Below are 44,175 nucleotides of genomic sequence, written 5' to 3'. Positions count from 1 at the left end.
AGACCAGCACGGTCCCTGCCGCCGATCCCGTCGCTATCGCGACCGAAGTCCAGGCCTGGGCCGAGACCACAGCCGCAATCCAAAACACGCCCTAGGTCTCGGTCGCCTTCCGGCCCCGGCGCCTGCCGCCGCCGCCGTCGACCTCCCGCCAGCTGCTGGGGTCCTGCAGCATGTGCGACTCGATGAGGTCGTGGCGCCGCAGGTAGGTGTTGGCCGTCGCCTGGATGGTCGCGGCGATCGGCAGCGCCAGGAACGCCCCGAGCGCCCCGAACACGGCGCCGAACCCGAGCACCACGAGGAAGCTCACGGCGGGGTTCATCTCCAGCGCCCGCGCGGAGACCTTCGGGGAGAAGTAGAGGTTCTCGAGCTGCTGGTACGCGATGATGAACGCGAGGACGGCGAGCGCCTGGGGCAGGCCCTGCGACGTCAGCGCCACGGCGACCGGCAGGGCCCCGCCGAGGTAGGTGCCGATGGTCGGGACGAACTGCGACACCACGCCCACGAACACCGCGAGCGGCAGCGCGTACGGGGTGCGGACGATCAGCAGGAAGACGAGGGTGAAGGCGCTCGAGAGCGCCGCCAGCACGATGCGGGAGCTGATGAAGTCCGAGACCTTCACCTGGGTGATCTCCCACAGCGTCAGCACCTCCTCCTGGCGGGCGGGCGTGAGCCACCGGCACACGGCGACGCGGAGCCGGGGCCCCGCGGCCAGCAGGTAGTACGTCACCAGCAGGATGGTCAGCATCGCGAACAGCACGCCGATCACGGAGGCCCCGACCAGCAGCGCACCGGAAGCGACGTCGTCGCCGAAGGTCGTCAGCACCTCGCGCACGAGGTCGTCGGAGTCGGGGATGGTGACCCCGAGCTGCTGTGCCGCCCAGTCCTGGATCGCCGCGTACACGTCGGGCAGGGTGTCCAGGAGCTGGACGAGCTGCTGGACGAAGAGGTTGCCGAACAGCCCCAGCACCACCGCCACGAGGACGATCGAGCCACCGAGCGCCACGGCCGCGGCCGCGCCCCGGCGCCACCCGTGCCGCACGCACCAGACCACCGGCGGCTCGAGGGCCAGCGCGAGGAAGAACGCGATCAGCACGTTCACCGCCAGGCCGCGCAGTGCACCCATCGCGTACCAGCCGAACAGCCCGAGGTAGACGGCGACGACGACCAGGACCAGCGCGCGCGGCAGCCACCGCGGCGGGCGGCGGGAAGCGGCGTCGCCGCGTGGTGCGGTGGCGGCCCGGGACGCCTCGTCCGGCCCCGTCATGCCGAGGCCTCCCGTGCGCTCGCGGCGGCCACCGCGGCGTCGACCGTGGGGACCACCCGCCCGTCCCGCTCCGCGTCGGCCCACCAGGGGGACGCCGCCGCCAGGCGGCGGACGTCCGGGGGGAACGCCGCGAGCAGCAGCGTCGTGCCCTCGCGGGCGAGGTCCACGTCGAGCGCCTCGAGCGTGTCGAGCAGCGGGATGGTCGCCTGGAGCACCGCTGTGCCCTCCAGCACCAGCGCGTGCGGGGCAGGCCGGGGGCTGAGCGCGGCCGCGAGGACGTCGTCCTGCGTCGGTCGCGCGTTGCCGGTGAAGATCGTCCGGTCGAGGTGCAGCAGCACCACCCCGGCGGGCGCGGCGCCGCCGTCCGGCTGAGGGCTCGGCGGGGCGTTGGTGGTCCAGCCGCCGGCGGGCGCCGCGTACAGCGGGCGGACGGCGCTGCGGCTGACGGCGCGCAGCACCAGGAACAGCGTCAGGACGACACCGGCCCCGACGGCCGGCAGGAGCCCGGCGGTGAGTCCGATCGCCGTCGTGACCACCGCGACCCAGAACTCCGTGCGGTCGATGCGGAACAGCCGCACGTACTCGGCGGGCGACACCAGCCCGACGACCGCGACCAGTACCAGGGCGCCGAGCGTCGCCGCCGGCAGGTCGCTCAGCACGGGCGCCAGGAAGAGCGCGACGAGCACGGCGAGCGCCGCCGTCGTCAGGCCGGCCGCCTGGGTGCGGGCGCCCGCACCCAGGTTGACCGCGCTCTGCGAGAACCCGCCCGCGGGCGGGAGGCACTGCGTGAGGCCGCCGCCCAGCGCGGCGACCCCGACCGCGAGCAGCTCCTGGTCGCTGTCGACGGTCGGCTCGGACCGCTGGCGCTGCGCTCGGGCGACCAGGACGGTCTCGAGGAAGGCCATGACGGCGATCGCCAGCGCGGCGGGGAGCAGGCCGGGTATCGCGTCCCACAGCGGCGGGCTGAGGTCCGGCAGGCCGGCGGGCACCGGCTCGATGAGCGCGAGCCCTCGGTCCTCGACGTCGGTCAGGACGACCAGCAGGACGGAGGCCACCACCAGGACCAGGGCGGCGGGGACCCGCGGCGCGACGCGGCGCAGCACCAGCAGCGTGGCGACGGCGAGGGCCGAGAAGACGGCCGTGAGGGCCTGCGTCGTCGGGAGCGCGGTGCCGACGTCGGCGAGCTTGCCGAAGAACCCGGCGTCCCGGTCCGGCACCGTCAGGCCCAGGAGGGTCGGCAGCTGGGTGACCGCGACGGTGAGCCCGACGCCGGCCTTCACACCGGTCAGGGTCGCGGGGCTGATCTGTTCCACCAGCGAGCCGAGCCGGAGGAGCCGCATGGCGAGGAGGCACACCCCCACCAGGGTGGTGAGCGTGAACGCGGCGCCGAGCAGGTCGTCGGAGGCCTGGCCGGACGCCGCGAGCGCCGAGGCGGTCAGCACCGCGATGGTCGACGTCGTCGAGACGCTCAGGGTGTGCGAGCCGCCGAGGAGGGCGTAGAGCAGCACGGGGACGATGCAGGTGTAGAGCCCGACGGAGACCGGCAGCCCGGCGATGGTCGCGTACGCCATGGCCTGCGGGACCACCACGACCCCGGCGGCCAGGCCCGCCATGACGTCGGCCCGCAGCCACGCCCTGCGGTACCCGCGGAGCGAGGGGCCGAGCCAGCGGGGAGTTGCCGAGGTCACGTCCACGCGGGTCAGCCAAGTCGGCGGGCGCACCAGGGCGTTCACCTGGTTCGGGTGAGGTCTCCCGTCGCCGGCCCCGCGAATGATCCGGGGGCGAGACCCGCTACGAGGAGGTTCGACATGGCACGGGAGTTCCAGGGCAAGATCGAGCTCGATGTCCGCGACTCGCAGGGGGACTGGGAGGCATTCCTCCCGCAGAAGGCGCCGCAGGGCGCGCCCAACGTCCTGGTCGTGCTGTACGACGACACCGGGCAGGCCGCCTGGTCGCCGTACGGCGGGCGGATCCAGATGCCCACGATGGAGCGCCTCGCGGCAGGGGGCCTGACGTACTCGCAGTGGCACACGACGGCGCTGTGCTCGCCCACGCGGTCGACGTTCCTCACGGGCCGCAACCATCACCTCAACGGGTTCGCGACCATCTCGGAGAGCTCGACGGGCTTTCCCGGCTACAGCTCGCACATCCCGCCGTCGAACGCGAGCATGGCGAGCGTGCTGCGCGAGGCCGGCTGGAGCACCTTCTGGGTGGGCAAGAACCACAACGTCCCCATCGACGAGTGGACCATGGGCGCCTCGAAGAAGCGCTGGCCGCTCGGGCAGGGGTTCGACCAGTTCTACGGGTTCATCGGCGGGGAGACCAACCAGTGGTTCCCGTCCCTGGCGGAGGGCAACCGGTACGTCGACCAGCCGTACGGCCCGGAGGACGGCTACCACCTGTCCAAGGACCTCGCCGACCAGGCGCTGCGGATGATCCGGGACTCCAGGCAGACCGAGCCGGACAAGCCCTGGTACCTGTGGTTCTGCCCGGGCGCCAACCACGCGCCGCACCACGCTCCCCAGGAGTACATCGACAAGTACAAGGGCGTGTTCGACGACGGCTACGAGGCCTACCGCGAGTGGGTGCTGCCCCGCATGGTCGAGCGCGGCATCCTCCCGGAGGGCACCGAGCTCACCGACCTCAACCCCATGCCCGACGGCACCTTCTCCGAGTCCGACCGGGTGCGGCCGTGGGCCGAGCTGAACGACAAGGAGAAGGCGATGTTCTGCCGCATGGCGGAGGTGTTCGCCGGGATGTCGGAGTACACGGACGCCCAGGTGGGCCGCATCGTCGACTACCTTCAGGAGTCGGGTCAGCTCGAGAACACCCTCATCCTGTACTGCGCCGACAACGGCGCGTCGGGGGAGGGCAGTCCGAACGGCTCGGTGAACGAGGGCAAGATCTTCGGCGGCTACCCGGACGACCTCGAGCAGAACCTCGCCATGGTGGACCAGCTCGGCAGCCCCGACACGTACAACCACTACCCGACGGGGTGGGCCGCCGCGTTCTCCACGCCGTACCGGATGTTCAAGCGGTACGTCTACCAGGGCGGCATCAGCGACCCCATGGTGATCCACTGGCCCGCCGGGATCACCGCCCGCGGCGAGGTCCGGCACCAGTACCACCACTGCACCGACGTGGTCCCCACCATCCTGGAGGCGTGCGGGGTCGAGTTCCCCGAGGCGTTCGACGGCGTCCGGCAGACCCCGCTGTCGGGGGTGTCGATGGTCTACTCCTTCGACGAGGCCGAGGCCCCGACCCGCAAGGAGACCCAGTACTACGAGATGTTCGGCAACCGCGGCATCTGGCACAAGGGGTGGAAGGCCGTCACCGAGCACGGCCCGGTCAGCGGCCGCGGACGGTTCGAGGACGACGCCTGGCAGCTCTTCCACACCGACACCGACCGCGCCGAGGCCCACGACGTGGCCGCCGAGCACCCGGACAAGGTCGAGGAGCTCAAGGCGCTCTGGATGTCCGAGGCCGGGGCGAACCTGGTGTTGCCGCTGAACGACCTGCAGATCATCGGCAACCCGAAGGACTTCGAGACGTTCGTGAAGATGGAGTTCCACATCCCGGTCCCGCCGAGCGGCCAGTACACCTACTACCCCGGCACGTCCGAGATCCCGGAGCGCTCGGCGGCCAACGTGCACGGCGTCTCGTACAAGGTGCTGGCGGACCTGGACCTGACCGCGGACACGGCCGGCGTGGTCTTCGCCCACGGCTCCCGGTTCGGCGGCCACGCGCTCTACGTCAAGGACGGTGTGGTGACCTACGCCTACAACTTCCTGGGCATCCCGCCCGAGGACCGGATCTCCGCGCCGGCGCCGCGTGAGGGCCGGCACGTCATCGGCGTGGACTTCGCCAAGGACCGGATGGGCGAGCACCGCGAGGGCATCGGCCCGCTGCGGCTCTGGATCGACGACGAGATGGTGGCCGAGCAGGAGATCAGGACCGTCCTGGGCCACTTCTCCCTGTGCGGCGAGGGACTGTGCATCGGCTACGACAGCGGCGACGCGGTGTCCGCCGACTACGCCGGCTCCCGGTTCGAGTTCACCGGCGGGACCATCCACAAGGTCGTGTTCGACGTCGCGGACGACGCGTACGTCGACCTGGAGGCACACCTCCGGGCAGCGATGGCCCGCGACTGACGGGCGGCGCGCTCAGCTCAGGTCAGCTCAGATCAGGTGGAAGCTGCGCGCGACCTTCAGCGCCTCGCTGCGGCACGACGCCGCGAGCTTCACGTAGAGACTCGACACGTGCGTCTTGATGGTGTTCTCGGAGACGAACAGGGCGGTGGCGATGTCCGCGTAGGTGGCCCCGCGGGCCAGCTCGTTGAGGACCTCGCGCTCCCGCGGGCTGAGCGCGGGCGGGGCGAGCGCCTGGCTGACCTCGTCCAGCTCGTGCGGGGTCGCGGTCACGGAGGCGTAGACGGCCGTGATGTCGGATCGGCCGGTCGCCATGGTCACGAGCTCGTGGAGCCAGCCGGCCGCCGGCCGCCCGACGAACCGGCGCAGCAGGGTCTCGATGGGTGTCCCCTGCCGCACCCAGCCGAGGAACGGGGAGGCGTTCCGGCGGGTCTCGGTCACCGCGATCGCCTCCGCCAGGCGCTCGCGGGACGCGTGCGGGTCACCCAGCGCGTCGAGCAGCTGGGCCTCGCACGCCAGGGCGAGCGCACGGGTGGGCGGCTGCGAGTAGGTGGCGTCCGACGACGCCACCTCGAAGGCGGCGGCGGCGACGCGCCGCTCGCCCTCCCGGTCGGCCCGTAGCCCCTGGACGAGCGACGCCTCGCCGACGGCGCCGAGCAGCTCGAGCGTGCCGTGCAGCGACCTGAGCGTGTCCCGGTCGCTCGCGAGCGTGGCGACGAACGCCCGCTCGACGAGCAGGGCGACCCGCAGGTGCTCCGGAAGCTGCTCGTCGGTGAGGCGCAGGCACTCACCGGGGCCGGACAGGAGCCGCTGCGCCGCGGCGACGTCACCGGCGAGCACCGCCTGGCGCGCGTCCCAGACCCGGAACCAGAACCGGGTGCACAGGTCGCCGTTGTGGTACCTGACCTCCGGGAACTCGATGACGGACGTGTCAGTCGGAGCGGGCACGTCAAGGAGTCGCGCGAGCAGCCCGGCGAGGTTGGCGCGTGCCACGACGAACCGCACGGGCTGTCCACCACGGGCCGCGGCGGTGGCGACGGCCTCGCCGGCCAGCTCGACGCACGCGCGCTCCCGGCCACGCATGTACTGGGTGAGGGCCAGATGGCTCAGCGCGCAGGCCTCGAGAAGCCCCAGGCCCTGGTTGTGGGCGAGGCTGACGGCCAGGGTCAGGTTGGCCTCGGCCTCGGTGAGCTCGCCGAGCCAGTTCTGCGCGATGCCCAGCTCGTTGGCGAGCACGGGCAGGATCGCGGCGTCGGTCTCGCGCGCCCCGGTGCGGGCCTGGGACGCGACCAGCACGCGTTTCGCGTGGCCGATGGCGGCGTAGGCAGGTTCGAGTCCCAGGGCGAAGCGCCACAGCCTGACGCAGGCGATGCGTGCGTCGAGCCGCTCGGTGTCGTCCGTGGACGCCGACCGGCGCTCGGCGTCCAGGATCCGGTCGCCCCAGTGCCGTGCCCCCTCGACGTCGTCGTCGAGCCAGCGACCCAGGGCGACGGCGAACCAGGTGTCGGGCCGGCTGTCGACGATCTCGGCCTGCGTCCGGACGAACTCGCTCACCGCCTCCTGCTCGCAGTGGTCGAGGACCATGCGCACGCCGTCGCGCGCGAGGACGTCGGCGGCCTCCGCGGGCGCACCGATGTGGACGAGTCGCCTGAACGCACCGGAGAGGTGGCCGCGTGCCAGGTCGAGCCGGACCGCGCGTACGACGGTCGCGCGGGCCCGGACCGCGTCGACGCCACCGGCGGTGAGGTGCTGCCGGACGATCTCCATGAGGAGCGGATGGATCCGGAAGCCGTCGTCGGCAGGAGCGTCCGTCGGGTCCGCCGCCCCGGCGCACTCGTGGTTCGACACGCGCGTGACGAGCAGGCCGGTGTTCTCCAGCTCCGCGAGGACCTCGCCGGCGTGCGGGTCGTGCGTCAGGTGCGCGGCCGTGGGGGCGCTGACCACGCCCTCGCCGGCGATGCACAGCAGCAGGTGCCGCTGCCGTGGGGTGAGCATGCTGAACACCTCGTCGGCCACCCGGGTCGCGATCGACGTGGCGTCGTGCGAGAGCCGGCCTGCCGCGGCCCTCGGGTCCGGGGCGGCGCTGAGCTCGCGCGCGGCGAGGACCGCGGCGGCGCACCAGCCGTCGGCGTGCCGGGCCACGGCGTCGATCACCCGGCGGTCCGTGGACCGGGAGTGCTCCGCCACCAGCGACCGGCACTCGGTCTCGCCGAGCCGCAGCAGGCTCCCCGGCAGGATCGCGAAGTTGCCCAGGAGCTCGGGGACCAGCCGGGTCAGCGGCAGCGCCCGGCGGCTCAGGAGGAGCACGCGCATCGACTCGGGCGCGCCGTTGAGTCGTTCGTCGACGAGGCGCAGGGTCGCGGCGGGGAGCAGGTGGGCGTCGTCGATCACGACCAGGGTCGATGACGAGCTCGCCTCGTCGAGCGTGGCGCCCAGCCTCTCGGGCGTCCAGGTGTCGTCGGCGTCCAGCCAGGTGGCGTCCCGGGCGTGCGGGGACGAGGTGGTCCGCAGCCAGCCGGCGACGCCCAGGGTCTTGCCCGCCCCCGCCGGCGCCGCGATCAGGGTGACCGAGCCCTCCGTCACCTCGTCGAGCTGCTGCCAGAGGCGTTGCCGCGGTACGTAGACGCGTGGCAGGTGCGGCGCCGGGGAGTCCTCGGGGTGGCGGTGGTTCCGGTCGGGCCCGACGTGCGGACCGGCGGGCCGATGGTGTCTGGCCGTGAGGCTGGTGCTCCGGTCCGAGACCGAGCCGGTGTCGATGTGCATACCGCGGGATCCTCCACTCGAGAGGTGAAGTGGCGGCCGGGGAAGCACCGCCGATCCGTGGCGGGGTCGGCGCCCTGGATCTCGAGCTCGCATGTCTCTCATTTCCCTCTCGGGAAATATGCATCCTTGTTCATCATGCGTGCTCCGCGAGATTTTCGCCCACGATGATTCCGGTTTCACCCGGAGTCGGCGGTTCGTTCTTCGGTCCCGTCCGGTAAAACCAGTGCTCAGGCCCCAGATCACCTGTGCGTGGAATGCAATGATGATGCAGCTCTAAATGGGGCAATAAGGCAGGTATGCAAAATTCGTAAGGCTCGCCAGGAATGCGAGAATGGTCCAGCCCCAAGCTCAGAAGCCGGTGCCGAGCGCGAAGACGCACTCGACGCCGGCTTCTGAGGGCGGCGCGGAAGCGGGTGCCGGGACGAGGGGCTCACTCCTCGCCGAAGACGTCGCGGAGCGCTGTCTCCTGATCGGTGCTGAGGTTGGTGAAGATCAGCTCGGGCGTCTCCTGGCCAGCGAGGGCGTCGCGCACCTTGTCGATGACCGCGTCGGAGGACATGAGGAAGAGCGCCGAGGTGCCGGGTGTGATCTCGTCGCGGACGCGGTTGATGAAGCCGTCGTCGATCCCGACGTCGGTGAGCGCGCCGCTCAGCGCGCCGGTCGCGGCGCCGATGGCCGCGCCGAGCAGCGGGACGAAGAAGAGGAGCCCGAAGAGCATCCCCCAGAAGGATCCGCCGAGGGCGCCCGCACCGGTCGTGGAGTTGAGCTGCTTGGTCTTGGGCTTCTTCGCCCCCTCCTCCCACCGCACGGTGGCGGCGTCCCGGACCGTGATGAGGTTCTCGCGGGCGAGCTGCTGGATCGTGGTCGACGCGGTCTCCGCGCCCTCCGCGGTCTTGAACTTCCAGACCGTCAGCGTTGCCTGAGCCATGTGCGTTCTCCTTGGGTGTCACCTGCGGCGGATCTGACGCTGCACACTCCAGTGCCCGCCGGGTCCGGGCGCCCTCACCCGTTCCTGGTGAACCCGCCCTCGTCGTCGTGCCGGCCGTTGCGGACGGCGTCGTCGAGCGAGGGGAACAGGTCGGGCTCGCCCTCCTCGCCGACGCGGGCCAGCACGTCGCGCACCTGACCGATCCCCTCCGCCAGGGCCAGGTCGCTGCCGTCCCGCTGCAGGTCCGCGCGCAGCTGGACGAGCATCGCCGCCGCGGTCACGTCGATCGACGGCGTGGACCGTCCGTCCAGCACGACCAGCCGGAGACCGGAGTCCGACGCCGCGAGCTCACGCACGCGCGAGCGGACGTACTCGGCGTTCGCGAAGATCAGGGGGCCCTCGACCCGGACGACCAGGACGCCGGGCAGGGTGGAGTAGTCGGGGTTGCGTCCCACGTCCACCCAGGGCCGACCGACCTCGTTGCCCACCGGGGCCAGGATCGCGACGCGGGGGCGTGAGGTCCGGGCCAGCAGCAGGATCAGCGACACGGCGATCCCGATCACCAGGCCGGGCAGCGTGTCGAACACGAGGACACCGAGCAGGGCCGCGCCCGCGGCCATGAAGTCGGCGCGGGCCGTGACCTGGTAGACGCGCGCCAGGCGCCCGGTCCGCACCCGCCACAGGCGGCGCAGCGAGCGGACGTCGACGAGCTCGACGACGGCGGCCACGACCACCGCGGACAGCGTGGCCAGGGGCAGCTGCTCGAAGACGCCGGTCAGGAAGAGCAGGGTGAGCACGGTCAGCGCGGCCGCGGTCAGCGCCGAGATCTGGGAGCGCGCCCCGGCGCCGGCGTTGACCGCCGTCTTGGACAGGCTCCCGTTGACGACCATGCCGGAGACGAACCCGGCGCCGAGGTTCGACAGCCCGAGGCCCACCAGCTCGCGGTTGGGGTCGACGTCGTACCCCCACCTCGCGGCGTAGGTCTTGGCCGCCCCGAGGCCCTCGGCGAAGCCGATCAGCATCAGGCCCACCGCGCCGCCGAACAGCTCCGCGAACTGGGCGGCCGTCACGTCGGGCACCCCGACCTGTGGCAGCCCCGAGTCGATGTGGCCGACGACGGCGAGCCCCTGGTCGCCCAGACCGAACAGGATCGTCGCGCCGATGGCCAGCAGCACCACCACGAGCGACCCCGGCAGGAACGGCATGGTGCGGCGCACCAGCACCAGGGCCGCCAGGCTGGCGAGACCGACCGTGATGGTCAGCGGGTCGATGTCGCCGAGCTCGCCCAGCAGGACCCAGGTCTTCTCGAAGAAGCTGCCGGAGCCGCCCTCGACCCCGATCAGGTCGGGCACCTGGCCGACGATGATCGTCAGGGCGAGGCCGATGATGAAGCCCTTGAGGACCGGTTCCGAGATGAAGGCGGCGAGGAAGCCGAGGCGGAGCAGGCCCGCCAGGATCGCGACGAACCCGGTGGCCAGGGCGAGCGCCGTGGTCAGCACGACGGGATCGCCGTCCGTGCCCGCGACATCCGCCACGATGCCCGCGGAGAGTGCTGCGGTCGCGGACATCGGCGCCACGACGAGCTGCCGCGAGGTGCCCGCGAGCGCGTAGAGGGCCAGCGCGGGCACGGCCGCGTAGAGGCCGACGACGGGCGGGACGCCGGCGATGGTGGCGTAGGCGAGCGCCTCCGGGACGAGCACCGCCCACACGGCGAGGCCGGCGACGATGTCGGGCCGGAGCCACGAGCGCTGGAATCCGGAGAACGACGGACCGACGAATCTGGCCACGGGGTCGCGCCTCTCGGTAGGGGTCTCGGCAGGGCAGCTGACTGCGCAGACCGTAGGCAGGGCCCGGATGGCCCAGGTCACCCGTTAGGGGTGACCGCCGTGGGTCCCGTGTCGTCGAAGGTCGCGACATGGGGGACATGCTGGTGGCACTGGTGCCCGAGATCGTCGGCCTGGCGGTGACACCCGCGGCGATCATCGCGTGTCTCCTGCTGCTCGGGTCGGTGCAGCCCTACCGCAACGTCGCGGTCTTCGGGGGCACCGTGCTGGTGGTCTACGCGGTGCTCGGGGTCGTCGCCCTGGTCGTCGGCAGCGCGGCGGGTGCGCGGACCGCGGGCCCTGCCGGCGCGGGCTGGGTCAGCCTTGTGGTGGGCGTCCTGTTCCTGGCCGTCGGGATCGTCGCGGCGGCCAGGCGCCCGGCCCCGGAACCGGCCGGACGCGGCGAGGCGATGCCGGCGTGGGCGCGCAAGCTGTCCGTGCCGACGGTGCCGGCGCTCATGGGGATCGCCGTCGTGCTCGCCGTGGTGAACCCCAACGTGGCGATCCTGCTCTCGGGCCTGACCACCGTCGTGACCTCCGACGTCCCCCTCGGGACGCGGGAGCTCGGCGTCCTGGTCCTGGTCGTGGCGAGCGTGCTGGACTACGTGGTCCCGACCGTCCTGTTCGCGGTCGCGGGGGTACCCGGGCGCCGCCAGCTGCGCGAGCTGCGGTTCTGGCTGATCCGTCGCGACCGGGTCATCGGCGCCGGCGTGCTGCTGGTCTTCGGCGTCATCTTCACCGTGCGTGGGCTGTCCCGGCTGCTCGCCTGATCCCTGCTCGCCTGATCCCTGCTCGTCTGGTCCCTGCTCGTCTGATCCCTGGGCGGTCTCAGGACTCTCCGGCAGGGGCAGGCTCGACCCGGTGGACGACGTCGTGGTCGCCGTCGCGGCGTCGCGCGACTGCGGCGAGCGCCGCCCGGGTCGACTCGCCGAGGCGTGGCGTCGCCCGGCGGACGTGCGCGCCGGCCAGGGTGCGCGCGGTGCCGTCGCGTTCCCAGGCGTCGGCGAGGCCGGGGTCCACGCCCGTGAGGTAGAGGGCGCCGTGCGCGCGTGCCAGCGTGCGGGCGTAGTCGCCGATCACCTTGAGGAAGGTCGCCCCGAGCGTGGTGCGGCCGCGCAGGCGCAGGATCACCACGGGACCGTCGTCCTCGCCCGTGGGCTCGGCCTGCGCCGGGACCGGCAGACGGCGCTGCAGCGTCCGGGCACCCGCGTAGAAGAGCGACCCGTAGGCCTCCAGGACCACCGTCTCGCCCGTCGTCACCAGCCGGGGCGGTTCGGACTCCACGACGTCACCCGACGCGTCCCGGGTCAGGCGCACGACCCTGAGGTCGAGGGCCTCCTGGTTGAGCTGCAGGAGCAGCGACACGATGACGCCGATGCCCACTGCCTGGGCCACCGGCAGCGCGAGGACCGCGACGAAGGTGGCGCCCATGGCGAGCGCCGGGATCCGGCCCGCGCGCGCGACGGCGACCAGCTCCCGGGGTGCGACGGCCCTGGCCCCCGCGTAGATCAGGATGGCTGCCAGGGTCGGCATGGCCACCTTGCCGACCAGGCCGGAGAAGGCGAGCAGGATGATCGCCATCCAGATCCCGGACCAGATGCCGGCCCAGCGGCTCGCCGCACCGGCCGTGACGTTGAGGGCGGTCTGACCCACGGAGCCTCCGACGGGCTGGCCGCCGAACAGGCTGGACAGGGTGTTCGCGATGCCCTGCGCGGCGAAGTCGCGGCGCGTCGAGCTGGGCGAGCCGTCCGTGTTGGGCACGGCCTCGGCCACGCCCGCGCCCTGGATGAGCACGAGCGCCGCGACCGCCGCCGCGCCGCCGACCAGGTCGACGCTGAGCAGGCTCAGGTCCGGCAGGACCGGCATCGGCAGCCCGTGCGGGATCCGGCCGGTGTCCTCGACGAGCGCGACCGAGGTGCCGCCCAGCAGCAGGACGCCGAGCGTGGGCAGCAGCAGGGCGAGCAGGGAGCTCAGCACCGACAGGCGGGTCAGGCCGAGGAGCACGAGGATGACGAGGGCCGCCGCGCCGCAGATCGCGGCGCCGGGCTCGGCGTCGGCCAGGTGCGTGACCGTGTACCAGGCCTTGGTGACCGACACGGAGCCCTGCGCCTGGATGCCGAGCAGGTCCGGTACCTGACCGAGCACCATGTTCACGGCGATGCCGGTCAGGAAGCCGAGCATGACCGAGTACGAGACGAACCGGATGTAGCGGCTCAGCCGCGCCAGGGCGGCTCCGATCATGAGCACGCCGGCCAGCAGGGTCAGCAGGATCATCGCGGCGGACCGGTCACCGTCGCCGTAGGGGGCGAGCGCGGAGCCGGCGGCCAGGGCGGCCGCGCTCGTCGTGGTGACGACCATCAGCCGGGTCGAGCTGGTCAGGCCCCCGCCGATCGGGCCCACGAACGACGCGTACAGCCCGTGGGCGGGGTTGACGCCGGCCAGGACGCTGGACGCCATCCCGTCCGGCACGCTGGAGATGGCGCCGGGCAGGCCGGCGATGATGTCGTCGCGCAGGTGACGGCGGCGCGGCAGGACCTCGGCGGTCTCCGCCCGCACGCGCCGGCGGGCGCGCCGGGCAGCCCGGCGCACCCGCGGCCCGAACAGCGACCCGAGATCGCGGTCGCCACCGCCCGGCCCGGTCATTCGCGGGCCAGGGCGGCGGCTGCCTCCCGCTCGAGGTCGAGGTACTGCTCCTCGCTCACGTCGATCCCGACGCCGAGGATCGTGCCCCCGGTGAACCGGAACGGTGCCTGGTACAGGCGGCTGACCGGGTCCGCGCTGTCGTAGCCGATGCACAGGCCGTCGCCGCACAGGGTGAACTTGCCCACCTGGGCACGCATCGGCCCCTCGGCCACGACCTCCTCCCCGACGAAGAGCTGGGCCCGGCCGACGGACTCGCCGTGGTCGCCCGCCGACTCCCGCAGGAACTCCACGCCGAGCACCGCCTTGCCCGGGTCGAGCACGGGCGAGGTGAGGACCTGCTCCGGCTGGATGCCCAGGAAGTTGTAGACGTAGTGCAGGCGGTGGTCCTTGACGAAGAGCGCGTGCCCGCCGAAGCGTGACCCGTGGGCGAAGAGCACACCCTCGGCGTCGGGCGCGAGGTCGACGTCGGCGACGATCTTGTAGGAGCGCCCGCGGATGTTGACCGCGACCCCCTCGGGTACCGGTGCCGCGTCCGGGTAGTAGACGTACCGGCTGCGCGGCGGCTCGGCCTGCGGACGGTCGAGGGTCAGCTGCTCGACGGCGGACCGGTCGTCCAGGGGCAGCACGTCGTTGCGCTCCGCCTCCTCGAACCAGGCGGCGACCAGCTCGCGCAGCTTCTCGGGGTGCTCGGCGGCCAGGTCGTGCGCCTCGGCACGGTCCTCGTCCACGTGGTAGAGCTCCCACGCGTCCTGGTCGAACCGGCCGTGGCCGCTGATCGGGGCGTGCACCGCCGCGGCCTTCCAGCCGTCCTTCCAGATGGCGCGGGTGCCGAGCATCGCGTAGTACTGGCGGTCCTTCGTGGTCGGCGCGTCGCCGTCGTCGAAGCTGTAGCGCATCGACACGCCGTTCAACGGGTGCTGGGGCACGCCGCGGTAGGTGTCGGGCATCTCGACGCCCGTCACGTCCAGGATGGTCGCCACGATGTCGGTCGCGTGGTGGTACTGGTGGCGCACCGCCCCGCGCGAGCTGATCCCGGCCGGCCAGTGCACGACCATCGGGTCGCACGTGCCGCCCGAGTACTGGGCGTAGCGCTTGAACATCTGGAACGGGGTGGAGAACGCGGCCGCCCAGCCGGTGGGGTAGTGGTTGTAGGTCTCCGGGCTGCCCAGGGAGTCCAGGTACCCCAGGTTCTCCGCGAGGTCGTCGGGGTAGCCGTTGAAGAACTTGTTCTCGTTGACGGAGCCGTTGGGGCTGCCCTCGCCGGACGCACCGTTGTCCGCGCAGTAGAAGATCAGCGTGTTCTCCAGCTGCCCGGTCTGCTCGAGATAGTCGATCACGCGGCCGATCTGCACGTCCGTGTACTCGGAGAAGCCAGCGAACACCTCGGCCATCCTGCTGAACAGGCGCTGCTCGTCGTCGCTCAGCTCGGCCCAGGGCCGCACGTGGTCCGCCGGGTTGGCGGCGTCCTCCGGCAGGGGGTCCAGCGGTGTGAGGTCGGTGCCCTCGGGCAGGATGCCACGCTCGATCATCCGGGCCAGCACCCACTCGCGGTAGGCCTCGTAGCCGTCGTCGAACATCCCCTTGTACTTGTCGATGTACTCCTGGGGAGCGTGGTGCGGCGCGTGGTTCGCGCCCGGGCAGTACCACATGAACCACGGCTTGGACGGGTTGGACGAGTTCTGGTCCCGGAGCATGCGGATCGCCTGGTCGGCCAGGTCCTTGGAGAGGTGGTAGCCCTCCTCGGGGGTGTAGGGCGGCTCGATGAACCTGTTGTCCTCCACCAGGTCGGGGTACCACTGGTTGGTCTCGCCGCCGAGGTACCCGTAGAAGCGGTCGAACCCCTTCTGCAGGGGCCACTCCGAGCGGCTGCCGCCGCTCGCGATGTCCTCCTCGGGGACGTTGTGGTCCTTGCCCAGCCAGAAGGTGGACCAGCCGTTGTCCTGGAGCACCTGACCCACGGTCGCGCACTCGGCGGGCAGGCGACCAGCCGCCCCGGGGAACCCGTTGGTGCCCTCCATGATCGCCGCGCACCGGTTGACGTGGTGGTTGCGGCCGGTGAGAAAGACGGACCGGGTGGGGGAGCACAGGGCCGTGGTGTGCCACTGCGAGTAGGTCAGGCCGCCCGCCGCCAGCCGGTCGAGGGTGGGCATCGAGATGCGTCCGCCGTACGTGGACCACGCGGCCATGCCGGTGTCGTCGTAGAGGATCACCAGGACGTTCGGTGACCCCTCCGGCGCCTTCTTCAGCTCGAAGGGGGCCCAGTCCGGGACGGAGTCCCGCACGTCCAGCTCGATACGGCCGTTGAACTCCACCATTTTTCCACCTCATGTATTGGTGACGACGACATGTGTTGGTGACGACGACTGCCGGAGACGATCCGAGGTCGGTGCGACCCCGTGGACCAGCCGAGACCACGGCCGGCCACGGCCATCCTCCGCAGCCCGTCCTCCCGGGTGGGTCACCTGGATCGGGTGACGCTCGCTGTCGACGCTCGCCTAGCCCGCGGCCGCGCAGACGATGCAGGTGCGGGCCGTCGGCCGCGCCAGCAGGCGCTCGCGGGCGACGGCTCCTCCGCAGCGCTCGCAGCGGCCGTAGACGCCCGCGGCGATCCGCGCCAGCGCCGCGTCGACGTCGGCCAGGTGCTCCGTGGCCGTGGCGAGCAGCGTGCTCGCCTGCGAGCGCTCGAAGGCGATCGTCGACCCCTCGGGGTCGTGCTCGTCGTCCGACGCGGAGAGCTGCGTCGCCTCCACCATCGAGGCGATGCTCCCGGTCAGCGAGGCGATCAGCTCCGCCGTGCGCTCGCGGTCGGCGACCAGCGGCCCGCGGACCTCATCGGTGAACGGAACCGTCACTCCGCCGTCCTCCTCACGATGAGACCTCCCGCCGAGGCCACGACGATGAGCTCACCTCACGATGATGCGGCCCGGGCGAACGGGCCGTCCAGCGCCGCTCGGTGCAGCAGCAGGATGGTCCTGCCGTCGACGATGCGGCCGTCCCGCGTCATGGCCAGAGCCTCCGCGAACGGCCCCTCCAGGACCTCGATGTCCTCTCGCCGTCGCCCGGGCGCTCCCGCCGGACCTGGGATGCACCGTGATCACGCACAGCCCGACGGTCGCCGTGGCTCTGCTCGACCACCCGGCCGCCGAGATCTATCTGCTCGGCGGCCGGGTGTGCATCCCGAGGCGGGCCTGACCACGGGGGACGCCGAGGAGGCGGCGATGAAGCGAGCCCTGTCGGCGCGGGCCGCGGAGACCTACGTCCTGGCGTCGTCCGAGCAGATCGGGACGGCGTCGCGGTTCCGGGTGCTGCCCTGGGAGCGGGTCACCGGGGTGATCACCGACGCCGACCCGCACGACGCAGGGCGCTCAGACGGTGACGAGCACCTTCAGCGCCTCGCGCGCGTCCATCGCCGCGTACCCCGCGGGTACGTCGTCGATCGGGACCGTGCGGTCGAACACCCGGCCGGGCTCGATCGTGCCGTCGAGCACGAGCGGGATGGCCTGCTCGATGTAGGCGCGGACCGGGGCGGGCCCGCCCGTGAGCGTGATGTTCCGGCCGAACAGCGACCCGAAGCCGACCGGTGCGTCCTCGTACTGTGGCACACCGACGCGGGAGATCACGCCGCCGGCCCGCACGACGCCGACCGACTGCGTGTAGGCGGGCATGTGGCCCACGGCCTCCAGGACGACGTGGGAGCCCTCGCCCCCGGTCAGGTCGACGACCCGCTGGATGCCCTCCTGCCCACGTTCGGCGACGACGTCGGTCGCGCCCCACTCCCGGCCCAGGTCCGTGCGGGCCTGGTGGCGGCCCATGAGGATGATGCGCTCGGCGCCGAGCTGCCGGGCGGCGAGCACCGCGGAGAGGCCGACGGCGCCGTCCCCGATCACGGTGACCGTCTGGCCCGGCCGGATCCGCGCCAGGTGCGCGGCGTGGTAGCCGGTGAGGTAGACGTCCGAGAGCGTGAGGAGCGACGGCAGGACCGCCTCGTCCTTCTCGGTCACGCCGGGTACGGGCACGAGGCTGCCGTCGGCGAGCGGGATGCGGGCGAGCTCGGCCTGCAGCCCCGGGGTGTCCGGGGTCGCGTAGAAGCCGCCGTGCGGGCAGGCGGTCTGGAAGCCGTCCCGGCAGATCGGGCAGGTGTTGTCCGCGAACGCGAACGGCGCGATCACCAGGTCGCCCGGGCGGACGGCGGTGACGGCGGAGCCGACCTCCTCGACGACGGCGAGCAGCTCGTGCCCCATGGTCTGGCCGTGCTCGGTGCCCGGCATCGAGTGGTAGGGGTGCAGGTCGGAGCCGCAGACGCAGGTGCGCACGGTGCGCACGACGGCGTCGGTGGGCAGCAGCAGGGTCGGGTCGGCGACGGTTTCGACGCGGACGTCGCCCGCGCCGTACATGACGGTGGCCTTCATGGTGTGTTCCTCCGGTGGGTGCGTGTGGTGCGTGTGGTGCGTGTGGTGCGTGTGGTGGTCAGATCTCGACCACCACCGGGCGGGCCGTGCGGTCGGCGGCCGTCACCGGACGCCGGCGCAGGAGCAGGCAGGAAGCCGCCGCGAGCAGCACCGCCACCGACGTGACGACACCGAGCGGGAGGATGGCGGCCGCTCCCGCGACCCCCACCAGCGGGGCTGCGACCCCACCGAACCCGAAGCGGACCATGCCCAGCAGCGACGAGGCCGTGCCCGCCGTCCGCGGATACCCGGCGAGGGCGAGCGTGGTGGCCGGGGGTGACGAGACGGCCACGCCGCTCGCGAGCGTGAACAGGGCGGCGACGACCACCCACAGCGGCACGGCCGCCAGGCCCGCGAGCAGCAGGGCCGCCGCACCGAGCCCGGTGGCCACGACTCCGATCGCGAGCGTGCCCGGGACGCTCCAGCGTTCCGCGAGCCGGCCGGCCACCCACCCGGCCGTCATGAAGCCGGCGGAGTTCAGGCCGAACGCCGCGGCGTACCACTGGGGCGAGAGGCCGTACCCGTCCTGGAGCACGAACGTGGCGCCGGCCAGGTAGGCGAACAGAGCGGCGTAGAGGAACCCCTGGTTGAGCAGCGCGCCGAGGAAGGCCCGGTCCGTGAGCAGCGTGCGGTAGTCGCGCACGGTCTGCCGCAGCCCGCCCGGCACCCTCCGCTGAGCGGGGAGCGTCTCGGGAAAGGCGAGCGCGACGACGGTCAGGATCGCGGCGCCGACGGCGGCGAGGAACACGAACAGCCCGCGCCAGTCGACCCAGGTGCTCAGCAGCCCGCCCAGGAGCGGTCCGACGACCGCCGCGAAGCCGCCGATCACGGTGAGGCGGCCGTAGAAGCGGATCAGTGCGCCCCCGGAGTAGACGTCGCGCCCCGCCGCAGTGGCGATCACGATGCCGACGCCGCCCGCCAGCCCCTGCACGAACCGGGCGGCGACCAGCGTCTCGACGGTGGGGCTCAGCGCGCACAGCACGGACGTGACCACGTAGGCGGCGACGCCGACCAGCAGGATGCCGCGCCGTCCGAACCGGTCCGAGAGCGGGCCCGCGACGAGCTGGCCCAGGGCGAGCCCGACGAGGCACGCGGTCACGGTCAGTTGCGCGACGGACGTGGCCGCGCCCAGCTCCGCGGTGAGCGCAGGCAGGGCCGGCAGGTAGAGGTCCATGGAGATCGGGCCGAACACCGTCAGCAGGAGGAGCAGGGGCGGCAGCATCCGTCCGGTGACGGTCGGCGGGTTCAGGGTGGCTGGCACGCCCTCAGTCTTGGCGGTGGTGCGGGGGAGAGGGAGTCCCTGGCATGGGGTGTACCGACAGGGCATCCCGTGCCCCGGGCGCCCGACCTAGCCTGGAGGCATGGACAACCGAGCAGAGGTCCGCGAGTTCCTCATGACCCGCCGCGCCCGCGTCTCGCCGGAGGCGGCGGGTCTGCCCGCGGGGACGCAGCGCCGGGTCGCCGGGCTGCGCCGCAGCGAGGTCGCCGCGCTCGCGGGCGTCAGCGTCGAGTACTACGCGAAGCTGGAGCGCGGCGCCCTGGGCGGCGCGTCGGCGGCGGTCCTCGACTCGTTGTCGCGCGCCCTGCACCTCGACGACGCCGAGCACGCCCACCTGCTCGACCTCGCCCGCGCGGCCGACGGCATCCCGTCCTCGGGGCGCGGCCGCCGTCGGGCCGCCCGCCCGGGGGCGCCGCGACCGAGCCTGCAGTGGATGCTCGACTCCATCACGGACTCCGTCGCGGTCGTCCGCGACCAGCGGCAGGACCTCGTCGCGGTCAACGCCCTCGGGCGCGCCTTCTACTCTCCCTTGATCGGGGACGGCGGCCGGACGCCGAACTTCGCGCGCTTCCAGTTCCTGGACCCTGCGTCCCGCGAGTTCTACCCGGACTGGGACCTCTTCGCCGGGATGTGCGTGGCGATCATCCGCGCCGAGGCCGGCCGCGACCCGCACGACAAGGGCATCCAGGACCTCGTCGGCGAGCTCTCGACGCGCAGCGAGACGTTCCGCACGCTGTGGGCCGAGCACGACGTGCGCACGCACGGCGCGGGCACCAAGCGGTTCCGGCACCCCGTCGTCGGCGACCTGACGCTGGTCTACGAGGAGCTCGCCCTCACCGCCGAGCCGGGCCAGGTGATGCTCGTCTACAGCGCCGAGCCCAGCTCGCCGTCGGCGGAGGGCCTGCGCCTGCTCGCGTCCTGGGCGGCCGCGGAGCCGCGGCCGGCGGCGGCCCCGTAGGGCCGCACCCGACCCGGCTCAGAGCGTGGTGCCGGTCTCCTGCGCCAGCGCCGCCAGGAGCCGGTCCTGGAACGCGGCGTCGAGGGCCGCGACGTGCGGCTGCTGTCGTTCCTGGTGGTACCAGTAGCCGCCGGTCGTCAGCGCGTCCGGCTCGTCGCTGGTGACAAGCCACTCCTGGGTGCGGTGCCCCAGCTCCAGGTCGTCCGGGGCGCCGGCCCCGCCCATCCGGGTGGGGACCCACCCGGGGTCGACGGCGTTGCTCAGCACCCCGGGGCGCAGGCGGGCGACGGCGGCCGCGAGGGCCGTGACGAACAGCTTGCTGTCGCCGTACGAGCCCGGCGTCCGCCCCTGCCAGTCGACGCCGTCGAGCACCGGGTGGCCACCGAAGTGCGAGCCGCTGCTCAGGTAGACCAGGCGGCCGGGCCCGGGCAGCAGGGCCGTGAGCAGGTACGGGGCGACCACGTTGACCGGCATGACGGCCCGTCCGCTCCACACCCCGGCGTTGTGGATCACCGCGTCCGGCGGGGCGTCGGCGGCCAGCGCGGCGGCGAGCTCCCGGACGTCGTCGCGCTCGGCGAGGTCGCCGACCACCAGCCGGGCGCCGCGGTCGACCAGCGGCCGCAGGGTCTCGGCGCGGCCGGGGTTCCGGGCGTGCACCACCACGTCGTGGCCCTGGCCCAGGAGCGTGTCGGCCGCGAGGCGGCCCAGCCCGTCGGCGGAACCCGTCACGAGAATTCGGCTCATGGGTCGATCATCCCCCGACGGCCGAGCCGGAGCCGTCGGCCTCGCCGTCGTCGTGACCGCTGGAACGTCACCACCACCGAGTCGGGTGTACCGGTGCGGCGGCGTCGGCGCGCGCCGACGGGCGCTGGTTACGCGCCGGGCAGAACAACGGGCGGTTGTCAGTGGCTCGACCTATGATCGAACAAACGTCCGCTGGAATGGTGTTGTTGGTTTGTTGTTCGGTTCGGAGGGGGGGGGCGACATGGGCAGGCAGTGGTGCGACGACAGTGGAGGTGGGGAAGCCACGACGTCCCCGGATGGTCCCGGCGCCCGTGCGGTGGCTGTGCGGGACGGCGCTCCCGCGTGGCGGGTCGATGGTGTCGCGGGCGCGATGCCCGCCGTATCTCCGATGCGTACGGTGCCGTCTGTGCGTGCCGTGTACGGCGACGACGATCTCGCGGACGGTTTCACGCCCGACGACGCCTGGCCCGACGACGCCTGGCTCGCCGCCCTGTTCGCCGAGGGTGAGGCTCTGTTCGGTGAGCGTGACCGGCAGTGCGCTCCGGGTGCTCCTGTCGAACTGGAACGGTGGCCGGTCGAGGCGCTGGCCGGCACACCGGGCGCCGAGCTGGCGTGGGTGGTCGAGGGATACACCGGTCCGGGCGCGGCCGCCGAGGCTGGGTCGACCCCGCTTGCCGCGTTGTCCGACGATCTGCTGGGGGAGCTGGTCGGCGCGTGCGCTCGGTTGCAGTCGTGGGCTGCGGGTGTGCAGGCGCGGGCCGTGGGGGAGCGGGTGGCGTGTGAGTCGAGTCCGTTGGCTCATGACTCGTTGGTCGGGCAGGTGACGGCCGAGTTGGTGGTGACGCAGGCTGAGGGGTCTGAGGTGGTGGTGCGTGCCGAGTCGGGTGCGGAGCATCCGACGGTGATCACGGCGCTCGTCACGGGTCGGATCGACGTGCGTAAGGCGCACACGCTGCTGCGGTCGGCGGCTGATCTGACGGTGGCCGAGCGGGCCGAGGCGATCGCGCGGTATCTGCCGCAGGCTCCGTATCGGACGTGGCGGTGGCTGCGGAACAAGCTCCTCGCGTTCGCGAAGGCGCGGCACGGATCGGCGGAGACCGCGAGGATTGCCGCGGAGGCCCGCAACGTGCAGGTGGACCGGGCGGAGAACGACATGGGTTGGCTGTCGGCGTATCTGCCTGCGGTGGACGCGGCGGCGGTGTGGGGTGTGGTGGATGACATGGCGCACCAGCTTCGGTATACCGCCGGTGAGGAGCGCACGCTGGGTCAGCTTCGTGCGGACTGTCTGACCGGGATCGTGACGGGTCGGCTGGTACCCGCGGACCGGTTCGCGGCCACCGGAGTCCCAGGGAGCGGGTCGGCCGACAGGGCGAGCGCCGCGGACGGCGGCGTCTGCACCTGCGGTGGCCGGGCGCCGGTTGTCCAGGAAAGCGTCGTGCGGGTGACGCCGACCCGGCCGGTGGTGCGGGTGACGGTCCCGGCGAGCACGCTCCTGGGCCTGGACGACGCCCCGGGTGAGCTCGACGGGTTCGGGCCCGTCCCGGCCGAGACGGTACGGCTGATCGCCAAGGACGCCACCTGGCGGCGGCTCGTGACGGACCCGGTGACGGGGGTGCTGGTCGATTACTCGTCACAGGCGTACACGCCAGGCAAGGTGCTGCGGGCGGCGGTGGAGGCCCGTGACGGGACCTGCACGTTCCTCGGGTGCGACACCCCGGCGATGACGTGCGACCTGGACCACATCGAACCCTTCGACCACGAGTGCACCGGCCGTACTGCTGCCGCAGCCGCGTCCAACGGTGCACGGGGGCAGACGAGTGCCCGAAACCTGCATGCCCTGTGTCGTCGGCACCACCTGCTCAAGACGCATGCCGGCTGGGGTGTGGAACGTGACCCGGTCACGGGCATCACCACGTGGACCACACCCGCGGGCAGGACTCATGTCCGGCCACCGACCGTGCTGGACACCCGGGTCGACCTGGACCTGGTCGACCCGGGGACCAGCCACGACCTGACATTGCGTGCCCTGACCCGCCGCCGCCTGCCCCGCGCCTACGCCGCGGCCGCGTCCACGACCGAACGTGTACCCGCCGCCGGCACCGATGCTCCGTCCGGACTCGGCGACCCGCCGTTCTGAGTCGCAGACCGGCCCGCTGCGGGCAAGTGCCTGCACGACCACCACGCGACGCAACCGGACACCCGATCTTCATCCGCGCTTTCGTTACAGGACCGCGGTCTCGTAATTCGCGGCCATCTGCGGGGAGTTCCATATCGATATCGCCAGTCGCGATATCCCGCCGGCCACCGGTCGGCCTCCCGAAAGGAACGCCCATGCGCCCCCGCGCACTCCCGGCTCTGGGCCTGCTCGCCCTCGGCACCACCGTCCTGCTCGCCGGCTGCTCCGGCACCGCCTCCGCCGACGCCGCGGCGTCGGACCCGGACGCCCCCATCACCTTCGCCACCACCCCGCTCGGCGACGACCCCGGCGCCGAGAATCCCATCGAGGCGTTCGCGGGCCTGGTCGAGGCCGAGACCGGCCGCGAGGTCGAGATCGTCGACGTGCCCGACTACACGGCCGTCGTCGAGGCCCTGCGCAACCACCACGTCGACATCGGCTTCATGAGCGGCTTCCCGTCCGCGCTCGCGGTCAACACGGGGGAGGTCGACTCGCTGGTCGCCTGGCCGGGCAACGATGACCCGGTCTCGACCTGCCTCGTGCTCGACGGCTCGCCCCTGGAGTCGCTCGACGACATCACGCCCGAGACCGTGGTGGCGTTCGCCGACCCGGCGTCCAGCAGCGGCTACTTCATGCCGGTGGCCATGCTGCACGACGCCGGCCTGGAGCAGGACGCCGACTACACGCCGATGTTCAGCGGCGGGCACGACATGAGCTTCACCGCCCTCAAGGAGGGCCAGGTCGACGTGGCCTGCACGTCCACGATCTTCCCGGCGATGGCAGGCCAGGGCGACCCGATGTTCCCCTTCGAGAAGGGCGAGACCCGCTCGATCGGGGAGAGCGCGTCGATGCCGGTCGCCGTCACCGTGCTCGCCGACCAGGAGCTCGCCGACGACAAGCGCGAGCTGCTGAAGCAGGCCCTGCCCCAGGTGTTCGTCGAGGAGAACGCCGACGCCCTCGGCGCGATGTTCGAGGCGATGCAGGGCACCGAGCCGATCGTCGACCCCGACCCGTCGACCTTCCAGCCCTTCGTCGACATCGCCGCGATCGCCGACGTCGACATCTCGGACCTGGGCTGAGCATGACCGGCCCAGCACTCGTCTCGGTGCGCGACCTGCGGGTCGCCTACGGCGACGGCCCCCTCGTGCTCGACGGCGTCGACCTCGACCTGTTCCCGGGCGAGATGGTCGCGCTCCTGGGCTCGTCCGGCTCCGGCAAGTCGACCCTGATGCGCAGCCTGACGGGCTTCGCGCCGATCACCGGCGGAGCGGCGCACGTCGTCGGGCACGACCTGACGCATCTCCCGCGCCGCCGGCTGCGCGACGTGCGCGCCTGCGTGGGCCAGGTGTTCCAACAGTTCAACCTGGTCGGCCGGCTCAGCGTGCTCACCAACGTGCTGACCGGGGCGCTGCACGACGCCGGCCCGCTCAACCTCGCCGGCGGGTTCTCCGGGGCGCACCGACGGCGCGCCCTGGAGCTGCTCGATCGCGTCGGCATCGCCCACAAGGCCACCGAGCAGGCGCGCTCCCTCTCGGGCGGGCAGCAGCAGCGCGTCGCGATCGCCCGCGCGCTCATGCAGGAGCCCCGGATCATCCTCGCGGACGAGCCCGTCGCCTCGCTCGACCCGAGGATGTCGCACGCCGTGCTGGAGCTGCTGCGCGAGATTGCGCACCAGGACGGGATCCCCGTGCTCGTGAGCCTGCACGTGCTGCCGCTCGCGCTGGAGCACTCCGACCGCATCGTGGGCCTGCGGCACGGCAGGGTGCTCGTCTCGGCGCCCACCGACCGGCTCGACGCCGCGGCGCTCGACGTGCTCTACAGCCACGATGACGAGATCCACGACGACGAGGCTCACGACGACGAGAAGGAGGCCCACCGTGTCGACGATCTCGTCTGATCCCGCCGCGCCGACCGCGCCCCGGCGCGGCCGGAGCCGCCGGAGCGCGCCGGAGCAGCAGCTCGACCCGCGCACGCGCGCCCGCCTGGAACGCGCCGTCAACGTGCCCCGCGCGCGGTTCCTGCTCGGCCTGCCCGTCGTCGCCATCCTGCTGGTGTGGTCGTTCGTCGGCGCGGAGTTCGACTTCGCGAAGCTCGGCGAGGGCACCGTGAACATGGGCGACTTCCTGCTGCGGCTCTTCCCGCCCACCTGGGACAAGTTCGGCACCATCGTCGAGCTGCTCGTCGAGACACTCCAGATGGCGATCGTGGGCACCGTGCTCGGCGCGGTCCTCTCGCTCGTGGTCGCCTTCGGCGCGGCGTCGAACATCGCACCACGCTGGCTGTACTACCCGACGCGGTGGGTCATGAACGTGATCCGCTCCCTGCCCGACCTCGTGTTCGCCCTGATGTTCGTCTCCGCCGTGGGGCTGGGGCCGTTCGCCGGCATCCTCGCCATGACCGTCGGCTCGATCGGCTCGATCGGCAAGGTCTTCGCGGAGGCCATGGAGGCCGTCGACGAGGGCCCGGTGACCGCCGTGCGCGCGGTCGGCGCCTCCCGGCGGCAGGTCGTCCAGTACGGGGTGCTGCCCCAGGCCGGGCCGCTGCTGGTCTCGTACACGCTGCTGCTCTTCGAGGGCAACGTGCGCGGTGCGACCATCCTCGGCATGGTCGGCGCCGGCGGCATCGGCCTGGAGCTCACCACGGCCATGCGCATGTACGACTACGGCCACCTGTCCGCGATAGTCGTCTGCATCATCGTGCTGGTCACGGTCATCGACCAGGCCAGCGCCGTCATCCGAAGGAAGATCACATGACCACCACTCCCGCGCTCACGCTCAGCGCCCCCGTCAACCTGCGCGACCTGGGCGGCATCCCCGTCGCCGGCGGCGTCGTCCGGGAGGGCTTCGCCCTCCGCGCCGACGACCTCGCCCTGGTGACGGACGACGTCGCCCGCGGCCTGGTCGACGCCGGCGTGCGCGCGATCATCGACCTGCGCTCGACCGACGAGCTCGGCGTGACCGGCCGCGGCCCGCTCGGCACGCACTCGAACGTGAGCTACCACCACGTGCCCCTGCTGGCCGACATCGGCGCGGCCGCCGGCGACCCCGGGGCGCACCCGGCTGAACCCGCCGAGGTGGCCGCCGGGACGGCCGCCGAGATGATGGACCAGACCAGGTTCGGCCGGATGTACCTGAGGATGTACGAGGGCGCCGCCCCGCAGATCGTCACGGCCCTCGCGATCATCGCCCACGCGCCGGGCACCGTCGCGTTCCACTGCGCCGCCGGCCAGGACCGCACCGGCGTACTCGCCGCGTCGCTGCTGCTCGCGCTCGGCGCGGACCAGGACCACATCGTGGCCGACTACGTGCGCACCGGCGAGAACTCCGCCGCCATCATGGCGCGCATCTCGCCCGTGATGCGGCCCCTCATGAGCCGGTTCGGCATCGAGCTGGACGCCGCAGCCCTGGCCGCCGTCAGCACGGAGTTCTCGCCGGCCCCGATGCACGAGCTGTTCGCGGCGCTCACCGAGCGGCACGGCGACCCACTGGCACCGCTGCGTGCCGCCGGGCTGACCGACGGGCTCGTCGCCCAGCTGCGGGCCAGGGCGCTCGCGGGCACGGGTACCGCGCCGGGCGCCGCGTAGGTGGCGGACGACACCCCGCGCGGCCCCGGCCGCCCACGCGCCCAGGGGCACGACGAGCGGATCGTGGACGCCGCCGTCGAGCTCCTGGAGCGGGGCGAGGAGATCACGGTGAGCCGCGTCGTGGAGCGCAGCGGCGTCAGCCGCGCGGCGATCTACCGGCGGTGGCCCAGCATGACCGACCTCGTCGCCACGGCCCTGGACCGGGGCCGCGCGCCGCACACCATCCCGCTGGAGGGCGACCTCCTGCAGAACGTGCTCGACGCGTACACCACGTCGTCGTCCACCATGTCGTCCACCATGTCGTCCAGCACGATGCGCGAGACGTACTCCGAGGAGCGGTTCCGGCTGCGCATGCGGCTGGCGATGACCGACCGCAAGCTCGCCCAGGCGTACTGGCGGTCGCACGTCTCGCGGCGCCGCGCCGGCATGATCGCGGTGCTGCGGGCCGGGATCGAGCGGGGCGTGCTGCGCCCCGGCATCGACGTCGACGCCTGCATCGACCTGATCAACGGGGTCTTCTACTACCAGTTCGTGGTGCGGGGCGTGACCCTGGACGACCCGGAGGCGCTGGCCCGCTGTCGCGAGGGCATCCGCGTCGCGTGGCGTGGCATGGCGGCGGGGCCGGCCTGAGCGCACGTACCTCGGCCAGGCCCGGCCAGGCCCGGACCGCGATCCGGTGTCACGATGGCGTTCATGAGCGAGACGAGAGACCTGCCGGTCATGGTGGGCGTGGACGGCTCGGAGTCGGCCACGCGGGCCGTGCGCTGGGCGGCGCGCGAGGCCGCCGGGCGCGGCGTGCCGCTGGTCCTCGTCAGCGTGTGGACGCCGGTGCCTCCCGGCGTCCCGCACGCCGCGACGCTCGGGCCGTACGAGGACGGGCTGATCGAGCAGGGACGCCAGTGGCTCGCCGACGCCGCCGCGGCGGCCGCGCAGGAGGCGCCCGACGTCCCGGCCGGCACGAGGCTGGCCAGCGGCTCGGTGGCGGGCCAGCTCGTGGGCAGGTCGGCGGCGGCGGGCCTGATGGTGCTGGGCTCGCGCGGTCTCGGTGGGTTCACCGGGCTGCTGGTGGGCTCGATCGCGGTGGCCGTGGCCACGCACGGGCACTGCCCGGTCGTGGTGGTACGCGGCACGCCGGCGCAGGAGGGCCCGGTGCTCGTCGGTGTCGACGGGTCGCCCACGAGCCGGGAGGCGATCCGCTTCGCCTTCGACGCCGCCGCCCTCCGCGACGCGCCGCTCGTCGCGGTGCACGCGTGGCGGGACGCGTCGGCCGCGGCCCGGCACGGGGTCCGGGGGCAGGATGCGCAGGAGCAGGCCTTGCGGGAGCACGGCGCCCAGGCGCTGGACCGCTGGCTCGCCGACGCCCGGGCGGACCACCCGGACGTGCGTGTCGAGCGGGTCGTCGCCCCGGACGGCCCGACGGCCGCCCTGCTCGACCGGGCCAAGGACTCCCGGCTCGTCGTGGTGGGCTCCCGCGGGCGCGGAGGGTTTCGCGGCCTGCTGCTGGGCTCCACCAGCCAGGCCCTGATCTACCACGCGCCCTGCCCGGTGGCGGTCGTGCCGCCGGCGGAGTGACGGGCGCCACGTACCGGGTTCCCCGCATGGCTTGACGCGGGTGCCCGAAGGATTAAGTTAGGTCAGGCAAACCTAAGTCGCACCACGCCGTCCGGTCCGGGCGGCGTTCCTTTCGCCTGCACGAGGAGCCTTCCGCATGCCCTCACACCTGCCCGCAGTGACGCAGCCAGTGCCCACCGCACCCTCGGGTTCGAGCCACGACACGACCGCGCTGCTGCGCGGGGCCACCGCGAGCACCTATGCGGACACCGTCCGCGCGGTCGCCGACGACATCGCCGCACGGCTCACCTCCGTGACCCAGCCGTTCTCCGGCGCCAGCCGCTCCGAGCTGCAGGGCCTCGTGGACGCCGTCGACCTGGACGGCCCGCCGTCGGGCACGCAGGCGGCGCTGCGCGAGGCCGCGGACCTGTACGCGCGGCATGCGATCTGGTTCCACGAACCCACCTACGCCGCGCACCTGAACTGCCCGGTCGCGCTGCCCGCCGTCGGCGCGGAGACGATGCTCGCGGCGATCAACACCTCGGTCGACACCTACGACCAGTCCACGGTCGCCACCCTCATGGAGCGACGCCTGGTCGAGTGGACGGCGGGCCGCATCGGCTTCGCCCTGCCTGGGGACGGGGACGGGGACGGGGACGGGGACGGGGACGGCGACGGGGACGGCGACGCCGCGGGCGAGCGGCACGGTGCGGACGGCATCTTCACCTCGGGCGGCACCCAGTCCAACTTCCAGGCGCTGTTCCTGGCCCGGGAGCGCGCCCGTCGCGACGGCGTCGGACTGGAGTCGATGCGGATCCTTGCCACGGGCGCGAGCCACTTCAGCGTCGCGAAGTCCGCGCTGCTGCTGGGCCTGCCGCACGACGCCGTGGTCGAGGTGGGCACCGACGCAGAGGGCCGGATGAGCCCGGACGCCCTCGGCCAGACCCTCGTCGACATCGAGCGCACGGGCGACACGGTGGTCGCCGTGGTCGCGACCGCCGGCACCACCGACCGCGGCCGCATCGACCCCCTGGTCCCCATCGCCGACCTGTGCGACGCCGTCGGCACCTGGCTGCACGTCGACGCCGCCTACGGCTGCGGCCTGCTGGTCAGCCCCACGCGCCGGCACCTGCTCGACGGGATCGAGCGGGCCCGCAGCGTCACCGTCGACTTCCACAAGTCCTTCTTCCAGCCCGTCTCCTCCAGTGCGCTCATCGTGCGCGAGCGGCCCGACCTCGCCCCCGTGGCATGGCACGCCGACTACCTCAACCCGGCGGAGGAAGCCGGGGAGCGGACCCCTGACCTCAATCAGGTCGACAAGTCCCTGCAGACCACGCGCCGCTTCGACGCGCTCAAGCTCTGGGTGACGCTGCGCGCCCTCGGGGCGGACGGCGTCGGCGCCCTGGTGGACGCCGTCTGCGACCTGGCCGCCGCCGTGCACCGTGACCTCGCCGGCGACACCGACTTCCGCCTGGTGGGGAGCACCGACCTGTCCACCGTCCTGTTCCGCTACGAGCCCGACGGGCTCGACCCCGAGCGCGCCGACGCGCTCGTGCCCCAGGTGCGGCGCGTGCTGTTCGACTCCGGCCGGGCCCTGGTCGCCAAGACCGTCATCGACGGGCGGCCCTGCCTCAAGCTCACCCTGCTCAACCCCGACGCCACGCTCGCCGACATCCGCGGCGTCCTGGAGCTCGTCCGCTCCGCCGCCCACGGGCTGCTCGCGGGGGAGGCGCTCGCGGACACGGACGAGCCGCCGTGCCGGGACGTGCACCCGCGGCTGGCGCGCGGCGAGGGGGAGGCGCGATGAGAGTCTTCGACCTGCTCGGCATCGGCATCGGCCCGTTCGACCTGGGCCTCGCGGCGCTCGCCCAGCCCCTGGACGACGTCGACGCCGTCTTCCTGGACCAGCGCGACGGCTTCTCCTGGCACGCGGGGATGCTCATCGAGGGCACCACGCTGCAGGTCCCGTTCCTGGCCGACCTGGTGACGATGGCCGACCCGACGTCGCCCTACTCGTTCCTGGCATGGCTCAAGGAGACGGGGCGGCTGTACCCGTTCTACGTCCGCGAGTCGTTCTACCCGCTGCGCGCCGAGTACGACCAGTACTGCCGCTGGGTGGCCGAGCAGCTCCCGGCGCTGCGCTGGGGTCGGCGCGTCACCGGCGTCGTCCGGGTGGTGGACCCGGCGGGCTCTGCCGCGGGTGACGACGACGCCTACCTGTTCGAGGTGACGGCACAGACCGCTCACGGTGTCGAGAAATACTGTGCCAAGCACCTCGTGCTGGGCACCGGCACCCAGCCGCGGCTGCCCGCCTTCCTGGACGGCCTCGACGACGCCACGGCCGGACCCGTGGTCCACACCAGCGACTACCTGCCGCGCCGCGCGGAGCTCGCCGCGGCCGGCTCGGTCACGGTGGTGGGCAGCGGGCAGTCCGCGGCCGAGGTGTACCGCGACCTGCTGGAGGGCTGCGGCACCGGGCCGGGGGAGCACCGGGTGGACTGGGTGACCCGCTCGCCGCGGTTCTTCCCCATGGAGTACACGAAGCTGACGCTCGAGATGACGTCGCCCGAGTACACCGACCACTACGTGTCGCTCCCGATCGAGCAGCGCGACGTGCTGGGGCGTGAGCAGCGCAACCTGTACAAGGGCATCAGCGGCGACCTGATCGACGACATCTACGACACCCTGTACCGCAAGTCGGCCCTGGGCGTCGAGGTGCCGACCACGCTGCTGTCCGACACGGAGGTGGTCGCGGCCCGGTTCGACGCCGGCGGAGCACAGGGCAGGGGCGAGTACGTGCTGACCCTGCGCCACGCCCAGCTCGACACGACGGCGGAGCACCGCACCCGCGCGATCGTCGCCGCGACGGGCTACGCCGCCTCGGTGCCCGCCTTCCTGGCGCCCGGCCTGGTCAACCTCGACGCGCGCGGCCGCTACGCCGTGCGCCGCGACTACACCGTGGACGACGACCGGCGGATCCACGTGGTGGGCGGCGAGGAGCACACCCACGGCGTCACGGCCCCCGACCTCGGCTTCGGCGCCTGGCGCAACTCCGTGGTCCTCGCGAACGTCACGGGCCGCGAGCCGTACCCGATCGAGCGCCGGATCGCCTTCCAGCAGTTCGGCCTGCCCGACGGCGGGGACGGGCCGGGACCTGGCAGTACGCACCCGACCGAGCAACCGACCGAGCACCTGACCGACAACGAGATGGAGGCCGCCCGGTGAGCGCCCCGACGACGGTCCACCCGTTCGCGACCACGACCCGCCTCGGCGAGGTGACGCTCGAACCCGTCGACCCGGTGCGCGACGCCGAGCTGGTGCAGCGCTGGCTGGCGCACCCGGCGTCGTCGTTCTGGCAGATGAGCGAGCTGCACGTCGACGACGTGCGCGAGTACCTGGCCGGCATCCAGGGCCGCCCCGGCGAGGACGCCTGGCTCGGCCGCCTCGACGGCGAGCCGGTCTTCCTCACCGAGACGTACGACCCGCGCGTGCTGCTCGCCGGCGTCCACGACACGCAGCCCGGCGACCTCGGCATGCACCTGCTGGTGGCCCCGCCCGCGACCCCGCGGCACGGGCTCACCGACGCCGTGATGACGGCGGTCATGCGGTTCTGCCTGTCGGCTACGGGCGCGGGGGCAGGAGCCGGCCGCGGCGCCGTCCGCGTCGTCGTCGAACCCGACGTCGGCAACCGGAAGATCGCCGCCAAGAACGCCGCCGCGGGGTTCCGCGTGCTGCGCGAGGTGGACCTCGGCCGCGGCGTGCACGCCAAGCGCGCCGCGCTGAGCGTCGCGACCCGCGCCGACTTCGCGGCGTCCGCGCTGGGCGACGGCTTCCCTGCTGACGGCGTCGGGGACGACTCGCACCCGGAGCCCGCGACCCACCGGCCCGACCCGATGATCGCCACGCACCTGAGCGCGCCGCTCATGGAGCACGCCCACCGGCACCTGGCCGCCAAGGCCCTGGCGGAGCTCGCCCACGAGCGGCTCTTCGCGCCGGAGCCGGATACCGCACCTGAGGGCGCCGCCCCGGACGGAAGCACCGTCGACGGCGCCTACCGGCTCGACCTCGACGGCGTCACCTACCGGTTCACCGCCCGCCGCTACGCCCTGGAGCACTGGGTGATCGACCCGGCGTCCATCCGCCGCACGGCCGACGCCGGGGTGCGGGGCGCCGTCGCCCTGCCCGTGGACGCGCTGGAGCTGATCGCGGAGCTGCAGCCGCTGCTCCAGGTGCCCGACGCCCTGCTCGCGACCTACCTCGAGGAGCTGTCGGCCACCCTGGCCAGCGCGGCCGCGAAGCGGGAGCGCGAGCTCGACGGCACCACGCCCTCGGCGCGCGGCCTGCTGGAGGCGGCCCGGTCGGCGTCCGGCACGCACGCCACCGCGGAGGCGTTCCAGCAGGTCGAGGCCGCCATGTCCGAGGGGCACCCGGGCTTCGTCGCGAACAACGGCCGCATCGGCTTCTCCCTGCCCGACTACCGCGCCTACGCCCCCGAACGCGGCGAACGCCTGCGCATGCTGTGGCTCGCCGCGCGCCGCGAGCACACCCACCTCGCGCTCGCGGCCGACCAGACCGAGGCCGGCCACTACGGCACCCCCGGCACCCCGGGCGAGCTGTCCGACGCCGAGCGCGCCGCCTTCGCCGACCGCCTCACGGCCCGCGGCCTCGACCCCGCGGACTACCTCTACCTGCCCGTGCACCCCTGGCAGTGGGAGCACCGCGTGGCGATCACCTTCGCGGCCGACGTCGCCCGCGGCGACCTGGTGCCGCTCGGACCCGGCTCGGACGAGTACCAGGCCCAGCAGTCGATCCGCACCATGTTCAACCGCACCCGCCCCGAGCGGCACTACGTCAAGGTGGCGCTCGCGATCCAGAACATGGGGTTCCTGCGCGGGCTGTCCCCGGCCTACATGCGGGCCACCCCGGCGATCAACGACTGGGTCGCGGACCTGGTGGGCGGCGACGAGACCCTGCGCCGCGCCGGGTTCGGCGTGCTGCGCGAGCTGGCCTCCGTCGGGTACACCGGCGACGTCTACCACCGCACGCCCCAGCCCAACCCGCACCGCAAGATGCTCGCCGCCCTGTGGCGCGAGTCGCCCGTGCCCCGGCTGGCGGACGACGAACGCCTGGTCACCATGGCGAGCCTGCTGCACCGCGACGCGGGCGGGGCGTCGTTCGCCACGGCCCTGGTCCGCGAGTCCGGCATCGCGCCCGAGCAGTGGCTGCGGGCCTACCTGGACGCCTACGTCTACCCGCTGGTGCACTGCCTGCTGAGCTACGAGCTCGCGTTCATGCCGCACGGCGAGAACCTCATCCTGGTGCTGCGCGACGGCGTGGTGCAGCGCGCGATCATGAAGGACATCGGCGAGGAGGTCGCCCTGCTCGGCCACGGCTCCCTGCCGGACGGCGTCGAGCGCATCCGGGCCGCCGTGGACGACGACGAGAAGGCGCTCGCGATCTTCACCGACGTGTTCGACGGCGTGCTGCGACACCTGGCGGGCATCCTGGCCGAGGACGGCGTGCTGACCGAGGACCGGTTCTGGGCCCTGGTGGCCGAGACGATCGACCGGCACGCGGCCGAGCACCCCGACGTGCGGGCCCGGACGGGGATCGACCTGCGGGCCGCGCGGTTCGCGCACTCGTGCCTCAACCGGCTGCAGCTGCGCAACACGCTGCAGATGGTGGACCTGACCAACCAGTCCGAGTCGCTGATCTACGCGGGTACGCTCGCGAACCCCGTGCGGCGCAGAGAGAGATGATAGGGAACGTGGACTTCGACCTGTTTCGTGACGACCTCGGCATCCCGCACGTGCGGGCCGCGACCGAGACGGCGCTGGCCTACGGCCAGGGCTGGGTGACCGCCCAGGACCGCGGGTTGCAGGTCGAGGCCGACCGGATGCGCGCCGAGGAGCGGTTCGGGGAGCTCGCCGGCGCGGCGGGGGAGGCGTGGGACCGGTTCGCCGCGCGGGAGCGGCTGGCCGCCACGGCCCGCGCGATCCACGACGCCCTGGCCGGGCCCGAGCGCGGGTGGCTGGCCGCGTACGCGGACGGCGTCAACGCCGGGCTGCTGGCGGGTGGCCGGGACGTGCCGGAGCTCGCGGGGGTGCCGTTCCGGCCCTGGGCGCCGTGGACGCCGATCGGCGTGTTCCTGGCGAGCCACGTGCTGTTCAACGGGTTCCCGAGCATCCTGTGGCGCGCGCACGTGGCGCGGCACCTGCACGTCCCGGGCGTGCCGCTGGACCGGGTGCTGGGCCTGTTCGTCGCCGACGGCGGTTCCGGGTCCAACGCGTGGGCGGTGCACGGCCGGTTCACCGAGTCGGGCAGCCCGCTGGTCGCGGGCGACCCGCACCGCACCCTGGAGCTGCCCGGCCCCTACCAGCAGGTCCGGCTCGCGTGCACCGACCCGGCCGCGCCCTACGACGTCGTCGGCTTCGCCTTCCCGGGCGTGCCCGGCGTGCCGCACTTCGGGCACGCGGTGCACGCGCAGGCCTCGGTGGCCTGGGGCATCACCAATGCCGGGGCGCACCACGTCGAGGTCGTGTCCGACGGCGCGGACAGCCGCGGGCCCGAGGGTTGGCGCCTGCACTGGCCGGCCCGCGAGCTGTCCGACGTCGGCGTGGGGGCCTGGCGCGCGCTGCTGCACGCCCGCACCGCCCGGGACGTCGCCGACGCGTTCGGCGGGTGGGTCGACCCCGTCAACCGGGTGCTCACCGCCGACAGCACCGGCGACGTGCTCAGCCTGACGGCGGGCAAGGTCCCGGCGGTGCCGGCCGGCGCGTCGGAGCGCGCGCTGCCCACGGCCAAGCCGGCGGACGGCTACGTGGACCTCCCGGAGCCGGTGCGGGTGACCGAGGTCGCCGTCGACGCGAACGAGCGGCCGGTCATGCAGCGGCCCGCCGGGCAGGACAGCCGCCCGGGCTCCGGCCCGCGCGACCTGCGTCCGGGACGGGAGGCGCACGACCTCGGCTGGTCCTACCCGCCGTACCGCGCGGAACGCATCCGCCAGCTCCTCGCTGCGGCCGCCGGGCCGGAGTCGCCCGCCACGCAGGCGCGCATCCACGGCGACACCCGCGACCTCGGCGCCGCCGGGCTCGTCGAGCACCTGGCCCGCGACGCCTCCGCGGCCGCCGTCCGCCTGCGCGCCTGGGTGGCCGACGGCGCCCACGTGGACGCCGCCTCCGCCGACGCCGCCCTGTACATGCGCTGGCGCGACGCCCTGGCCCGCCGCCTCGCCGGGAACCCCGTGCTCGCGCCGCTGCACGAGCCGCACGGGCTGGACCCGGCGCTCACGCCGGTGCTCGGCGGCGTCTTCGACGTGCCGACGGCGGTCGGGGCCGGGCTCGCCCGGATCCTCGCGGCCGACTGGCTCGTCGTCGAGGGTCTGGACGGGCAACGCCTGCGCGTCGACGCCGCCGCGGAGGCGACCGCGGCGCTGGCCGAGGTGGCGTCGTCCGCCGTCGGCCCGGCCGAACCCGCCTGGGGCGACCTGCACGTCCCCGCCCCGCTGCTGCCCGTGCCCGACCTGGTCGCGCCTGCCGTGCCGGGCCGCGCGCTCGGTGTCGCACCCGCGCCGGTCTCGGGCAACAACGAGACGGTGCGCTGCACGGGCGGCTCGCCCGGGGTGGCGCTCACCGCGTACCGGGCGTCGGTGGCGCGGTACGTCTGGGACCTGTCGGACCGCGCGAACAGCCGGTGGGGCGTGCCCTTCGGCGCCGCCGGCCGCCCGGGCAGCCCGCACTTCGACGACCAGCACGCCACGTGGGCCGACGCCCGCACCTCCGCCGTCGTCACCGACTGGGAGCGGCTGCGCCCGGCGGACACCAGCCTGCGGCTGCTCAACGGGCCCCGCGGCACGGAGGTGTGGCGCCGCGACTTCGGCGAGGACGGCGTCGTCACCGCGCACGTGCTGGACCCGGAGGCCAACGCCGACCTGCTGCACGGGTGGTTCACCCAGCCGCGGGCGGCGTTCTGGGGGATGGGGGAGCACACGCGTGACGAGGTGCGCGACACGTACGCGTTCGTGGACTCCCTGGAGACCCACCACGCCTACCTCGTGCGGTGGGACGGCGAGCCCGTGGTGCTCGTGCAGGCCTACCACCCGGAGCACGACCCCGTCGGCACCGCCTACGACGTGCGGGAGGGCGACCTGGGGCTGCACTTCTTCCTGGGCAGCCGCGGCCCGGTCGCCCGGCACGGGGCGCCCGCGGACCCCTGGTCGGTGCTCGGGCCCGCGATGCGCGGCTTCCTCTTCGCCGGGCCGGGCACCCGCCGCGTGGTCGGGGAGCCGGACGCGCACAACGAGAAGGCGCTGCGCCGCATGCTGGTGATGGGGTTCACCGCGGGCGAGGTGGTCTCGTTCGAGTCGCCCCAGGGGCCGAAGACGGCGCGGATGGCCTACCTGGACCGATAAGGTCCGTGAACCGCGAGCGCGCCCGGGGCGGTAGCGTCGCGGGATGGTCACCGCACAGCCCGCCGCCCAGCCGGCCCCGGAGGAACTGCACCGCACCCTGCTCGTCCGCCCGCCGTCGCCCGCCCTGGCCGACGGCGAGCTGACGCACCTCGAACGCGTCCCCGTCGACGCGGACCTGGCCGCCCGGCAGTGGGCGCGGTACGTGGACGTGTTCCGGGGCCTGGGCTGGTCGGTGCGCGAGCTGCCCGCGGCCGACGCCCACCCCGACGGCGTGTTCGTGGAGGACGCGGTCGTCGTGTTCGACGGCCTGATGGTGCTGACCCGGCCGGGGGCCCTGTCCCGGCGCGGCGAGATCGACTCGATGCGGCCGGTCGCCGAGGCGGCCGGCCGCGAGGTCGCCGAGATCGCCGGGCCGGGCACCCTGGAGGGCGGCGACATCCTCAAGGTCGGCCGCACCGTCTACGTGGGGCGCACGGCCCGGACCAACGCCGAGGGCGCCGCGCAGCTCCGTGCGCTCCTGGAGCCCCGCGGCTGGCGCGTCGTCGAGGTGCCCGTGACCCGGGCGCTGCACCTCAAGTCGGCCGTGACCGCCCTGCCGGACGGCACGGTGATCGGGTACGCGCCGCTCGTCGACGACCCGAGCGCATTCGAGTCATTCCTGGCCGTCCCGGAGGCGGAGGGCACCGCCGTCGTCGTGCTGGACGAGACCACCGTGCTGCTGTCGGAGTCCGCGCCGGACACCGCGGAGCTCCTGCGGGGGCGGGGGCTCACGGTGCGCACCACGCCGGTCACCGAGTTCGAGAAGCTCGAGGGCTGCGTCACGTGCCTCTCGGTGCGGGTGCGCTGACGCCGTTTCCGGGCCGTTTCTCCTGTGGTGCAGGTCACAGGAAAGAAGGTGCTTACCGAAACTAACAACTTGCGCCCGGCGGGATAATAGACGTGATGCCTCCCACAGACGAACGCTCGAATCGATCCGATCCTTCTTCTGACCCCAGCAGTCCGCCCGGCGACGAGCGCAGCACCTTCGCCTCGATCCGCCGCCTGTACCCCTACGTCCGCCCCGCGCTGCCGCGCCTGGTGGGCGGTCTGGTCGCCTCGCTCGGCGCCAGCCTCATGGCGCTCGCCATCCCGCGCGTGCTGCAGTGGGTCACCGACGGCCCGCTCACGGCGGGCGCCCGCGAGCACGACTGGACGGGCCTGGCCTGGTCCGTCGTGCTCGTCGCCGTGCTCGGCGTGGGCGAGGCCGGCCTGATCCTGCTGCGCCGCACGCTCGTCATGTTCCCCGGCACGCGTGTCGAGGCCGTGATGCGCATGGCCCTGTTCAAGCACCTGCAGGACCTCCCGGTCGCGTTCCACGACCGCTGGCCGGGCGGGCAGCTGCTCAGCCGCATCATGGGCGACCTCGGCCTGCTGCGCCGCTGGCTCGTCTTCGGCATCCTGCAGCTCGTGGTCAGCTTCGTGACCATCGTCGTCGGCGTCGGCCTGCTCGTGGCCACCGGTGGCTGGCTGGGCATCATCTTCCTGTGCGGCGCGATCCCGGTGACGATCCTGGCGTTCCGGTTCTCCCGCAAGTACCGGAAGATCTCGCGGCTCTCGCAGGACCAGTCGGGCGACCTCGCCACCACCGTCGAGGAGTCCGTGCACGGCATCCGCGTGCTCAAGGCGTTCGGCCGCGGCCCGGACGCGCTGGACTCGTTCACCGACCAGGCCTCCGAGTTGCGCGAGACCGAGATCCGCAAGGCCACCACCGACGCCGGCCTGACCACCGCCCTCCGCGTGATCCCCGAGGTCACGCAGGCCGCCGCCCTCGTGGTCGGCGTCTACCTGGTGGCCCAGGGCGACATGACGCTCGGTGCGCTGGTCGCGTTCTTCACCACCACCGCGGTCATCAACGGCCCGGTCGTGGACCTCGGCATGACCCTCTCGATGACGCTCAACGCGCGGACCGCCGTCGACCGGTTCTTCGAGGTGATCGAGACCGTCAACCCGCTCACGGACCCGGCGGTTCCCGCCGCGGATACGGCCGCGGGTACGGCCCGGGGCAGCGGGGGCGGGCACGTCGCCTTCCGCAACGTCACCTTCCGGTACGACGACGCCGAGCGCCCCGTGCTCGACCAGGTCGACCTGGAGCTGCCGCCCGGCACCACCACTGCCCTGGTCGGCCTCACGGGTTCCGGCAAGTCGACCCTGGCGATGCTCCCGCCCCGGCTCTTCGACGTCACGGCGGGCGTGGTCGAGGTGGACGGCATCGACGTGCGCGACATGACCCGTGCCCAGGTGCGCGAACGCGTCGCCGTCGCCTTCGAGGACCCGACGCTGTTCTCCGCCTCCGTCCGGGACAACGTGCTGCTCGGCGTGCGCGACGACCTGCCGGAGGCCGAGCGCGAGGCGCTCATGACGCAGGCGCTCGACGTCGCCCAGGCCCAGTTCGTGCTGGACCTGCCCGACGGCGTCGGCACCCGCATCGGCGAGGAGGGCATGTCCCTGTCCGGTGGGCAGCGCCAGCGCCTCGCCCTGGCCCGCGCCATCGCCGCCCGGCCGCGCGTGCTCGTGCTCGACGACCCGCTGTCCGCCCTCGACGTCACCACCGAGGAGGCCGTCACGGCCCGCCTCCGGGACGTGCTGCGGGACACGACCAGCCTGATCATCGCGCACCGCCCCTCGACCGTGGCTCTGGCCGACCGGGTGGCCGTGCTGCAGGGCGGGCGCATCACCGCCGTCGGCACGCACCACGACCTGCTGGCCACCGACCCGCACTACCGGTACATCATCTCGAGCCTCGAGGGGGACTACGAGGCCCACGAGCCGGAGGGCACCGAGTCCCGGAACGCCGAGCCCACGAGCCAGGAGGCGCTGTCATGACGGTCACCACCGAGCCCACCCGCCGTCGTCCCACCGACGCCGCCGCGGACGACGAGACGCTCCTCGGCAAGGAGGCGTCCCGCGCCGTCCGGTCCCGGTCCATGCAGCTGCTCGGCGACCTGCTGCGCCCCCACAAGCGGGCCCTGGGCTGGGCCGCCGTGCTCGTGGTCGCGTCCACGCTCGGCCAGGTCGCCGGGCCGTGGCTCGTCGCCGTGGCCATCGACAAGGCGGTGCCCGCGCTGCAGGACGGCTCGGTCACGCCCCTGGTGCTGACGGGCGCCGGGTACCTCGTCGCTGCCGTGCTCGGCGGCGTCGCCGCCGGAGCCTACGTGCGGGCCGCGGCCCGCATCGCCCAGGCCGTGCTGCTCGACCTGCGCCGCCGCGTGTTCCGCCAGACCCAGCGGCTCTCGCTCGAGTTCCACGAGTCCTACACCTCGGGCCGCATCATCTCCCGGCAGACCTCCGACCTGGAGGCGCTGCGCGAGCTGCTCGACGGCGGCCTCACCGGCGTCGTCTCCTCGCTGCTGCTGATGGTGTTCACCTTCGTGAGCCTCCTGCTCATCGACTGGCGCTCCGGCCTCGTGCTCGCCGTCGCGTTCGTCCCGGCCTGGCTGCTCACCCGCTGGTTCCAGCGCATGTCCCAGCGCTACTACCGGGAGCAGCGGACGGCGTCCGCCCGGCTCATCGTCAAGTTCGTCGAGACGATGACCGGCATGCGCGCCGTGCAGGCGTTCCGCCGTGAGCCCACCACCGAGGCGGACTACGGCAAGCTCGGCGAGGACTACCGCGACGCCAACCTGCAGATCTTCGGCGTCAACGGCCGGTTCCAGCCCGGCCTGATCCTCATCGGCAACCTGACGGTCGTCGCGGCGCTCGCCGTCGGCGGCTGGCGGGTGCTGGACGGGGCGATGGAGGTGGGCGTGCTCGCAGCCGTGCTGCTGTACTGCAAGCGGTTCTTCCAGCCCGTGCAGCAGCTCGGCATGTTCTACAACTCCTTCCAGTCCGCGACGGCGGCGCTGGAGAAGGTCTCGGGCCTGCTCGCCGAGGAGCCCACCGTCGTCGAGCCCACCCACCCGACGCCGCTCGCGGCCGCGGGCGAGCGGGCCCGCGGCGAGCTGCGGCTGGACCACGTGCGGTTCCAGTACGGCGACGGCCCCGTCGTGCTGCCGGACCTGGACCTCACGATCCCGGCCGGCCAGACCGTGGCCGTGGTGGGTACCACCGGTGCCGGGAAGTCGACGGTGGCGAAGCTGGTGACGCGGTTCTACGACGCGTCCACCGGCGCGGTGCGGCTGGACGGCATCGACGTGCGCGACCTGGCCTCGGCCGACCTGCGGCGCGCCGTCGTCATGGTCACGCAGGAGGCGTACCTGTTCAGCGGGTCCGTGCGCGAGAACATCGCGCTGGGCCGGCCCGGGGCGAGCCAGACCGAGATCGAGGCGGCGGCCCGCGCGGTGGGCGCGCACGAGTTCGTCATGGAGATGCCCGACGGGTACGACACCGACGTGAACAAGCGCGGCGGCCGGGTCTCCGCGGGACAGCGGCAGCTCCTGTCGTTCGCCCGGGCGTTCCTCGCGGACCCCGCGGTGCTGGTGCTCGACGAGGCGACGTCCTCGCTCGACATGCCGGGCGAGCGGCTCGTGCAGCGGGGCCTGCAGACCCTGCTGGCCGACCGGACCGCGATCATCATCGCCCACCGGCTGTCCACCGTGGCGATCGCCGACCGAGTGCTGGTCATGGAGCACGGCCGGGTGGTCGAGGACGGCACGCCCGCCGAGCTGATCGCCGGCGACGGCCGGTACGCGCGGCTGCACGAGGCGTGGCAGGACTCGCTGGTCTGAGCGGGTCCCTCTGACGCGGCCGGGCCGGGCCGGCCGGCCCGGCCGGGCCGCGTCAGCGGTCGCGCAGGCCGGCGATGATCGCGGCCAGGGCCCGGTCGAGCTCGGCGTCGGTCACCCCGCCGAAGCCGAGCACCAGGCCCGTCAGGTCGGCGGTCCGGCAGTACAGCTCCAGGAGTCGCACCTCGAACCCCGCGGCGCGGGCCGACGCCCGCGCCGCGGCGGCCGCCTCCGGGCCGGTCAGCCACGTCGAGTACATCCCGGCCAACGGCCCGGCGAGCTCGGCGTGCGGCGCCATGGCGGCGGCGACCCGGGGCGCCCGGTCGGCGTAGACACGGCGCGCGGCGCGCACCACCCTGTCGACCCAGCCGTCGCGCAGCAGGGTCAGCAGGGCACGCTGGTTGGGCCAGGGCGGGGTGTCGTGGGTGATCGCGCGGCGGTCCAGGAGGCGCTCGTGGATCTCCGGCGGCGCGACGAGCCAGCCCAGCCGCAGCCCGGGGCTGACCGACTTGGACGCCGTCCCGACGTAGGCCACGCACGACCGGTCGAGAGCGGCCAGGGCGGGCACAGGAGCCACGTCGTACCGGAACTCGGAGTCGTAGTCGTCCTCGACCACCACGGCGCCCGCGGCGCGGGCCGCCGCCAGCAGCGCGAGCCGGTCCGCGGCGGGCATGACCCGGCCCAGCGGGTGCTGGTGCGCGGGCGTGACGTACGCGGCGGCGCACCCGGACAGGTCGGTGACGGCCGCGAGGGCCGGATGGTCGACGACGCCGCGCCCCGCCGTCCGGATCGTCTCCACGGCGGCCCGGTAGCCCGGGTCCTCGACCAGGACGTCGCCGGGCCCGAGCGCCCCCAGGAGCTGGCGCAGGGCGTCCGTGGAGCCGCTGGTCAGCAGGATCTCGTCGGGTCCCACGGTCAGACCGCGGGTGCGGGCGAGGCGCTCGGCGAGGGCCTCGCGCAGCTCGGGGAGCCCGCCCGGGTCGGGGTAGCCGCGCGGCGGTGTCGTCGCGGAGACCTCCCGCCAGGCTCGGCGCCAGCCCGCGAGCTGGCGCGGGTCGATCCAGGGCGTGCCCGCGTCCAGGTGCGTGTACCTGGTCGCCCGGGTGGCGGGCCGGCTCGGCCGTGGCTGCGCCGGGAGCGTCTCCCCGGAGGCGACGAACGTGCCGGCGCCGCGCCGGGTGGAGACCCACGCCTCGGCCAGGAGCTGGTCGTACGCCTGCTCGACGACGGCGCGCGCGACCCCGAGATCAGCCGCCAGGGCGCGGCTGGAGGGCAGCCGGTCGCCGGTGCTGAGCGTCCCGTCGGTCACGAGGGCGCGCACGGCGGCGGCGAGCTGGGCGGGGAGCGGCTCAGCGCGGGTGCGGTCGAGTCTTACGGGGAGCATGGTGCGGCTTCCGGGTCGGGGTGGGGTGGGGTGGTTCGATGTCGGGTGGCGCGGGCTCGTTCGGGGCGGTGCGGGAGCCCGGTGGCCCGTGTCCCAGGGCGAGTGGCTTGTTCAACTGGCGGCGGAATGGCCCGTGTCGGTAAGCCACTCCGGGGGTCAGGCTAACCGTATGACGACACAGCAGCTCACGCCGGGACCAGCCGCACCCGGTCGCCCCGAACCCACTCCGTCCACGTTCGACACATCCGACACGTCCGCACCCGGCCTGTCCTCGGCCCCGCTCTCGCCCACGAGCCGGACGACGCCGACCCGCGGCCGCAACCGTCAGGTCGACGAGCGGGAGCGACTCATGGCGCTGCTCGCCGACGCGCTGATCGCGCACCTGGGGGTCGTGGCCGGGGCGCACCCGGTGGTGCTGCCCATCGCCTTCGCAGTCGACCCCGGCGGGCCTGACGACGGCGGAACCCTGTACCTGCACGGCTCCGTCGCGGCCGGCTGGCTCGCACCGGCACTGGAGCAGGACGTGTGCGTGACGGTGACCGAGCTCGACGGCCTGGTGCTGGCGCGGACGGGCTTCCACCACTCGATGAACTACCGGTCGGCGGTGGTGATCGGGCGGCCCCGCCGGGTGACCGACCCGGGGGAGCGGCGCCGGGCGCTCGACCTGATCGTGGACCACATGGTGCCGGGGCGCGCCGCGACGCTGCGCCCCGCGACCCGCAAGGAGCTCGCGGCGACCGTCGTGATCGCGCTGCCGCTCGCCGAGGCCTCCATGAAGCAGCGCGAGGGCGGAGCCACGCTCGAACCCGGGGACCTCGAGCTCGACGGCTGGGCCGGGCTCGTGCCGGTGCGCCGGGTCGCCTCGGCGCCCGTCACCGAGGACTACGTCGCCGACCCGGTGCCCGAGCTCGTGCTGCGGCGCGCGGCAGAGCTGGGTGGGGCGGCGGGGCTGGGTGGGGCGGCGGGGCTGGGTGGGGCGGCGGGGCTGGGTGGGACCGAGCGAGGCTGACCGAGGAGCCTCCGCGACCCGGGATGTCGCCGGCGCTGTTGGCTGTGGTGTCCGCTCGACCAGGACCGCTGGCACGCTCAGAAGGGCGGCTCGTCGAGGAAGGGCAGTCGTGGCTTGATGATGCTCATCGCGTAGTGCGGTCCGTCGGATGACGTGGTGCCTGCTCGGCTGTTTGAGACCGGCCGTCTCAAGTGGTGTCGGGTGTCGTCGGTGAGGCTGGTGATGTCGTTGCTGACGTGGCCGACCTGGGTGGGTGGTCGGGTGTAGGTGTGGCCGGTGGGTGCGGTCCAGGTCGTGGTTCCGGTGTCGGGGTTGCGGGTGACGTTCCAGCCGTGGTGGGTCTTGGCGAGGTGGTGGGCGCGGC

At 73.4% G+C, this 44,175-nt stretch carries 30 protein-coding genes and 2 pseudogenes; 19 read left to right on the top strand and 13 right to left on the bottom strand.

Annotated features, from left to right (window positions below):
* Positions 1–91: 91 nt before the first annotated feature.
* Together ACIPN7_RS29495 and ACIPN7_RS29490 are read right to left on the bottom strand one after the other, a co-directional pair.
* Positions 92–1,264: an AI-2E family transporter gene (locus ACIPN7_RS29495; protein WP_400550727.1), complete on the bottom strand. Its 1,173-nt coding sequence runs from the start codon at positions 1,262–1,264 to the stop codon at positions 92–94.
* Positions 1,261–2,985, bottom strand: coding sequence for a SulP family inorganic anion transporter (locus ACIPN7_RS29490; RefSeq protein WP_400550725.1), 1,725 nt, complete (start codon positions 2,983–2,985; stop codon positions 1,261–1,263). Before ACIPN7_RS29490 ends, ACIPN7_RS29495 begins: the two co-directional genes overlap by 4 nt.
* Before the next feature lie 87 nt (positions 2,986–3,072).
* Here ACIPN7_RS29490 and ACIPN7_RS29485 point away from each other — a divergent pair, with 87 nt between their 5' ends.
* Complete coding sequence (locus tag ACIPN7_RS29485) at positions 3,073–5,415, top strand: arylsulfatase (protein WP_400550723.1); 2,343 nt, start codon at positions 3,073–3,075, stop codon at positions 5,413–5,415.
* Between the two features lie 27 nt (positions 5,416–5,442).
* Here ACIPN7_RS29485 and ACIPN7_RS29480 read toward each other — a convergent pair whose 3' ends face one another.
* The 3 genes from ACIPN7_RS29480 to ACIPN7_RS29470 form a co-directional block, all read right to left on the bottom strand.
* Positions 5,443–8,175 (bottom strand): LuxR C-terminal-related transcriptional regulator, encoded by a 2,733-nt coding sequence (locus ACIPN7_RS29480; protein WP_400550721.1) that lies wholly within the window; start codon positions 8,173–8,175, stop codon positions 5,443–5,445.
* 430 nt (positions 8,176–8,605) lie between these two features.
* Positions 8,606–9,103 carry a DUF1269 domain-containing protein gene (locus ACIPN7_RS29475; RefSeq protein WP_400550719.1) on the bottom strand — a complete coding sequence of 166 codons (498 nt, stop codon included), beginning with the start codon at positions 9,101–9,103 and terminating at the stop codon, positions 8,606–8,608.
* Positions 9,104–9,177: 74 nt separating this feature from the next.
* Complete coding sequence (locus ACIPN7_RS29470) at positions 9,178–10,890, bottom strand: SulP family inorganic anion transporter (protein ID WP_400550717.1); 1,713 nt, start codon at positions 10,888–10,890, stop codon at positions 9,178–9,180.
* A 128-nt stretch (positions 10,891–11,018) separates the two neighbouring features.
* Between ACIPN7_RS29470 and ACIPN7_RS29465 the strand changes: the two genes are divergently transcribed.
* Positions 11,019–11,696: a GAP family protein gene (locus tag ACIPN7_RS29465; protein ID WP_400550715.1), complete on the top strand. Its 678-nt coding sequence runs from the start codon at positions 11,019–11,021 to the stop codon at positions 11,694–11,696.
* A gap of 58 nt (positions 11,697–11,754) precedes the next feature.
* On the opposite strand, the gene ACIPN7_RS29460 is transcribed toward ACIPN7_RS29465, so the two are convergent.
* The 3 genes from ACIPN7_RS29460 to ACIPN7_RS29450 all read right to left on the bottom strand — a co-directional run bounded on the left by ACIPN7_RS29460 (position 11,755) and on the right by ACIPN7_RS29450 (position 16,421).
* Positions 11,755–13,569: a SulP family inorganic anion transporter gene (locus ACIPN7_RS29460; protein WP_400550713.1), complete on the bottom strand. Its 1,815-nt coding sequence runs from the start codon at positions 13,567–13,569 to the stop codon at positions 11,755–11,757.
* A complete protein-coding gene (locus ACIPN7_RS29455; RefSeq protein ID WP_400550711.1) occupies positions 13,566–15,884 on the bottom strand; it encodes an arylsulfatase in 2,319 nt (772 codons plus the stop codon). Before ACIPN7_RS29455 ends, ACIPN7_RS29460 begins: the two co-directional genes overlap by 4 nt.
* A gap of 180 nt (positions 15,885–16,064) precedes the next feature.
* Positions 16,065–16,421, bottom strand: a complete 357-nt coding sequence (locus tag ACIPN7_RS29450; protein ID WP_400550709.1) for a TraR/DksA family transcriptional regulator — start codon at positions 16,419–16,421, stop codon at positions 16,065–16,067.
* Positions 16,422–16,787: 366 nt separating this feature from the next.
* Between ACIPN7_RS29450 and ACIPN7_RS29445 the strand changes: the two are divergent.
* Positions 16,788–16,850, top strand: a pseudogene (locus tag ACIPN7_RS29445) (hypothetical protein); the annotation flags it as partial.
* 84 nt (positions 16,851–16,934) lie between these two features.
* On the opposite strand, the gene ACIPN7_RS29440 reads toward ACIPN7_RS29445, so the two are convergent.
* Together ACIPN7_RS29440 and ACIPN7_RS29435 are read right to left on the bottom strand one after the other, a co-directional pair.
* Positions 16,935–17,978, bottom strand: a complete 1,044-nt coding sequence (locus tag ACIPN7_RS29440) for a zinc-binding dehydrogenase (RefSeq protein ID WP_400550708.1) — start codon at positions 17,976–17,978, stop codon at positions 16,935–16,937.
* Positions 17,979–18,036: 58 nt separating this feature from the next.
* Entirely contained in the window at positions 18,037–19,239 is a 1,203-nt protein-coding gene (locus ACIPN7_RS29435) for a multidrug effflux MFS transporter (protein ID WP_400550729.1), read from the bottom strand.
* A 139-nt stretch (positions 19,240–19,378) separates the two neighbouring features.
* Between ACIPN7_RS29435 and ACIPN7_RS29430 the strand changes: the two genes are divergently transcribed.
* The gene (locus tag ACIPN7_RS29430; protein WP_400550706.1) at positions 19,379–20,254 is read left to right on the top strand and encodes a helix-turn-helix transcriptional regulator; all 876 of its coding nucleotides are present in this window, start codon (positions 19,379–19,381) and stop codon (positions 20,252–20,254) included.
* A gap of 18 nt (positions 20,255–20,272) precedes the next feature.
* Here ACIPN7_RS29430 and ACIPN7_RS29425 read toward each other — a convergent pair whose 3' ends face one another.
* Entirely contained in the window at positions 20,273–20,998 is a 726-nt protein-coding gene (locus ACIPN7_RS29425) for an SDR family NAD(P)-dependent oxidoreductase (RefSeq protein ID WP_400550704.1), read from the bottom strand.
* A gap of 406 nt (positions 20,999–21,404) precedes the next feature.
* On the opposite strand from ACIPN7_RS29425, the gene ACIPN7_RS29420 reads away from it, so the two are divergent.
* The 14 genes from ACIPN7_RS29420 to ACIPN7_RS29355 all read left to right on the top strand — a co-directional run bounded on the left by ACIPN7_RS29420 (position 21,405) and on the right by ACIPN7_RS29355 (position 41,421).
* Positions 21,405–23,135, top strand: coding sequence for an HNH endonuclease (locus tag ACIPN7_RS29420; protein WP_400550702.1), 1,731 nt, complete (start codon positions 21,405–21,407; stop codon positions 23,133–23,135).
* Between the two features lie 194 nt (positions 23,136–23,329).
* Complete coding sequence (gene phnD / locus ACIPN7_RS29415; protein WP_400550700.1) at positions 23,330–24,253, top strand: phosphate/phosphite/phosphonate ABC transporter substrate-binding protein; 924 nt, start codon at positions 23,330–23,332, stop codon at positions 24,251–24,253.
* 2 nt (positions 24,254–24,255) lie between these two features.
* On the top strand, positions 24,256–25,071 hold the full coding sequence (locus ACIPN7_RS29410) for a phosphonate ABC transporter ATP-binding protein (protein ID WP_400550698.1): 816 nt from the start codon (positions 24,256–24,258) through the stop codon (positions 25,069–25,071).
* Positions 25,052–25,927, top strand: coding sequence for a phosphonate ABC transporter, permease protein PhnE (gene phnE, locus ACIPN7_RS29405; RefSeq protein WP_400550696.1), 876 nt, complete (start codon positions 25,052–25,054; stop codon positions 25,925–25,927). Before ACIPN7_RS29410 ends, phnE begins: the two co-directional genes overlap by 20 nt.
* The gene (locus ACIPN7_RS29400) at positions 25,924–26,757 is read left to right on the top strand and encodes a tyrosine-protein phosphatase (RefSeq protein WP_400550694.1); all 834 of its coding nucleotides are present in this window, start codon (positions 25,924–25,926) and stop codon (positions 26,755–26,757) included. Before phnE ends, ACIPN7_RS29400 begins: the two co-directional genes overlap by 4 nt.
* Entirely contained in the window at positions 26,758–27,387 is a 630-nt protein-coding gene (locus tag ACIPN7_RS29395) for a TetR/AcrR family transcriptional regulator (RefSeq protein ID WP_400550693.1), read from the top strand.
* Positions 27,388–27,450: 63 nt separating this feature from the next.
* Positions 27,451–28,329 (top strand): universal stress protein, encoded by an 879-nt coding sequence (locus ACIPN7_RS29390; RefSeq protein ID WP_400550692.1) that lies wholly within the window; start codon positions 27,451–27,453, stop codon positions 28,327–28,329.
* Positions 28,330–28,465: 136 nt separating this feature from the next.
* On the top strand, positions 28,466–30,115 hold the full coding sequence (locus tag ACIPN7_RS29385; RefSeq protein WP_400550691.1) for a pyridoxal phosphate-dependent decarboxylase family protein: 1,650 nt from the start codon (positions 28,466–28,468) through the stop codon (positions 30,113–30,115).
* Positions 30,112–31,533, top strand: a complete 1,422-nt coding sequence (locus ACIPN7_RS29380) for a lysine N(6)-hydroxylase/L-ornithine N(5)-oxygenase family protein (RefSeq protein WP_400550690.1) — start codon at positions 30,112–30,114, stop codon at positions 31,531–31,533. Before ACIPN7_RS29385 ends, ACIPN7_RS29380 begins: the two co-directional genes overlap by 4 nt.
* Positions 31,530–34,067 (top strand): GNAT family N-acetyltransferase, encoded by a 2,538-nt coding sequence (locus tag ACIPN7_RS29375; protein WP_400550689.1) that lies wholly within the window; start codon positions 31,530–31,532, stop codon positions 34,065–34,067. The genes ACIPN7_RS29380 and ACIPN7_RS29375 overlap by 4 nt, the downstream gene beginning before the upstream one ends.
* An 8-nt stretch (positions 34,068–34,075) precedes the next feature.
* Complete coding sequence (locus ACIPN7_RS29370) at positions 34,076–36,718, top strand: GNAT family N-acetyltransferase (RefSeq protein ID WP_400550687.1); 2,643 nt, start codon at positions 34,076–34,078, stop codon at positions 36,716–36,718.
* 43 nt (positions 36,719–36,761) lie between these two features.
* The gene (ddaH, locus tag ACIPN7_RS29365; RefSeq protein ID WP_400550685.1) at positions 36,762–37,565 is read left to right on the top strand and encodes a dimethylargininase; all 804 of its coding nucleotides are present in this window, start codon (positions 36,762–36,764) and stop codon (positions 37,563–37,565) included.
* Positions 37,566–37,660: 95 nt separating this feature from the next.
* Complete coding sequence (locus tag ACIPN7_RS29360) at positions 37,661–39,580, top strand: ABC transporter ATP-binding protein (RefSeq protein ID WP_400550683.1); 1,920 nt, start codon at positions 37,661–37,663, stop codon at positions 39,578–39,580.
* Positions 39,577–41,421 carry an ABC transporter ATP-binding protein gene (locus ACIPN7_RS29355; protein ID WP_400550681.1) on the top strand — a complete coding sequence of 615 codons (1,845 nt, stop codon included), beginning with the start codon at positions 39,577–39,579 and terminating at the stop codon, positions 41,419–41,421. The genes ACIPN7_RS29360 and ACIPN7_RS29355 overlap by 4 nt, the downstream gene beginning before the upstream one ends.
* A 52-nt stretch (positions 41,422–41,473) precedes the next feature.
* Here ACIPN7_RS29355 and ACIPN7_RS29350 read toward each other — a convergent pair whose 3' ends face one another.
* Positions 41,474–42,802 (bottom strand): PLP-dependent aminotransferase family protein, encoded by a 1,329-nt coding sequence (locus tag ACIPN7_RS29350; protein WP_400550679.1) that lies wholly within the window; start codon positions 42,800–42,802, stop codon positions 41,474–41,476.
* Positions 42,803–42,971: 169 nt separating this feature from the next.
* Between ACIPN7_RS29350 and ACIPN7_RS29345 the strand changes: the two genes are divergently transcribed.
* Entirely contained in the window at positions 42,972–43,811 is an 840-nt protein-coding gene (locus ACIPN7_RS29345; RefSeq protein WP_400550677.1) for a pyridoxamine 5'-phosphate oxidase family protein, read from the top strand.
* Positions 43,812–43,888: 77 nt separating this feature from the next.
* Here the strand turns inward: ACIPN7_RS29345 and ACIPN7_RS29340 are convergent.
* Positions 43,889–44,175: pseudogene (locus tag ACIPN7_RS29340) on the bottom strand (HNH endonuclease); the annotation flags it as partial.

Origin of the sequence: Promicromonospora sp. NPDC090134 (assembly GCF_044746965.1) — a bacterium.
Lineage (GTDB): Bacteria > Actinomycetota > Actinomycetes > Actinomycetales > Cellulomonadaceae > Promicromonospora.
Note: the sequence above shows the minus strand (reverse complement) of the source record. Positions and strands in the feature narration are given on the sequence as shown.

What these genes read in the sequence shown, in the direction of transcription:
- ACIPN7_RS29495 (WP_400550727.1), bottom strand. Translation starts at nt 1,264, where the DNA reads ATGACGGGGCCGGACGAGGCGTCCCGGGCCGCCACCGCACCACGCGGC.
- ACIPN7_RS29485 (WP_400550723.1), top strand. Translation starts at nt 3,073, where the DNA reads ATGGCACGGGAGTTCCAGGGCAAGATCGAGCTCGATGTCCGCGACTCG.
- ACIPN7_RS29480 (WP_400550721.1), bottom strand. Translation starts at nt 8,175, where the DNA reads ATGCACATCGACACCGGCTCGGTCTCGGACCGGAGCACCAGCCTCACG.
- ACIPN7_RS29475 (WP_400550719.1), bottom strand. Translation starts at nt 9,103, where the DNA reads ATGGCTCAGGCAACGCTGACGGTCTGGAAGTTCAAGACCGCGGAGGGC.
- ACIPN7_RS29465 (WP_400550715.1), top strand. Translation starts at nt 11,019, where the DNA reads ATGGGGGACATGCTGGTGGCACTGGTGCCCGAGATCGTCGGCCTGGCG.
- ACIPN7_RS29460 (WP_400550713.1), bottom strand. Translation starts at nt 13,569, where the DNA reads ATGACCGGGCCGGGCGGTGGCGACCGCGATCTCGGGTCGCTGTTCGGG.
- ACIPN7_RS29455 (WP_400550711.1), bottom strand. Translation starts at nt 15,884, where the DNA reads ATGGTGGAGTTCAACGGCCGTATCGAGCTGGACGTGCGGGACTCCGTC.
- ACIPN7_RS29440 (WP_400550708.1), bottom strand. Translation starts at nt 17,978, where the DNA reads ATGAAGGCCACCGTCATGTACGGCGCGGGCGACGTCCGCGTCGAAACC.
- ACIPN7_RS29435 (WP_400550729.1), bottom strand. Translation starts at nt 19,239, where the DNA reads ATGCTGCCGCCCCTGCTCCTCCTGCTGACGGTGTTCGGCCCGATCTCC.
- ACIPN7_RS29430 (WP_400550706.1), top strand. Translation starts at nt 19,379, where the DNA reads ATGGACAACCGAGCAGAGGTCCGCGAGTTCCTCATGACCCGCCGCGCC.
- ACIPN7_RS29425 (WP_400550704.1), bottom strand. Translation starts at nt 20,998, where the DNA reads ATGAGCCGAATTCTCGTGACGGGTTCCGCCGACGGGCTGGGCCGCCTC.
- phnD (WP_400550700.1), top strand. Translation starts at nt 23,330, where the DNA reads ATGCGCCCCCGCGCACTCCCGGCTCTGGGCCTGCTCGCCCTCGGCACC.
- ACIPN7_RS29410 (WP_400550698.1), top strand. Translation starts at nt 24,256, where the DNA reads ATGACCGGCCCAGCACTCGTCTCGGTGCGCGACCTGCGGGTCGCCTAC.
- ACIPN7_RS29400 (WP_400550694.1), top strand. Translation starts at nt 25,924, where the DNA reads ATGACCACCACTCCCGCGCTCACGCTCAGCGCCCCCGTCAACCTGCGC.
- ACIPN7_RS29390 (WP_400550692.1), top strand. Translation starts at nt 27,451, where the DNA reads ATGAGCGAGACGAGAGACCTGCCGGTCATGGTGGGCGTGGACGGCTCG.
- ACIPN7_RS29385 (WP_400550691.1), top strand. Translation starts at nt 28,466, where the DNA reads ATGCCCTCACACCTGCCCGCAGTGACGCAGCCAGTGCCCACCGCACCC.
- ACIPN7_RS29380 (WP_400550690.1), top strand. Translation starts at nt 30,112, where the DNA reads ATGAGAGTCTTCGACCTGCTCGGCATCGGCATCGGCCCGTTCGACCTG.
- ddaH (WP_400550685.1), top strand. Translation starts at nt 36,762, where the DNA reads ATGGTCACCGCACAGCCCGCCGCCCAGCCGGCCCCGGAGGAACTGCAC.
- ACIPN7_RS29360 (WP_400550683.1), top strand. Translation starts at nt 37,661, where the DNA reads ATGCCTCCCACAGACGAACGCTCGAATCGATCCGATCCTTCTTCTGAC.
- ACIPN7_RS29355 (WP_400550681.1), top strand. Translation starts at nt 39,577, where the DNA reads ATGACGGTCACCACCGAGCCCACCCGCCGTCGTCCCACCGACGCCGCC.
- ACIPN7_RS29350 (WP_400550679.1), bottom strand. Translation starts at nt 42,802, where the DNA reads ATGCTCCCCGTAAGACTCGACCGCACCCGCGCTGAGCCGCTCCCCGCC.
- ACIPN7_RS29345 (WP_400550677.1), top strand. Translation starts at nt 42,972, where the DNA reads ATGACGACACAGCAGCTCACGCCGGGACCAGCCGCACCCGGTCGCCCC.